56 protein-coding genes (1 of these 56 cut by a window edge) are annotated in these 55835 nt (G+C 64.3%); 29 read left to right on the forward strand and 27 right to left on the reverse strand.

The window, feature by feature from the left end; translation table 11 throughout:
* The coding region (locus tag ACFQX9_RS04305) for a penicillin-binding protein activator (protein ID WP_377786749.1) at positions 1 to 1168 on the reverse strand (1168 nt) is incomplete at its 3' end.
* 345 nt (positions 1169 to 1513) lie between these two features.
* Here ACFQX9_RS04305 and rsmI point away from each other — a divergent pair.
* The 7 genes from rsmI (at position 1514) to ACFQX9_RS04340 (ending at position 8580) form a co-directional block, all read left to right on the forward strand.
* Positions 1514 to 2464, forward strand: a complete 951-nt coding sequence (gene rsmI / locus ACFQX9_RS04310) for a 16S rRNA (cytidine(1402)-2'-O)-methyltransferase (RefSeq protein ID WP_085349270.1) — start codon at positions 1514 to 1516, stop codon at positions 2462 to 2464.
* On the forward strand, positions 2451 to 2852 hold the full coding sequence (locus ACFQX9_RS04315) for a YraN family protein (RefSeq protein ID WP_085349269.1): 402 nt from the start codon (positions 2451 to 2453) through the stop codon (positions 2850 to 2852). Before rsmI ends, ACFQX9_RS04315 begins: the two co-directional genes overlap by 14 nt.
* A 10-nt stretch (positions 2853 to 2862) precedes the next feature.
* On the forward strand, positions 2863 to 3807 hold the full coding sequence (gshB, locus tag ACFQX9_RS04320) for a glutathione synthase (protein WP_377786752.1): 945 nt from the start codon (positions 2863 to 2865) through the stop codon (positions 3805 to 3807).
* 363 nt (positions 3808 to 4170) lie between these two features.
* Positions 4171 to 4974, forward strand: a complete 804-nt coding sequence (gene cpaB / locus ACFQX9_RS04325) for a Flp pilus assembly protein CpaB (RefSeq protein WP_018459615.1) — start codon at positions 4171 to 4173, stop codon at positions 4972 to 4974.
* Between the two features lie 10 nt (positions 4975 to 4984).
* Positions 4985 to 6502 (forward strand): type II and III secretion system protein family protein, encoded by a 1518-nt coding sequence (locus ACFQX9_RS04330; protein ID WP_377786887.1) that lies wholly within the window; start codon positions 4985 to 4987, stop codon positions 6500 to 6502.
* Between the two features lie 57 nt (positions 6503 to 6559).
* Complete coding sequence (locus ACFQX9_RS04335; RefSeq protein WP_018459617.1) at positions 6560 to 7294, forward strand: CpaD family pilus assembly protein; 735 nt, start codon at positions 6560 to 6562, stop codon at positions 7292 to 7294.
* Complete coding sequence (locus ACFQX9_RS04340; protein WP_085349264.1) at positions 7291 to 8580, forward strand: AAA family ATPase; 1290 nt, start codon at positions 7291 to 7293, stop codon at positions 8578 to 8580. The genes ACFQX9_RS04335 and ACFQX9_RS04340 overlap by 4 nt, the downstream gene beginning before the upstream one ends.
* 69 nt (positions 8581 to 8649) lie before the next feature.
* On the opposite strand, the gene ACFQX9_RS04345 is transcribed toward ACFQX9_RS04340, so the two are convergent.
* Positions 8650 to 9435: a tetratricopeptide repeat protein gene (locus tag ACFQX9_RS04345; protein ID WP_018459619.1), complete on the reverse strand. Its 786-nt coding sequence runs from the start codon at positions 9433 to 9435 to the stop codon at positions 8650 to 8652.
* Between the two features lie 80 nt (positions 9436 to 9515).
* Positions 9516 to 9761, reverse strand: a complete 246-nt coding sequence (locus ACFQX9_RS04350) for a PilZ domain-containing protein (RefSeq protein ID WP_007598461.1) — start codon at positions 9759 to 9761, stop codon at positions 9516 to 9518.
* 228 nt (positions 9762 to 9989) lie between these two features.
* Here ACFQX9_RS04350 and ACFQX9_RS04355 point away from each other — a divergent pair, with 228 nt between their 5' ends.
* The 6 genes from ACFQX9_RS04355 to ACFQX9_RS04380 all read left to right on the forward strand — a co-directional run bounded on the left by ACFQX9_RS04355 (position 9990) and on the right by ACFQX9_RS04380 (position 16720).
* Positions 9990 to 11528 carry a YifB family Mg chelatase-like AAA ATPase gene (locus ACFQX9_RS04355; RefSeq protein WP_085359551.1) on the forward strand — a complete coding sequence of 513 codons (1539 nt, stop codon included), beginning with the start codon at positions 9990 to 9992 and terminating at the stop codon, positions 11526 to 11528.
* A gap of 55 nt (positions 11529 to 11583) precedes the next feature.
* On the forward strand, positions 11584 to 11925 hold the full coding sequence (locus ACFQX9_RS04360; protein WP_018459621.1) for a hypothetical protein: 342 nt from the start codon (positions 11584 to 11586) through the stop codon (positions 11923 to 11925).
* Between the two features lie 119 nt (positions 11926 to 12044).
* On the forward strand, positions 12045 to 12512 hold the full coding sequence (locus ACFQX9_RS04365; RefSeq protein ID WP_085349256.1) for a hypothetical protein: 468 nt from the start codon (positions 12045 to 12047) through the stop codon (positions 12510 to 12512).
* Positions 12513 to 12652: 140 nt separating this feature from the next.
* A complete protein-coding gene (locus ACFQX9_RS04370; protein ID WP_377786890.1) occupies positions 12653 to 14878 on the forward strand; it encodes a response regulator in 2226 nt (741 codons plus the stop codon).
* Between the two features lie 101 nt (positions 14879 to 14979).
* On the forward strand, positions 14980 to 15609 hold the full coding sequence (locus ACFQX9_RS04375) for a histidine phosphatase family protein (protein WP_377786756.1): 630 nt from the start codon (positions 14980 to 14982) through the stop codon (positions 15607 to 15609).
* A 52-nt stretch (positions 15610 to 15661) separates the two neighbouring features.
* Positions 15662 to 16720, forward strand: coding sequence for an AI-2E family transporter (locus ACFQX9_RS04380; protein WP_085349254.1), 1059 nt, complete (start codon positions 15662 to 15664; stop codon positions 16718 to 16720).
* Positions 16721 to 16781: 61 nt separating this feature from the next.
* Here ACFQX9_RS04380 and ACFQX9_RS04385 read toward each other — a convergent pair whose 3' ends face one another.
* From ACFQX9_RS04385 to hisB, 8 genes are all read right to left on the reverse strand, one after another.
* Complete coding sequence (locus tag ACFQX9_RS04385) at positions 16782 to 17117, reverse strand: hypothetical protein (protein ID WP_377786759.1); 336 nt, start codon at positions 17115 to 17117, stop codon at positions 16782 to 16784.
* Between the two features lie 8 nt (positions 17118 to 17125).
* The gene (gene coaA, locus ACFQX9_RS04390) at positions 17126 to 18082 is read right to left on the reverse strand and encodes a type I pantothenate kinase (protein ID WP_027514807.1); all 957 of its coding nucleotides are present in this window, start codon (positions 18080 to 18082) and stop codon (positions 17126 to 17128) included.
* Positions 18083 to 18102: 20 nt separating this feature from the next.
* Complete coding sequence (locus ACFQX9_RS04395; RefSeq protein ID WP_007598445.1) at positions 18103 to 18429, reverse strand: phosphoribosyl-ATP diphosphatase; 327 nt, start codon at positions 18427 to 18429, stop codon at positions 18103 to 18105.
* Positions 18430 to 18529: 100 nt separating this feature from the next.
* Complete coding sequence (gene hisF, locus ACFQX9_RS04400; RefSeq protein WP_085349252.1) at positions 18530 to 19306, reverse strand: imidazole glycerol phosphate synthase subunit HisF; 777 nt, start codon at positions 19304 to 19306, stop codon at positions 18530 to 18532.
* Between the two features lie 10 nt (positions 19307 to 19316).
* On the reverse strand, positions 19317 to 20063 hold the full coding sequence (gene hisA / locus ACFQX9_RS04405; RefSeq protein WP_377786762.1) for a 1-(5-phosphoribosyl)-5-[(5-phosphoribosylamino)methylideneamino]imidazole-4-carboxamide isomerase: 747 nt from the start codon (positions 20061 to 20063) through the stop codon (positions 19317 to 19319).
* Entirely contained in the window at positions 20051 to 20701 is a 651-nt protein-coding gene (gene hisH / locus ACFQX9_RS04410) for an imidazole glycerol phosphate synthase subunit HisH (protein WP_018459628.1), read from the reverse strand. Before hisH ends, hisA begins: the two co-directional genes overlap by 13 nt.
* On the reverse strand, positions 20698 to 21228 hold the full coding sequence (locus tag ACFQX9_RS04415; protein WP_377786764.1) for a DUF2628 domain-containing protein: 531 nt from the start codon (positions 21226 to 21228) through the stop codon (positions 20698 to 20700). The genes hisH and ACFQX9_RS04415 overlap by 4 nt, the downstream gene beginning before the upstream one ends.
* Before the next feature lie 66 nt (positions 21229 to 21294).
* Positions 21295 to 21888 carry an imidazoleglycerol-phosphate dehydratase HisB gene (gene hisB / locus ACFQX9_RS04420; RefSeq protein WP_007604059.1) on the reverse strand — a complete coding sequence of 198 codons (594 nt, stop codon included), beginning with the start codon at positions 21886 to 21888 and terminating at the stop codon, positions 21295 to 21297.
* Positions 21889 to 22077: 189 nt separating this feature from the next.
* Between hisB and hslV the strand changes: the two genes are divergently transcribed.
* The 5 genes from hslV to ACFQX9_RS04445 are packed head-to-tail and all read left to right on the forward strand — an operon-like array spanning position 22078 to position 26252.
* Positions 22078 to 22638 carry an ATP-dependent protease subunit HslV gene (hslV, locus tag ACFQX9_RS04425; protein ID WP_377786766.1) on the forward strand — a complete coding sequence of 187 codons (561 nt, stop codon included), beginning with the start codon at positions 22078 to 22080 and terminating at the stop codon, positions 22636 to 22638.
* A 3-nt stretch (positions 22639 to 22641) separates the two neighbouring features.
* Positions 22642 to 23127: a GNAT family N-acetyltransferase gene (locus ACFQX9_RS04430; RefSeq protein WP_377786768.1), complete on the forward strand. Its 486-nt coding sequence runs from the start codon at positions 22642 to 22644 to the stop codon at positions 23125 to 23127.
* Positions 23124 to 23741: a DUF2585 domain-containing protein gene (locus tag ACFQX9_RS04435; protein ID WP_018459632.1), complete on the forward strand. Its 618-nt coding sequence runs from the start codon at positions 23124 to 23126 to the stop codon at positions 23739 to 23741. Before ACFQX9_RS04430 ends, ACFQX9_RS04435 begins: the two co-directional genes overlap by 4 nt.
* 53 nt (positions 23742 to 23794) lie before the next feature.
* Entirely contained in the window at positions 23795 to 25099 is a 1305-nt protein-coding gene (gene hslU / locus ACFQX9_RS04440) for an ATP-dependent protease ATPase subunit HslU (protein ID WP_085359567.1), read from the forward strand.
* A 28-nt stretch (positions 25100 to 25127) separates the two neighbouring features.
* Positions 25128 to 26252 (forward strand): hypothetical protein, encoded by a 1125-nt coding sequence (locus ACFQX9_RS04445; protein ID WP_377786771.1) that lies wholly within the window; start codon positions 25128 to 25130, stop codon positions 26250 to 26252.
* Here the strand turns inward: ACFQX9_RS04445 and ACFQX9_RS04450 are convergent.
* From ACFQX9_RS04450 to ACFQX9_RS04460, 3 genes are read right to left on the reverse strand one after another with little or no spacing between them, the layout of a single operon-like run.
* A complete protein-coding gene (locus ACFQX9_RS04450; protein ID WP_085349246.1) occupies positions 26249 to 26839 on the reverse strand; it encodes a Smr/MutS family protein in 591 nt (196 codons plus the stop codon). The genes ACFQX9_RS04445 and ACFQX9_RS04450 overlap by 4 nt on opposite strands.
* Positions 26836 to 28359, reverse strand: coding sequence for a murein transglycosylase A (locus ACFQX9_RS04455; protein ID WP_377786773.1), 1524 nt, complete (start codon positions 28357 to 28359; stop codon positions 26836 to 26838). The genes ACFQX9_RS04450 and ACFQX9_RS04455 overlap by 4 nt, the downstream gene beginning before the upstream one ends.
* Complete coding sequence (locus ACFQX9_RS04460) at positions 28337 to 29032, reverse strand: Tim44/TimA family putative adaptor protein (RefSeq protein ID WP_007604067.1); 696 nt, start codon at positions 29030 to 29032, stop codon at positions 28337 to 28339. The genes ACFQX9_RS04455 and ACFQX9_RS04460 overlap by 23 nt, the downstream gene beginning before the upstream one ends.
* A 415-nt stretch (positions 29033 to 29447) precedes the next feature.
* Between ACFQX9_RS04460 and secB the strand changes: the two genes are divergently transcribed.
* Positions 29448 to 29930: a protein-export chaperone SecB gene (gene secB, locus ACFQX9_RS04465; RefSeq protein ID WP_007598595.1), complete on the forward strand. Its 483-nt coding sequence runs from the start codon at positions 29448 to 29450 to the stop codon at positions 29928 to 29930.
* On the opposite strand, the gene dnaQ is transcribed toward secB, so the two are convergent.
* Genes dnaQ through ACFQX9_RS04485 form a run of 4 tightly spaced genes read right to left on the reverse strand, consistent with a single transcriptional unit; the run spans position 29927 to position 32761 of the window.
* Positions 29927 to 30643, reverse strand: coding sequence for a DNA polymerase III subunit epsilon (gene dnaQ / locus ACFQX9_RS04470; RefSeq protein WP_377786776.1), 717 nt, complete (start codon positions 30641 to 30643; stop codon positions 29927 to 29929). The two genes, secB and dnaQ, sit on opposite strands and share 4 nt — an antisense overlap.
* 28 nt (positions 30644 to 30671) lie before the next feature.
* The gene (gene coaE / locus ACFQX9_RS04475) at positions 30672 to 31271 is read right to left on the reverse strand and encodes a dephospho-CoA kinase (protein WP_377786778.1); all 600 of its coding nucleotides are present in this window, start codon (positions 31269 to 31271) and stop codon (positions 30672 to 30674) included.
* A gap of 23 nt (positions 31272 to 31294) precedes the next feature.
* The gene (locus tag ACFQX9_RS04480; RefSeq protein ID WP_377786780.1) at positions 31295 to 31903 is read right to left on the reverse strand and encodes a Maf family protein; all 609 of its coding nucleotides are present in this window, start codon (positions 31901 to 31903) and stop codon (positions 31295 to 31297) included.
* Between the two features lie 18 nt (positions 31904 to 31921).
* Positions 31922 to 32761 carry a pyruvate, water dikinase regulatory protein gene (locus ACFQX9_RS04485; protein WP_018459640.1) on the reverse strand — a complete coding sequence of 280 codons (840 nt, stop codon included), beginning with the start codon at positions 32759 to 32761 and terminating at the stop codon, positions 31922 to 31924.
* 460 nt (positions 32762 to 33221) lie between these two features.
* Here ACFQX9_RS04485 and hemJ point away from each other — a divergent pair, with 460 nt between their 5' ends.
* The 7 genes from hemJ (at position 33222) to ACFQX9_RS04520 (ending at position 41777) form a co-directional block, all read left to right on the forward strand.
* A complete protein-coding gene (gene hemJ, locus ACFQX9_RS04490; RefSeq protein WP_018459641.1) occupies positions 33222 to 33656 on the forward strand; it encodes a protoporphyrinogen oxidase HemJ in 435 nt (144 codons plus the stop codon).
* Positions 33657 to 33902: 246 nt separating this feature from the next.
* Positions 33903 to 35168 (forward strand): transcription termination factor Rho, encoded by a 1266-nt coding sequence (rho, locus tag ACFQX9_RS04495; RefSeq protein ID WP_007598612.1) that lies wholly within the window; start codon positions 33903 to 33905, stop codon positions 35166 to 35168.
* Positions 35169 to 35477: 309 nt separating this feature from the next.
* On the forward strand, positions 35478 to 36836 hold the full coding sequence (gene mnmE / locus ACFQX9_RS04500) for a tRNA uridine-5-carboxymethylaminomethyl(34) synthesis GTPase MnmE (RefSeq protein WP_377786784.1): 1359 nt from the start codon (positions 35478 to 35480) through the stop codon (positions 36834 to 36836).
* A gap of 434 nt (positions 36837 to 37270) precedes the next feature.
* Positions 37271 to 39151, forward strand: a complete 1881-nt coding sequence (mnmG, locus tag ACFQX9_RS04505; protein WP_377786786.1) for a tRNA uridine-5-carboxymethylaminomethyl(34) synthesis enzyme MnmG — start codon at positions 37271 to 37273, stop codon at positions 39149 to 39151.
* Between the two features lie 7 nt (positions 39152 to 39158).
* A complete protein-coding gene (gene rsmG / locus ACFQX9_RS04510; RefSeq protein WP_377786788.1) occupies positions 39159 to 39932 on the forward strand; it encodes a 16S rRNA (guanine(527)-N(7))-methyltransferase RsmG in 774 nt (257 codons plus the stop codon).
* A gap of 29 nt (positions 39933 to 39961) precedes the next feature.
* Entirely contained in the window at positions 39962 to 40816 is an 855-nt protein-coding gene (locus ACFQX9_RS04515; RefSeq protein ID WP_377786790.1) for a ParA family protein, read from the forward strand.
* A 76-nt stretch (positions 40817 to 40892) separates the two neighbouring features.
* The gene (locus ACFQX9_RS04520) at positions 40893 to 41777 is read left to right on the forward strand and encodes a ParB/RepB/Spo0J family partition protein (protein ID WP_018459646.1); all 885 of its coding nucleotides are present in this window, start codon (positions 40893 to 40895) and stop codon (positions 41775 to 41777) included.
* Between the two features lie 154 nt (positions 41778 to 41931).
* Here ACFQX9_RS04520 and holA read toward each other — a convergent pair whose 3' ends face one another.
* The 4 genes from holA to ACFQX9_RS04540 form a co-directional block, all read right to left on the reverse strand.
* Positions 41932 to 42960, reverse strand: a complete 1029-nt coding sequence (gene holA / locus ACFQX9_RS04525) for a DNA polymerase III subunit delta (protein ID WP_018459647.1) — start codon at positions 42958 to 42960, stop codon at positions 41932 to 41934.
* Positions 42961 to 43007: 47 nt separating this feature from the next.
* A complete protein-coding gene (gene lptE, locus ACFQX9_RS04530) occupies positions 43008 to 43559 on the reverse strand; it encodes an LPS assembly lipoprotein LptE (RefSeq protein ID WP_018459648.1) in 552 nt (183 codons plus the stop codon).
* Entirely contained in the window at positions 43546 to 46170 is a 2625-nt protein-coding gene (leuS, locus tag ACFQX9_RS04535) for a leucine--tRNA ligase (protein ID WP_085349234.1), read from the reverse strand. The genes lptE and leuS overlap by 14 nt, the downstream gene beginning before the upstream one ends.
* Positions 46171 to 46367: 197 nt before the next feature.
* Entirely contained in the window at positions 46368 to 48065 is a 1698-nt protein-coding gene (locus ACFQX9_RS04540) for a diguanylate cyclase domain-containing protein (RefSeq protein ID WP_085349233.1), read from the reverse strand.
* A 108-nt stretch (positions 48066 to 48173) separates the two neighbouring features.
* Here ACFQX9_RS04540 and ACFQX9_RS04545 point away from each other — a divergent pair, with 108 nt between their 5' ends.
* Positions 48174 to 48863, forward strand: a complete 690-nt coding sequence (locus tag ACFQX9_RS04545; RefSeq protein ID WP_085349232.1) for a YggS family pyridoxal phosphate-dependent enzyme — start codon at positions 48174 to 48176, stop codon at positions 48861 to 48863.
* 138 nt (positions 48864 to 49001) lie between these two features.
* Here the strand turns inward: ACFQX9_RS04545 and ACFQX9_RS04550 are convergent, their stop codons facing one another.
* Together ACFQX9_RS04550 and ACFQX9_RS04555 are read right to left on the reverse strand one after the other, a co-directional pair.
* Positions 49002 to 49775 (reverse strand): 2-keto-4-pentenoate hydratase, encoded by a 774-nt coding sequence (locus tag ACFQX9_RS04550; protein ID WP_368508973.1) that lies wholly within the window; start codon positions 49773 to 49775, stop codon positions 49002 to 49004.
* A 6-nt stretch (positions 49776 to 49781) separates the two neighbouring features.
* Positions 49782 to 50318, reverse strand: coding sequence for a L,D-transpeptidase (locus tag ACFQX9_RS04555; protein ID WP_240543268.1), 537 nt, complete (start codon positions 50316 to 50318; stop codon positions 49782 to 49784).
* Between the two features lie 235 nt (positions 50319 to 50553).
* Between ACFQX9_RS04555 and ACFQX9_RS04560 the strand changes: the two genes are divergently transcribed.
* Entirely contained in the window at positions 50554 to 51240 is a 687-nt protein-coding gene (locus tag ACFQX9_RS04560; RefSeq protein WP_007598630.1) for a response regulator transcription factor, read from the forward strand.
* Between the two features lie 58 nt (positions 51241 to 51298).
* Positions 51299 to 51742 carry a cyclic nucleotide-binding domain-containing protein gene (locus ACFQX9_RS04565; RefSeq protein WP_007598631.1) on the forward strand — a complete coding sequence of 148 codons (444 nt, stop codon included), beginning with the start codon at positions 51299 to 51301 and terminating at the stop codon, positions 51740 to 51742.
* Positions 51743 to 51863: 121 nt separating this feature from the next.
* On the opposite strand, the gene xth is transcribed toward ACFQX9_RS04565, so the two are convergent.
* The 3 genes from xth to ACFQX9_RS04580 all read right to left on the reverse strand — a co-directional run.
* Complete coding sequence (xth, locus tag ACFQX9_RS04570; RefSeq protein WP_085349229.1) at positions 51864 to 52679, reverse strand: exodeoxyribonuclease III; 816 nt, start codon at positions 52677 to 52679, stop codon at positions 51864 to 51866.
* Between the two features lie 190 nt (positions 52680 to 52869).
* Positions 52870 to 53625: an outer membrane lipoprotein carrier protein LolA gene (locus ACFQX9_RS04575; RefSeq protein ID WP_018459655.1), complete on the reverse strand. Its 756-nt coding sequence runs from the start codon at positions 53623 to 53625 to the stop codon at positions 52870 to 52872.
* A gap of 151 nt (positions 53626 to 53776) precedes the next feature.
* On the reverse strand, positions 53777 to 55835 hold the 3' portion of the coding sequence (locus ACFQX9_RS04580; protein WP_085349228.1) for a DNA translocase FtsK. 416 nt of this gene lie beyond the right edge of the window; 2059 of the gene's 2475 nt are visible here — the last part of the coding sequence; the start codon falls outside the window, past its right edge — the gene reads right to left on this strand; the stop codon is at positions 53777 to 53779.

Raw genomic sequence — 55835 nt, forward strand, 5'->3', positions numbered from 1 at the left:
TGCCGTCGGCGCGAAAGCGGAACAGGCCGTCGATGCCGGCAAAGCCGGAGGGATTGGTGAGCACGTCCGACGAAAAGCGCGTCGTGCCCTGCGTACGCGCCAGCGCGGCCACCAGGGCGACCGCATCATAGGCAAGCGTGGCGGTGCGCACGGGCTCGGCGCCGTATTTGGTGCGATAGCGGCCGGAGAAGGCGCGGAAGCCCGCCGGGTCCGGCGCGGCGTAGAGGCCGCCTTGCAAGTTGGAGCTGGCATAGACGCGCGGACTGTCCCACAGGCCGGTGCCGAGCAGCTGGATATTGCGTAGATTCGCACCCGCCGCACTCATCGCATCGGCGACCGAGACGACGGCATCGCCATCGTCGGCGATGAACAGCGCATCGGCGCTACCGAGCTGCTGCGCCACGGTGCGGGCCGGCGTGGCGCGATCGGCGCCGTATTTCTCGAACGCGACGATGCGCCCTCCGCGGCGCGGCACCGCCGCCTTCACCGCGGCCTCGACCACATTGCCATAGGCATTGTCGGGCACGAGCACGGCGACGGAGCGCTTTCCGATGCTGGCAGAATATTCGACGATGCGGTTGACGTCCGACTCCGGCAGGAAGCTCAGCAGATAGACACCGCGGCCGGCAATGCTGGAATCGGTCGAGAACGCCATCACCGGGATGCCGCGCGTGCGCGCGATCTGCGCCACTGCAGGCACCGATTGCGCGAACAGCGGCCCGAGGATGATCTCGGCGCCCTCGTCGACCGCCTGCTGCGCACTGGCCTGCGCGCCCTGCGGGCTGCCATTGTCGTCCTTGATCAGGAGCTGGATGTTGGGATTCTGGAACTCGGCCAACGCCATCTCGGCGGCATTGCGCATCGACTGCGCAGCGAGGCCGGCATTGCCGGATGCCGACAGCGGCAGGATCACGGCAACCTTCACCCCGCCGGTGCCGGCGGTCGTCGCCTGCTGCGGCGGCCCGGCCGGCTGGGCCGGAGGCGGAGAGGAGCTGCTGAACGGATTGGAGAACTGGCTCAGGCTCTGCTGCACGCCGGCGCAGGCCGACAGCAGCGGCGTGCCGAGCAACAGGCCGAGCGCGCTTCGCCGGGTCGCCCCTGACATCAGGGGCCCCTGAACGGGAGACTCCTCCGAAAGGGAAGATCTGGGATCACGTGGGCCCGTCATGACAGTTTCTCTTCCGACCGACCGTCGCCAGCCGGTCACGACATTCTTTCCACGACACCGGCCATGGATTCAGGCATATTGTCGGCAAATAGTTAACTCAAACAAAAGGATAATGCCCGCTTAACGCGGCTTCCTCTCAAGTTCTGGCTAGCTGTCCGCCGTCCGTCACCCAGCATCAAGGCGGCGTTTCCGCCGCGAATATGGCGCTGACGCTTCATTCCCTGGGGAATGTGATGCCGAATGGATCACATTCCAGTCCTGCCTCGCCCCTTGCCTCGCCCAGGCACGATCTTTTTCCGGGGACCGGTTCCCAGCCCCGGGGATCATACCTAAGTTCGTCTGATTATGCGCGCAAAGCCGTCCCCGACAAACACACCTGAGACGACGGAGGCCGCCTCGCGCGGTTTCTCCGTCGACGCCCATCGGCTTGTCGCGCCGAAGGCCGCGCCTGGCCTGCACCTGGTCGCGACCCCCATCGGCAATCTCGGTGACATCACGCTGCGGGCGCTGCAGACCCTCGCCGGGGTCGATGTCATCGCCTGTGAGGACACCCGCATCACGCGGCGTCTGACCGAGCGCTACGACATCTCTGCGCAGCTCAAGCAGTATCACGAGCACAACGCTGAAGCGGCCCGTCCGAAGATCCTGGAGCGGCTTTCGCAGGGCGGCTCGATCGCGCTGGTGTCGGATGCCGGCACGCCGTTGATCTCGGACCCCGGCTACAAGCTGGTGCGCGAGGTCTGCGCCGCCGGCCACGCGGTCTACGCGCTGCCCGGCCCGTCCTCGGTGCTGGCGGCGCTATCGGTCGCAGCGCTGCCGACCGACCGCTTCTTCTTCGAAGGCTTTCTGCCTTCGAAATCCGCCGCGCGAAAGTCGCGCGTGGCCGAGCTTGCGCGCATCGATGCGACGCTGGTGATGTTCGATTCCGGCAACCGCGTGCAGGACACGCTCGCCGAGCTCGCCGAGATCATGGGGACCCGGGAAGCCGCGATTTGCCGCGAGCTGACCAAACTGCACGAGCAGATTTCGCGCGCGACGCTGCGTGAGCTGGCGCGCGATGCCGATACGCTGGAGACGCGCGGCGAATTCGTGCTGGTGATCGCTCCACCTGCGGCGGATGCCGGAATGCTGACATCGGACGCGCTCGACGACCTTCTGCGCGAGCAGCTCGCCGCGAACAGCGTCAAGGATGCGGTGGCGCATGCGGTCGCGCTCTCGGGCCGGCCGCGCCGCGAGGTCTATGCCCGCGCGCTCGAGCTTGCCAAAGATCTGCGGGGCGGCGATGGCGAAGAATGAGGCCCCGGCGGAACCGAAAATCGCCTCGCCCGAGCGCGTCGCCGCGTTTCGCACCGGCATCTCCGCGGAAAGCCGCGCCGCGGCCTATCTCATGGCCAAGGGCTACCGCATCCTCGCCAAACGTTACCGCACGCCGCATGGCGAGATCGACATCGTGGCGCGCCGCCGCAATTTGATCGCCTTCGTCGAGGTCAAGGCGCGCGCGACGCTTGACGACGCCGCCTTCGCCGTGACGCCGCGCCAGCAGCAGCGCATCATCGATGCCGCGCAAGGCTGGCTCGTCGCGCATCCCGAGCATGCGGAATTTGAAATGCGATTCGATGCCATGCTGATTGCGCCGAAACGACTTCCACGCCATGTGTTGGCGGCATTCGACGCCTCGACCTGAAAGGCAGACCATGAAACTGAACGTCGCCGTCCAGATGGACCCCATCGCCCGCATCAACATCAAGGGCGATTCCACCTTTGCGCTGCTCCTGGAGGCGCAGAAGCGCGGCCACGGCCTGTCCTATTACACGCCCGACAAGCTCTCGATGGTCGGCGAGGAAATCGTCGCTCCGGTTCAGCTGCTCACCGTGCGCGATGAGCCGGGCAATCATTTCACCCTGGGCGAACCTAGGCGCGAGGCGCTCAACGGGTTCGACGTGGTGCTGCTCCGCCAGGATCCGCCGTTCGACCTCGCCTACATCACCTCGACGCACCTTCTCGAACGCATCCATCCGAAGACGCTCGTCGTCAACGATCCCGCCTCCGTGCGCAACGCGCCGGAGAAGCTGTTCGTGATGAACTTCCCGCAGCTGATGCCACCGACGCTGATCTCGCGCGACCTCGACGAGATCAACGCGTTTCGCGACAGGCATGGCGCCGTCGTCATGAAGCCGCTGCACGGCCATGGCGGCGCTGCGGTGTTCCGCGTGATGCCGCAGGACATGAATTTCGGCTCGCTGTTCGACATGTTCTCCGTGACGTTCAAGGAAGCCTGGGTGATCCAGCAGTTCATCCCCGAGGTAAAGCACGGCGACAAGCGCATCATCCTGATCAACGGCGAGTTCGCCGGCGCGGTGAATCGCGTGCCGGCCACGGACGACCTCCGCTCCAACATGGTGCGCGGCGGCGCAGCGCAGGAGACCGAGCTCACGCCGCGCGAGCGCGAGATCTGCGCCACCGTCGGCCCGGCGCTGCGCGAGCGCGGGCTGTTGTTCGTCGGCATCGACGTCATCAACGGCAACCTCACCGAGATCAACGTGACCTCGCCGACCGGCATCCGCGCCATCGCGCGGCTCGGCGGACCGGACGTTGCCGCAAAGCTCTGGGACGTGATCGAGCAAAAGCGCGCGAAGTAGCCGCCGGCCCGTAGCCCGGATGGAGCGCAGCGAAATCCGGGATGCCACATCATGTTCAGCGGCCCCGGATTGCGCTTCGCTCCATCCAGGCTACGTAATGCATGCGCGGCATCACCCCACACACCACTAACCACCCATTTACCATGACGCCGCGCGCATCATTCGAACGCAGTGGCCGCACTGCGTGAAACTACGGGGCCAGTGGCCGACCGGCTAACGCGACGTTCACCATCTGCCGAAAGACCACAGTGCGGCCGTCGATCACATTCGGCCTCGCAACACCACTTATACTTTTGCTGCCTACTCATCGACACGGGGACCCGCCAGGTGCGGTTCGAGTACCCTGCGTAAGAGTAGAGGCGTATGAACACCGCACGCATTGTCGTTCTCGTCATCGCGCTGGGCGCCGGCGGCGTCGCTGCGTATCTGGCGAGCGGCTATGACAATAAGCCCGCGCCCGTTCTCCCCGTCGCCGAGAAGCTGCCGACGGTCGAGGTCCTGGTCGCCAAGAATGACATTCAGCTCGGTCAAGCCGTGAAGCCCGAGGACCTGCAATGGCAGCTCTGGCCGGCGGCGACCGCGAGCAGCGCCTTCATCCGCCGCGACAACAGGCCCGAGGCGCAGATCCAGATTGCAGGCTCGATCGCACGCGTGCCGTTGATGCAGGGCGAGCCAATCCGCGAGCAGAAGCTGGTCAGGGCCGACGGCTCCGGCTTCATGGCCGCGATCCTGCCGTCGGGCATGCGCGCCGTCTCCACCGAGATTTCAGCCGAGACTGCCGCCGGCGGCTTCATCCTGCCGAATGACCGCGTCGACATCATGCTGACCCGCCGCCTGAAGAATCCTGACGGGGCCGCCGGTAACGACCTCATCCTATCCGAAGCGATCCTGACCAATATCCGCGTGCTCGCGATCGACCAGGCGCCGAAGGAAAAGGACGGCCAGAACGCCGTCGTCGGCAGGACCGTCACGCTCGAGCTTAAACCCGACCAGGTCGCCGCGCTATCGGCAGCGCGCCAGGGCGGCACGCTGACACTCGCGCTGCGCAGCATCGTCGATGCCAACTCGGTCGACAGCACGCCCGAGGACCAGGCGAGCAAGCGGTCCGGCGGGGTCAACGTGATCCGCTACGGCGTACAGGCGCGGCAACTGACGTCACAGAAGTGATGGGGACATGATGAACTACGGGGATGATCGGACGGGCAAGCGCATTCGGGGGAATCGGGGGCGCTCGTTCTGGACGGGGACGATGCTGACCCTGGGGCTCCTCGCAGCCCCCGATATCGTCAGCGCCGCAGATGCGCCGGTCGGCGACCAGGCGCCGATGCAGGCAGCCGATCTCGATGTTTCGCCGGTCGGGACGATCGCGCCGGCGAAGACGCGCTTCCTGTCGCTCGGCGTCGGCAAGTCCGCCGTCATCGACCTGCCGCGCGACGTCAAGGACGTGCTGGTCGCCGATCCCAAGATCGCCAATGCCGTGATCCGCTCGGCCCAACGCGCCTATATCATCGGCGGACAGGTCGGCCAGACCAACGTCGTGTTCTTCGCCGCCGACGGCCAGCAGGTCGCCGCCTACGATATCGCGGTGAAGCGCGATCTCAACGGCATGCGCACGGCGCTGCGCCAGTCGCTGCCGGGCGTGCAGATCGAAGGCGTCGGCGACAGCGTGATGCTGACAGGCTCGGTGTCGAGCCCCGTCGAGGCCCAGCAGGCCGGCGACGTCGCCGCGAAACTGGTCGGCGGCTCCGACAAGGTGGTCAATAACATCATCGTGCGCGGCCGCGACCAGGTGATGCTCAAGGTCGTCGTCGGCGAAGTGCGCCGCGATATCGTCAAGCAGTTGGGCGTCGATCTCAGCGCCAGTCTGAACGCCGGCACCGCGGTGGTGAACTTCAACAATTCCAACCCGTTCTCGGTCAGCGGCGGACCGATCGTCAGCAACAACGGATTAGGTGTCGCCGGTCTCACCAAAGGCTTCGCGACCGTCAGCGCCACGATGCGCGCGATGGAAAGTGCCGGTGTCATGCGCACGCTCGCCGAGCCGAGCCTGACCGCGATCTCCGGCGAATCCGCCACCTTCATCGCCGGCGGCGAATTCCCCATTCCCTCGGGCTATGCCTGCGATCCCGTCACCCACGTTTGCACCACCCAGATCACCTACAAGAAGTTCGGCATCTCCCTGAACTTCACCCCGGTCGTGCTGAGCGAGGGACGGATCAGCCTGCGGGTGATGACCGAGGTGTCCGAGCTGTCGAACCAAAGCGCCATCACGGTGACCCAGGCGCTGTCGTCGAGCTCGACCAACTCGATCACCATCCCCTCGATCCAGACCCGCCGCGCCGAAACGACGCTGGAAATTCCCTCGGGCGGTTCGATGGCCATGGCCGGCCTGATCCAGCAGCAGACCAAACAGGCGATCAACGGCCTGCCCGGCGTCGACCAGGTACCGATCATCGGCGCGCTGTTCCGCAGCCAGGACTTCGTCAACAACGAGACCGAGCTGATGGTGATCGTGACGCCTTATGTCGTGCGCGCGGTGGCTCAGAAGGAACTGTCCCGGCCCGACGACGGCTTCGCCCCGGCGTCTGACGCCCAGACGGCGCTGCTCGGTCGCATGAACCGCCTCTATGGCGTCGCGCGCCGCGTCGATCCGATCGCGGGCACGCCCGGCGATTTCGGCTTCATCATCGACTGACGACGAACGGACAGCCTGAGGAACGGGGCAAGAGACGGGGCACGAGGGGATGAAGCGATGACGAAGACCATGGCCGATCGACGTCGCGGGTTGAGCGTCGCGCTGGCACTGACGGGGCTCTCCGTCATGCTGGGCGCCTGCAACACCACCGGCGAGATCGTCACCCAGACGGTGCCGACCGACTATCGCCAGCGTCACCCGATCGCGGTCGAGGAAGCCAAGAAGTCGATCGTGATCTTCGTCGGCAAGGCTCGCGGCGGCCTCTCGGCCGCGCAGCACGCGGACGTCGCCGGCATTGCCCGGGACTGGGTGCGCGAAGGCACCGGCTCGGTCGTGGTCGACGTCCCGGTCAACGCGGCGAATTCGCGCGCGGCGGCGGCGACCTATCACGAGATCCGTTCCGTGCTCGCATCCGTCGGCGTGCCATCGCGTGCCATCGTCCAGCATCCCTATCGGCCCGAGGATCCAGGGCTGCTGCCCACCATCCGCCTGAGCTATTCCCGGATCGCCGCGGTCGCCGGCCCCTGCGGGCTGTGGCCGGAAGATATCGGCCCCTCCATCCTCGACCCCGGCTACAACGAGAACCGGCCCTATTTCAATCTGGGCTGCGCCAGCCAGCGCAACCTCGCGGCCATGATCGACAATCCGGCCGACCTGGAGCAGCCGCGGTCCGAGACGCCGGTCTATAACGCACGGCGTGACATGGCCTTCGAGCGCTATCGCAAGGGCACGCCGATCGCGAGCAGCAATCCAGACGCCGACAAGGCCAAACTCAGCGATACAGGCAGATGACACGCGTCCACGACGAAGAAGCGGACGATCCGCAGCACCCCGAGGAACACATTGCGCCGGTTCCTCGCATCTCCGTGCAAGCCTTTTGCGAGACCGAGCAGACGCTCGCCGCGGTGACCGCGGCCGGGCAGGATCGCCGTCTCGCCAAGGCGCATCTCACGGCCAAGGACGGTGGCCTCGCGGCGGCAATCGAAGTCTATGAAACGATGCCGACGCCGAACGTCATCGTGATCGAATCCGACGGCACCCGCGACATCCTCGAGGGCCTCGACGACCTCGCCGGCGTCTGCGATCCCGGCACCCGTGTGGTCGTGATCGGCAATCCCAACGACACCGCGCCCTATCGCGAGTTGGTCCGCCGCGGCGTCAACGACTATGTGGTGGGACCGGTCGAAACGCTCGACGTCGTCCGCTCGATCTGCAGCCTGTTCTCGGCGTCCGAAACCATCATCACCGGCCGCGTCATCGCGGTGGTCGGGGCCAAGGGCGGTGTCGGTGCCTCCACCGTCGCGCACAATGTGGCCTGGACCATCGCCCGCGACCTCGCGCTCGATTCCGTCGTGATCGATCTCGACCTCGCCTTCGGCACCGCGGGTCTCGACTACAACCAGGACCCGGTGCAAGGCATCGCCAATGCGGTGCTGTCGCAGGATCGGCCGGACACGGCCCTGATAGAGCGTCTGCTCTCCAAATGCACCGAGCGTCTCAGCCTGCTTGCTGCGCCCGCCACCCTTGACCGCGTCTACGATTTCGGCGCGGAGGCCTTTGACGCGGTGTTCGACACGCTGCGCATGACCACGCCCTGCATCGTGCTCGATGTTCCCCATCAATGGTCGGGCTGGACCCGTCGCGCGCTGGTCAACGCGGACGACATCGTCATCGTGGCCGAGCCCGATCTTGCGAACCTGCGCAACACCAAGAACATGCTGAACGTCTTGAAGGCGGCGCGGCCGAACGACCGGCCGCCGCTCTACTGCATCAACCAGGTCGGCATGCCCAAGCGGGCGGAGATCGAGGTCAAGGCCTTCGCCAAGACCATGGAGAGCCAGCCGATCGCGGTGATCCCGTTCGATTCGAAGCTGTTCTCGACCGCGGCCAACAACGGCCAGATGATCGCGGAGGTCTCCAAGAGCCACCGCACCACCGAGCTGTTCCAGAACATGGCGAACCGCCTCGCCGGGCGGGGCGAAGTGAAGAAGCCGAAGCGCTCGCTGCTCGGGCCGCTGCTGAAGAAGCTGAAGGGCAGGTCGGGTCGCGGGTCAGCCCCGCATCGCAAGGCATCCTGAGCAAGGCGTTCTGAGCAAGGCGTTCGGACCAAGGCTTCCTGACACGGCATCCTGACGCGCGCGAGCGAGTTACTTCTCCGCCCGCTGCTGCTTCTTCACCAGCAACTGCCGCAGCGCCGTGACCTTGGCCGCCGCCTGATCCGGCGGCAGGTCCGCCTTCACGATGGCTTCGGCCTCGGCCTGCTTTCCTTCGAGTCCCAGCACGAGCGCGAGATTGGCGCGCACGCGGAAATCGGCGGGATTGCGCTCGTGCGCCCGGCGCATCGTTTCCTCAGCCCGCGGCAGATTGTTCTGCAGCATGTAGGACAGTCCGAGATTGGACAGCACCGACGGCTCGTCCGGCACGATCTTCAGCGCGGCGGCGTAATATTGCTGCGCCTCCTCGTTGCGACCGAGCTGATCGAGCGCGGCGCCTTGCGCCGACAGGATATGCCAGTCGGGATCCTCGGGCGAATGCGCGCGGCCGAGGACGTCGAACGCCTGCTGGAAACTGCCGCTGTCGGCGAGCGCACGGCCGTAGCCGGCGAGCAGCGCCTTGTTGCTGGAATGGGCGAGCACGGCCTGCTCCAGCACCGCGAGCGCCTGCGCGCGCTGGCCGGTCTGGCGCAACGCCTTGCCGTATTCGAGCGCGACGTTGGGATCGCCAGGCTTGGCGCGATAGCGCTCGCGCAGCGCATCCATGTCCGGCTTCACGTCCGGCTTGGCCTCGGCCCTGCCAGCCGTGTCCGACTTTCCGCCGAGCGCGCCGGTGATGTCCTCGATGCCGGTTGTCTGACAGCCGCCGAGGGCCAGGATCAGAAGCGCGGAAAACAGATATCTCGCCGGAAGAGAGGCGACGGACAAACGCTTGGACATACTCTGATCACTCGGCGACTGATCAGAGATGCTTACCGATTAACGCTAAAGTCCCGTTAAGGCGGGGCGCTTCCGAAAGCTCAGTCGGTGAATTCAGCGCCGAACTCGCAGCCGATGCGCCAGCGCAGGCGGCACTGCCGGGAATAGTCGGGCGCGAAGATGATGGTGAATTGCGGCGGCACTTCCAGAAATTCCGCCACGACTTTCACGCCGCCATCCGAAATATCCGTGATCGTGCAGTCCCGCGGCAGCGAACCCGCGCCAAAATGAATCTTGGCGAGCCGCGTGCACATCCGTCGTTCGCTTCTCCGGCGATTTGCAAGCATTTGAATTGTTCACCCGTTAGACCACGGCCCATCCCGCACCCCTAGGAGTAGCGGACATTCGTTGGAATGTGCTGAGCAGAGCAGCTTGCATTCGAGGCGTAGTGTCTTCGTCGTGTTTACGATTGGTTAGGACCTTCCGGCGCCCCTCGACCCGTTCCTGTATTGTTCTTGCAAGAATTGGCCCGCTCTGCTACCCCTAATTGTGCAAAAGGGCAGGCTGGTTCGGGCATGGTTCAGCGGGTTTCTACCGTCGCCTTTGAGGGGATCGAGGCCCGCGCGGTCGACGTGCAGGTGCAGGTCGCGCCCGGTCTGCCGGCCTTCGCGATCGTCGGTCTCCCGGACAAGGCGGTGTCGGAGGCGCGCGAGCGGGTCCGCTCGGCGCTGATCGCCTCGGGGCTGGCGCTGCCGGCGCGGCGGATCACCGTCAATCTCGCGCCCGCCGATTTGCCCAAGGAGGGCAGCCATTATGACCTGCCGATCGCGCTCGGCCTGATGGGGGCGATCGGCGCGATCCCTCCGGATGCGCTGTCCGGCTTCACCGTTCTGGGCGAGCTTGGCCTCGACGGATCGATCGCGCCGGTGGCCGGTGTTCTTCCCGCCGCGATCGGCGCCAATGTGCGCGAGGAGGGGCTGATCTGTCCGGCGGCTTGCGGCTCGGAAGCGGCATGGGCGAGCCCGGACATCCAGATCATCGCCGCAAGTTCGCTGATCCAGATAGCCAACCATTTCAAGGGAACGCAGGTGCTGTCGCGGCCTGTGCCGAAGGTGCATGAAGCAGCAAGCTCGCCGCTCGACCTGCGCGACATCAAGGGCCAGGAGAGCGCCAAGCGGGCGCTGGAGATCGCGGCCGCCGGCGGCCATCACCTGCTGATGATCGGCGCGCCCGGCGCCGGCAAATCGATGCTGGCGGCACGCCTGCCCTCGATCCTGCCGCCGCTGTCACCGGGCGAGTTGCTCGAGGTCTCGATGATCGCCTCTGTTGCCGGCGAGATCGAGGGCGGCGCACTGACGGCGCGGCGGCCGTTTCGCTCGCCGCATCATTCCGCCAGCATGGCTGCGCTCACCGGCGGCGGCATGCGCGCCCGGCCCGGCGAGATCTCGCTCGCGCATCAGGGCGTGCTGTTCCTCGACGAGCTCCCCGAATTCGATCCGCGCGTGCTGGATTCGCTGCGCCAGCCGCTGGAGAACGGCGAGGTCTCGGTGTCCCGCGCCAATCACCGCGTCACCTATCCCGCACGCTTCATGCTGGTCGCGGCGATGAATCCCTGCCGCTGCGGCAATGCGTTCGAGCCCGGCTATGCCTGCAAGCGCGGCCGCATCGATCGCTGCACGGGCGACTACCAGGCCCGCATCTCGGGGCCGCTGATGGACCGCATCGATTTGCGCATCGAGGTTCCCGCGGTGACCGCGGCCGATTTGATCCTGCCGCCGCCCGCAGAGGGCTCGGCCGAAGTCGCCGCGCGCGTGGCGGCGGCGCGGGATATCCAGCTCGCCCGCTACGCGGACGCCGGCCTGCCGAAGGTTCGCACCAATGCCGAAGCGCCGGCCTCGGTGCTGGAGGAGATTGCCAAACCGGATGCGCAAGGCCAGAAGCTGCTGCGCGACGCCGCCGAGACCATGCGGCTGTCGGCGCGCGGCTATCACCGCGTGTTGCGGGTGGCGCGCACGCTGGCCGATCTCGATCATGCGGACAGGATCGGCCGGCTGCATCTCGCCGAGGCCTTGTCCTACCGCGCACTCGCGGAGGATGTGCGCCAGATCGCCTGACCGATACGCCCGCGGCATCTTCCTGACGAACAGCACGTTCCCCGAGAGTGAAGCTATGACCGACGCCAATGCCTGCACCATCAGATTTGTTCGTGCGTCCCAATACGCTGATTGGCTGAGGTCATACGAGCTGTGGGTCAACGGGACCAGCGTTGGGAAGCTTGCGCGCAACGGCGTGTTGGAGATCACGCTGCCGGCCGGCGCCTGCACGATCGAGGCGACCATTGATTGGGGCAGGAGCCAGCCGCTCGTCGTTCGCACCACTCCCGGCCAAACCGTCGAGATCGAGGTCAGGAACAGGTGGGGTGCCTGGGCGGCGCTGTGGGCGATCAGCTTCGGCAAGAACAGCTATTTGGTTCTCACTGAAGTCGAGCGAAAAACGAACAGAAGCGCCTAACCGACTGAGATCCTCATCCCCGGATACCGGCATCAACCCGGCGGTAACGAGTTTCCTTTACGCTCTGCAAACCATAAGGCCCATCAGTTCCCCGTACCGGGCCCGGCGAGTAGCGCGTCATGTTGCGTTTCAAGATCCTGGCGTCGGTTGTTCCCCTGTTGGCGGCCGCGGTGTTTGCCCGAAGCGAGATCGGATCGGTCTCGCATCCCTGCATCGCCCTCGGCGACACCTCGGTCGAGCTGACGTCGCTGTTCTGGACCGCCGGCGTGCATGTCGCCTTCACCGATGATCCCGCGCGCGCCACGGTGCGGGTTCAGATCACCGAGGATGCGGACGCGGCCGACTTCGCCGTCGTCGACGACGGCCTCGGCTCGGAATCGGAGTCCTGCCAGGCCAACCCCTCGACTCGCCTGATCTCGATTGCCGCGCAGCCCGTCGACGGCGGTCAGGTGATCTATCTCTCCACCGAGGGGCCGGCGGATTACCGTGTCTATGTGCGCTCGAAAACCTTCTCGCAGCGCGAGGCGGCGGCGCTGATCGTCGGCGCCCGCGGCGGCCACCGCCGTCTCCAGGCCGCCTCGCTTTGAGCCGCGTCGCTTTGCGCCGTTAACGCCTCGTCAACCCTGTTTGGAGGCGGTCGCAGGGCCTCAAACTGTTCGCAAGGTCGGCGGCACATCGTCGTTTACAGCGAGCGTAGCGTTTTATGAAAACAGTCGGGTCGGTGGCGATGGGTCGGACGTTCCGGATCAAGGTGCGCATGCGCCGCTTCAGGCGACAGCACCCCCGAATCGCCTTTGCGATCCGCTCCTTCATGATCTTCTCGGCGACCTTCGGCGGCGCCTATGGGTTTGTCTCCGGCAGCCGGTCCGAGACGTCCGGCTACGATCCCAATGCGTTTGCGATCGGCGTCAGCTTCCTGTTCGCGCTCGCCTGCCTCGGCCTCGCCACGCTCAGCATGCGCCTGCGCTTCGTCAACAAGCGGATGCGGGCGCTGGCTGCCCACAACGAAACGCTGATCGACCGCAATTGGGAGTTGAAGGAAGCGGAAGAACGCGCCCGCAGCCTGTTCGAACAGCAGGGCGATCTGATCGTGCTGCGCGACACAAATGGCTGCATCACCTTCGTCAACGACGCCTATTGCGCGCTTGCCGGACAGGCGCGCGGCGCGCTGGTCGGCACGCGCTTTGATTTCGCCGTGCTGGAGCAGGGCGACAGCGCTCGCGAGAGCAACGGCACGCGGATTCACGACCAGAAGATCGCAACCCCGCTCGGCGCGCGCTGGATCGCCTGGCGCGAAGGCTATGTCCGCCTCGACGCCGGCCAGCCCGCCGAATTGCAGAGCGTCGGACGCGACGTCACCGACCGCACCGAGACCGAGCGCGCGCTGTCCGACGCCCGCGATCAGGCCGACGCCGCCAACCGGGCCAAATCGCGCTTCCTGGCGATGGCCTCGCACGAGATCCGCACGCCGCTGAACGGCATCATCGGCATGGGCGGGCTGCTGCTCGACACCACGCTAACGCCGGAGCAGTCGACCTACGCCAGGGCCGTGAAGACCTCCGGCGAAGCGCTGATGGCGCTGATCGAGGAGCTGCTCGACTATTCCAAGATCGAAGCCGGCAAGCTCGACCTCGAGCAGCGACCCTTCGCGCTCTCGGCTCTGATCGAGGACATCACCGAGCTGCTCGCGCCGCGCGCGCAGGCGAAGCAGCTCGAGATCGCCGCCTATGTCGACGAGCGGCTGCCGCTCGAGGTGGTCGGCGACGCCGCGCGGCTGCGCCAGGTGCTGCTCAACCTCGCCGGCAACGGCATCAAGTTCACTGCAAGCGGCGGCGTCGCGCTGATCGTCGAGCCCGGCATCTGGCCGAACGAGATCAGTTTTCTGGTGCGCGACACCGGCATCGGCATCGCAGCCGACGCGCAACAGCGCATCTTCCGCGAATTCGAGCAGGCCGACGAACGCGTCGCCCGCACCTATGGCGGCACCGGCCTCGGTCTCGCCATCAGCGAGCGCATCGTCAAGCGCACGGGCGGCCGCATCACGCTCACGAGCGAGCCGGGCAAGGGTTCGACCTTCGAGGTCGCGATTCCGCTCGCGCCAGCGCACGCTGGCGCAGAACAGACGGCGTTCCCCGGTCCCGATCTCACCGGCAAGTCGATCCTGCTGATCGCCGACGGCATCGAGGCCTCCTTGATCGCGCGCCGGCTGGAGCGCTGGGGCGGCCAGACCTGCATGGTGACGGACGTCGCGGTGGCGGAAGCGCTGCTGCCGGAACGCTCATGGCATTCGGTCCTGATCGATCGCGCGCTCGGCGCTGCCACCGCCGACCGCCTCGGCGAAGCCGCACGCAGTCATGCGACGCAACGCCTCGTGCTGCTGACGTCCGGCTCGCGCCACGAGAAACTTTCGCCGGCCTTCACGGGCTTCCTGGTGAAGCCGCTGCGCGCGGCCTCGCTCGCCGCACGCCTCACGCTACCCCCGGAGGTCGCCTCGCCCGATCTCGCGCCGGAGCCCTCGGCCCCATCCACCGCCGCGGTACCGGCGAAAGGCCTGTCGGTTCTCGTCGCCGAGGACAACGAGATCAACGCGCTGTTGATGCGCTCGCTGCTGACGAAACTCGGCCACCGCGTCGTCATCGCGATTAATGGCGAGGCCGCGCTGGAATCCTGGCTCGGCGCGGCATCGGCCGGCACGCCCTATGATCTCGTGCTGATGGACATCCAGATGCCGCAGCTTGACGGCATCGAAACGACAAAACGAATCCGTGCGCATGAGGCAGCTAGAGGCGGCCATCACACGCCGATCCTCGCGCTCACCGCCAATACGCTGGTGGAAGATCGCTACGCCTGCTTTGAAGCGGGCATGAACGGGTTTCTGATCAAGCCGCTCGATCGCGAGAAGCTGGAAGAGGCGCTGGCCGGACTGGCGGCGGCGCGGCAGCTCGCGGTTTGATTCGGATTTCATAGGAACCTGATCTCGGCCGGTAATCGACAATTGAAATCGACCGCGTCGCACGTCACCATCCTCTGGGGCATTTAAACAGAGGATTTCGCATGAACGTGCTTTGCCGCCTCGCTTTCGTGATCCTTCTCTGTGGTTCCACTCAAGCCGCCGCGGCCGATAGCTCGCAACTGATCGCCTCGCTCAAGCAAGGCGGCTACGTGCTGGTGTTTCGCCACACCGCTACCGACGACAGCCAAAAGGATGTCTACCCTTTCAAATTCGACGACATGAGCGCCCAGCGTCAGCTCAGTGAAAAGGGCCGGGACATGGCGCGCCAGATCGGGACGGCCATCAAGGAACTCGCGATCCCGATCGGCGACGTCTACACCAGCAAGCTGAACCGCGCGATCGAGGCCGGCAGGCTGATCTCCGGCCGCGAGGTCAAGGCCGTCGATGCGTTGACGGACAGCAGCAACGCGAGTGCGTCGGGCATGGCAAATCCGACCGGCGCAAATGCAAAGGCGGGCCAGGCCGTGCGGCAGCTCGTCGACGCGCCGCCCAAGGCCGGCACCAACACCTTCCTGGTCACCCACAAGACCAACATCGCCGATGCCTTCGGCAAGGAAGCCGGGGACGTGCAGGAAGGCGAAGCTTTCGTCTACAAGGCCGGCGGCTCGGGTCCTGCAACCTTTGCAGGACGCATCAAGTTCGCCGACTGGACCGCGAAAGCAGACAAGTGACGGCCCGGAATTCGGGTGAACATGCTCTGGCCACAGAAGGGCTGGCGAACACGTGAGAACATCGGAAGACCGCTCATTCCTCATCTTGCTTGCCGCGATCTCCCTTGCCTTCGGGTGGGTGCTTTGGCCGTTCTCCGGCGCGTTGTTGTGGGCCACGCTTCTGGCGATCATCTTCGCGCCACTCTATCGACGGGCCCTGGAAACGCTTCCGGGAAGGCGCAACTTGGTCGCATCGTTCACTGTCGTCGTCGTGATCGTCATGGTCCTCATCCCGGTGGCGGTCGTCATCGCCTCGCTCATCGACCAGGGTGGGGAGCTGTATCAGCGCGCTCAGAGTGGAGAGATCAGTTTCGCTCATCCCCTGCAGCAGCTGAAATCCGCGCTGCCCGCCTGGGCTGCTTCCCTGTCGGATCGCCTGGCCGGCATCGATTTTTCGGCCCTGAAGGAACGTCTGTCGAGTCTGGTCGTACCTGCCGGCCAACAGCTGGCGGGGCACGCCATCAACATCGGTCAGTTGACGCTGGAGTTCGTCGCAAGCTTGCTCGTGATGTTGTACCTGCTGTTCTTCCTGCTCCGCGATGGTGACGAGCTCAACGCGCGGATTCGCGACGCGCTTCCGCTGCGGCCGAGCCACACCACCGAGATTCTGAATGCATTCACCCTCGCGGTTCGCGGGACGATCAAGGGGATCGTTCTCGTTGCGCTGATTCAGGGAGCGCTTGGCGGGCTGATTTTCTGGGTGCTCGGCCTGACTGCCCCGCTGCTGGCGGGCGCCCTGATGGCGCTGCTCTCGCTTCTGCCCGTGCTCGGCTCTGCGCTAGTTTGGGTTCCGGTCGCGCTCTACCTGCTTGTGGCAGGCTCAGTCACGAAAGGGATCATCCTGCTCGCCTTCGGGATCTTCGTGATCGGTCTTGCGGACAATTTTCTCCGTCCGATCCTGGTCGGCCAGTCGATCCAAATGCCGAGCTATGTCGTGCTGCTCGCTACCGTAGGCGGCCTTGCGGCTTTCGGAGCGAACGGGTTCGTTATCGGCCCGCTCGTCGCCGCGATGTTTCTCACGGCGTGGCACATCTTCATCGGCTCGAAAGCGCGACAGGAGGCCCGGAAATGATCGTCATGTCGAGTTACTATCCGGCGGCCAGCCGAGCGCCGAATCCGGCCACCCCCGAATGCTACGCGGCGTGAGCAGCAAACCGCGGCGCGGACAGCTTGGCCGGCGGCGCTGGCGTGCCCTTGAATTTGGTGTCTGCCTGGGCCGCGCGCTTGCAATGCGGGCACACGAAAAGATGCGCGATGATCGGGGCCGGCTCGTCCGCCAGCAGCTCGGAACGGAACCACTTCATCTCGATATGGCAATCCGGGCAGGTCGGTGCTTCCAGCTGCTCGGCAGCGCTTCTGAGACGATCAACCATGGGGCCCGTGTGCGTTTCCGAAAGCCATAACCAAATACCCCTCGCCGGTCTGCAACAAAAGATACTCAGCCCGAATTTAACAAGGGCTGCGTTCATCAAGGCTGTTACAGCCGCCTGAGCGCCACGCTCGACACCGTGTGGTCGGCGCCCTTCTTCAGGATCAGGGTCGCGCGGGGGCGGGTCGGCAGGATGTTGTCCTCGAGATTGGCGAGGTTGGTGCGTTCCCAGATCGCGATCGCGGTGGCGGTGGCTTCCTCGTCCGACAACAGCGCGTAGCGGTTGAAGTAGGATTTTGGATTGGTGAACGCGGTGTCGCGCAGCGACAGGAAGCGCCTGATGTACCACTGCCGCAGCGCGGCCTCGTCGGCGTCGATATAGACCGAGAAATCGAAGAAGTCGGAGACCACGGGCACGGCCTTGCCGTCACGCGGCAGCTTGCCGGTCTGCAGCACGTTGACGCCCTCGACGATCAGGATGTCGGGCTGGTCGATCTCGGCCCACTGGTTCGGCACAATGTCGTAGGTCAAATGCGAATAGACCGGCGCGCGCACATGGCGGCGGCCGGCCTTGATGTCCGAGAGGAAGCTGAGCAGCAGCGGCAGGTCGTAGCTCTCCGGAAAACCCTTCTTCTGCATGATGCCCTGCCGCTCCAGCACGGCGTTGGGATACAGAAATCCGTCGGTGGTGATCAGCTCGACCTTGGGACGCGGCGACCAGCGCGCCAGCAGCGCCTGAAGCACGCGGGCCGTGGTGGATTTTCCAACCGCGACCGAACCGGCGACGCCGATGATGTAGGGCATCTTGCGGTCGCGGATATTGAGAAACTGGCGCTCCGCGTAATAGAGCCGCTGCATCGCATCGACATAGATCGACAGCAGGCGCGACAGTGGCAGGTAGATGTCCTCGACCTCCTGCAAGTCGAGGCGGTCGTGCAGCGAGCGTAGCCGGTCGAACTCGCCCGGCTCCAGCGTCATCGGCGTGTCGTCGCGCAGTCGCGACCACTCCTCGCGCGTATAGACGCGGTACGGATTATACTGCTGCTCGGGTGCGCGGATATCCATGACGCGACTCTCCACCTCGGCTAGCTGCCGCCCTTACGCGACGCCTTTTCTTCCAACCCTGACATATTGGTCCGCTTGTCCAATGCGGCCTCGACCTCTTCCAGCTTTACGCCGCGGGCCTTGAGCAGCACAAGGAAATGATAGAGCAGGTCGGCGCCTTCGGCGATCAGATGCGCGCGATCGTTTTCGACTGCTGCGATTACGGTTTCGACTGCCTCCTCACCGAACTTTTTGGCGCAATGTTCGGCGCCCTTGTCGAGGAGCTTGCGGGTATAGGACGCCTCGCCACCCGCTGCCGCGCGGGCGTCGATGGTCTCGGCCAGATCGTGGATGGTGAAACGCGGCATACAAATACTCGGAAAACGCGCCTTGGCCGATGATTGGCCGGTTTCTGACGGGATAAGCCGGTTCCCGCCGATGATTTAGCATTTTTAGGAACGGGAGTCGTCAGGCATCGAGGCGCATGGGCAGCCCGCGCCGGGACATGTGCTCCTTGGCTTCGCGGATGGTGAATTCCCCGAAATGGAAGATCGAGGCGGCCAGCACGGCGGTGGCGTGGCCGTCGCGAATACCGTCGACGAGGTGGTCGAGATTGCCGACGCCGCCCGAGGCGATCACAGGAACGGGAATGCTGTCGGCGATCGCCCGGGTCAGCGGGATGTCAAAACCCTGCCGTGTGCCGTCGCGGTCCATCGAGGTGAGCAGGATTTCACCGGCGCCGAGCGAGACCACCTCCTGGGCATATTCGACGGCATCGATGCCGGTCGAGTTGCGGCCGCCATGGGTGAAGATCTCCCAGCGCTCTCCGCCACCGGCGCGCTTGACCCGCTTTGCGTCGATCGCGACCACCACGCACTGCCCGCCGAATTTCTCGGCGGCTTCCTTGACGAACTCGCGCCGCGACACCGCGGCGCTGTTGATCGAGACCTTGTCCGCACCGGCGCGCAGCAGGGTCTTGATGTCGCTCACCTCACGCACGCCGCCGCCGACGGTGAGGGGCATGAAGCAGGCTTCCGCGGTGCGCCGGACCACGTCCAGCATGATGCCGCGATTCTCATGGGTCGCGGTGATGTCGAGAAACGTAAGTTCGTCCGCGCCGGCGGCGTCATAGGCGATCGCCGCTTCGACGGGGTCACCGGCATCGCGCAAATCGACGAAGTTGACGCCCTTGACAACGCGGCCGTCCTTGACGTCGAGGCATGGGATCACGCGCACCTTGAACATCGGAGGTCTCCTAGGCAGCGCGTGCGTTGCGGATCAGGGCGAGGGCGGACGCGGGATCGAGTCGGCCGTCATAGAGCGCGCGACCGGCGATCGCGCCGGCGAGCTTTTTCGCGCGCGGCGTCAGCATCGCCTTGACGTCCTCGATCGAGGCGAGGCCGCCGGAGGCGATCACGGGAATCGAGATCGCATCCGCCAGCGCAATGGTCGCATCGAGATTCAAGCCTTTGAGCAGGCCGTCGCGCGCGATGTCGGTGAAGATGATGGCGGCAACGCCGGCATCCTCGAAACGCCGTGCGATCTCCAGCACCGTCACCTGCGAGGTCTCGGCCCAGCCTTCGACCGCGACCTTGCCGTCACGTGCATCGAGCCCGACCGCGACGCGGCCGGGGAATTTCCTGGCGGCAGCCTTCACCAATTCGGGGTCGCGCACCGCGGCGGTGCCGATGATGACGCGGGTGATGCCCTTTTCGAGCCAGGCTTCGACAGTCGCGAGATCGCGAATGCCGCCACCGAGCTGCACCGGAATCGTGATCGTCTTCAGCATCGCCTCGACGGCCTGCGCGTTCACAGGCTTCCCGGCAAACGCGCCGTCGAGGTCGACGACGTGGAGATACTCAAAGCCCTGCGCGACGAAGCTCGCCGCCTGCGCAGCGGGATTGAGGTTGAACACGGTCGCGCGCGCCATGTCGCCCTGTTCGAGGCGCACGCATTGGCCGTTCTTGAGGTCGATCGCGGGAAAGAGAATCACGGTTTCCATCGCAAAAAATTCGAGATCAGGGCGAGGCCGAAGCGCTGGCTCTTCTCGGGGTGAAACTGCGTCCCGATCGCGGTGTCCTTGCCGACGATCGCGGTGACGGGCCCGCCGTAATCGGCGCGCGCGAGCACGTCCGCCTCGTTGGTGGCGTTGAGGTGGTAGGAGTGCACGAAATAAGCGTGCTGGCCCTTGGGGCCGAGCGGCAGCCTGTCCAGCACCGGATGCTCGCGCAGCACATCGAGCGTATTCCATCCCATGTGCGGGATCTTCAGCCTCTCGTCGTTCGGCGTGATCTTCTCGACGTCGCCGCCGATCCAGTTCAGCCCTTGCGTGATCACATGCTCCTTGCCGCGAGTGGCGAACAGCTGCATGCCGACGCAGATGCCGAACATCGGCCGCGCCTTGACGCGCACCGCTTCGGTGATCGCCTCGACCATGCCGTTGACGGCGTCGAGCCCGCGCCGGCAATCAGCGAAAGCACCGACGCCCGGCAGTACCAGACGGTCGGCGCTGTAGGCCTGGTCTGGATCGCTGGTGACGAACACCTTTTGCGGGTTGTCCATGCCGCGCGCGGCGCGCTCGAACGCCTTGGCGGCCGAATGCAGATTGCCGGAACCGTAATCGATGATGGCGACGCTCATCTTGACCCTCCCGGTTCTGGAAACAAACCAATGATGCCACCTGCCGGCATTGGCGGCGGGTTGGAGAATTGCTGACCCGGCACGTTGCGGGTCGGCGGCGGGCCACCGCGATCGACGGCCCATTGATCGTTGACGATGCCGCGCTGCTTCTGGCTCCAGCGCTCGAAGAAGCGGCGCTCGGCGGTGTCCTCGTCGTCGGAAATCACCACGTCGAGCTGCCGCCATTTACCGCGCGAGAGCGTCCAGCGGCGCAGGCTAGAGGCCTCGAATCCCATCAGCAGCGCGACGATGACGTCGGCGAAGACGATCGACGACCGGCCGACGCCAAGGCTGGACAGCCCGACGTTGAACGCGGCAACGAAGATCACCCAGCCGATCAGCGCCAGCCACAGCCGATTCCACAGCAGCCAGAGCGGTCCGAAGATCATCGCCCAAAAATGGAAGCCGTCGCGCACGAAGACGAACTTGTCGGTCGCGCGCAGATCGGCTCCTGCGGGGGAGGGAGCATGAACTGTGTAGACGGACATGGCGATGGCCCGTTCCTTAGGAATTCAGTGATACCGCAAACGGCGCGCGCCGCGGGCCGAAAGATGTCAGCCGCCGAGCGAGCCCTTGGTGGACGGGATTTCGCCCACCGCCTTCGGATCGATCGCGACGGCGGTGCGCAGCGCCCGTGCCAGACCCTTGAAGCAGGACTCGGCGATATGGTGGCTGTTATCGCCATATAGGGTCTCGACGTGAAGAGTCACGCCGGCGTTCATGGCGAAGGCCTGGAACCACTCGCGCACCAGCTCGGTGTCGAACTCGCCGATCTTGTCGCGGGGAAAGTCGACCTTGAACACCAGGACCGGGCGGCCCGAGATGTCGATGACCACGCGTGACAGCGTCTCGTCCATGGGCATGTGCACGCCGGCATAGCGAGTGATGCCCGCCATGTTGCCGAGCGCCTGCTTGACGGCCTGGCCGAGCGCGATGCCGGTGTCTTCGGTGGTATGGTGATGATCGATGTGCAAATCGCCGACCGCCTTGACCGTGAGGTCAATGCGGGAATGGCGGGCGAGGAGATCGAGCATATGGTCGAAAAAGCCGATGCCGGTCGCGATATTGGACACGCCGGAGCCATCGAGGTTCACGGTGACCTCGATGTCGGTTTCCTTGGTCTTGCGCTTGATCGTCGCGGTGCGCATCAAAACACGCTTCCATCCTAGTTCGGGCCGAAAACGCCGGTCTTTTAACAGCCAAATGACGCCTTCGCTACTGCGGCAACGGCTGGCCGGGCCTCTACTTCTGCCTATGGTGAGCGAATTGCGCCCGAAGCGGCCCGTTGTGCCCCCGCTCCCGACCGCCTAAATCAGCCCGGACAACGAGGATCATTCATGCAGGACTCCCCAAACAGCTCGCCGGGCTGGCACGGCACCACGATTTTGACGGTCCGCAAGGGCGGCAAGGTGGTGGTCGGCGGCGACGGCCAGGTCTCGATCGGCCAGACCGTGATCAAGCACAACGCCAAGAAGGTCCGGAAACTCGGCAAGGGCGACGTCATCGGCGGCTTTGCCGGCGCCACCGCCGACGCCTTCACGCTGTTCGAGCGTCTGGAAGCCAAGCTCGAGCAATATCCGGGGCAATTGACCCGGGCCGCCGTCGAACTCGCCAAGGATTGGCGCACAGACCGTTATTTGCGACGGCTGGAGGCCATGATGATCGTGGCCGACAAGGACGTTTCCCTGGTGCTGACAGGCACCGGCGACGTGTTGGAGCCCGAAGCCGGCGTAATGGCGATCGGCTCCGGCGGGAATTACGCGCTGGCGGCCGCCCGCGCCCTACTCGACACCGACAAGGACGCCGAGACCATCGTCCGCCGCTCCCTCGACATCGCCGCCGATATCTGCGTCTACACCAACCGCAATGTGACCATCGAAGCGCTGTCGGCCGGGTAGGCCATGGCCCTCGCCTACACCTTCCGCCCGATGACCGCGGCCGATCTGCCGCTGATTCGGCGATGGCTGGGCGAAGCGCATGTGCGGGAATGGTGGGGCGATCCGGACGAGCAGTTCGCGCTCGTGAGCGGCGATCTCGACGAGCCGGCAATGGACCAGTTCATCGTGTTGGCCGACGGCAAGCCGTTCGGCTATCTTCAATGCTACCGCCTGACCGCCTGGAATACGGGTCTTGGGCCGCAACCGGAGGCCACCCGTGGCATCGATCAGTTCATCGGCGAAAGCGACATGATCGCGCGCGGGCACGGTTCGGCATTCATCCGGCAATTCGCCGACGCGCAGTTGCGGCAGGGCCTGCCCCGCATCGTCACTGATCCTGATCCGCTCAACGCGCGCGCCGTGCGTGCCTATGAGAAGGCCGGCTTTGTCCGCGACCGCATGGTCGAGACGCCCGACGGGCCCGCACTCCTGATGGTGCGCGAGCCATGACGCTGGCAACCACGCATGAGAGCAAGGCCGCGTTTCCGCCGCTCGCCTGGGTCGGCATCGCGCTGCTGCTGCTAGCGATGCAGGCCTCGATCCTGCTTGCGATGGGCCGGGTGCCGATCTGCACCTGCGGCTATGTCAAGCTGTGGCATGGCGTGGTGAACAGCTCGGAGAATTCGCAGCACATCGCCGACTGGTACACCTTCTCGCACATCCTGCACGGCTTCCTGTTTTACGGGCTGACCTGGCTGCTGTTCGCGCGGCTGCCGTTCGTGTCTCTGTCCTGGCCCGCCCGCCTGATCATCGCCATTCTGATCGAAGGTGCCTGGGAGATCGTCGAGAACTCGCCCTTCATCATCGAACGCTACCGCGCCGGCACGATCTCGCTGGATTATTTCGGCGACAGCATCGTCAATTCGATCTCTGACAATTTGTCCATGATGCTGGGCTTCCTCGTAGCGCGCCTGCTGCCTGTATCAGTGACCATCCTGCTTGGGCTCGCCTTCGAAATCATGCTGGCGCTGCATATTCGCGACAATCTGACGCTCAATATCCTGATGCTGATCCATCCGATCGAGGCCGTGAAACTATGGCAATCGGGTCCGCCGATCATCTGACGGCCAAAAAAAGCGGCTTGTCCCGCCCCGCATCTGATCCTAGCTAAGGTCCCATGACAGACTTCTCCCCCCGCGAAATCGTTTCCGAACTCGACCGTTTCATCGTCGGCCAGGCCGATGCCAAGCGCGCCGTCTCGATCGCGCTGCGCAACCGCTGGCGGCGGCAGCAGCTCGAAGGCTCCTTGCGCGAAGAGGTGCTGCCGAAGAACATCCTGATGATCGGCCCGACCGGGGTCGGCAAGACCGAGATCGCGCGGCGGCTCGCCAAGCTTGCCAACGCGCCGTTCCTGAAGGTCGAGGCGACGAAATTCACCGAGGTCGGCTATGTCGGCCGCGACGTCGAGCAGATCGTGCGCGATCTCGTCGAGGTCGCGATTTCCCAGGTCCGCGAGCGCAAGCGCAAAGACGTGCAGGCACGTGCGCAGCTCGCCGCTGAGGAGCGCGTACTTGATGCCCTGGTCGGCGCCAATTCCAGCGCCGCGACGCGGGACTCCTTCCGCAAGAAGCTGCGCGCGGGCGAGCTCAACGACAAGGAAATCGAGATCGAGACGCAAGGCGGCGGCAGCGGCTTTCCGATGTTCGAGATCCCGGGCATGCCTGGCGCGCAGATGGGCGCGGTGTCGATCGGCGATATCTTCGGCAAGCTCGGCGGCCGCAGCAAGACGCGGCGGCTGACGGTGGAGAGCTCGCACGAGATCCTCATCAACGAGGAATCCGACAAGCTGCTCGACAGCGATCAGTTGACGATGGAGGCGATCAGCGCGGTCGAGAACAACGGCATCGTATTCCTGGACGAGATCGACAAGATCTGCGCCCGCGAAGGCCGCGCCGGCGGCGACGTCTCGCGCGAGGGCGTGCAGCGCGACCTGCTGCCGCTGATCGAGGGCACCACCGTCTCGACCAAGCACGGCGCGGTGAAGACCGACCACATCCTGTTCATTGCCTCAGGCGCCTTCCACGTCGCCAAACCGTCCGATTTGTTGCCGGAACTGCAGGGCCGCCTGCCGATCCGCGTCGAGCTGCAGGCGCTGACCCGCGACGACATGCGCCGCATCCTGACCGAGCCCGAGGCCTCGTTGATCAAGCAATATGTCGCTTTGATGCAGACCGAAGGCGTCACGCTCGACATCACCGACAACGCCATCGACGCGCTTGCGGACGTCGCGGTGGCCGTGAATTCCACCGTCGAGAACATCGGCGCGCGGCGGCTGCAGACCGTGATGGAGCGGGTGCTGGACGAGATCTCCTTCACCGCCCCAGATCGCAGCGGCGAGACCATCAGGGTCGACGCCGATTTCGTGCAGAAGCACGTCGGGGACCTCGCCAAGAACGCGGATTTGAGCCGGTTCATTTTGTAATTCCGGACGGTCGCGCTATGGATGCGGCGTGACCGCACGCTTCCTGCAAAACCCCTGGCGCCTGCTGCTCGCGATCAACGCGGCAATCATCGTTGGCGTCTTCGTTCACAAGATCCAGCTGCCGCCTTACGTCCCCTACATCCACCTCCTCGTCGATTACCATTTTGGCTTCATCAAGCGCGCGCTGATCGGGACGATCGTCGCGCTGTTCACCGACAAGGTGCCGCTATGGCTGGTGTTCGCGCTCGGCGGCGCTACATGGCTGGTGACGCTCGGGCTGTACGCAAGACTATTCCAGACAACGTTCGGCTTCACCGCGAAGACATTGCCGACGTTCGTCTTCATCGCGGGCTCGCCGTTCTTCCTCAAGAACTTCATGCACACGCTCGGCCATTTCGACATCTATGGCTGCGCGCTGGCGATCGTCCTGCTGCTGGTGCCGGCCGGCTCGCTGCTGTTCGTGGCGCTGGCTGCGCTGTTCTCGATCGTTCTCGTCCTGATCCACCACATCCATCTCTTGATGTATGTGCCGACCATCATCACCATCGTCGTGATCAGGCATTATCTAGCGCATGGCTGCGATCGCACCAATGTCGCGTTCGGCATCATGGCCCTGCTGGCCGTCTCCGCGCTGTTCTTCGCCGCGCAGTTTTGGGGAACGATGCCGGTCCCGGAGGCGGATTTCGTCGCCGATCTGAAGAGCCGGATGGCCGATCCGTCGCGGACCGACCTGCTGCAGTTTGCCTACATCTGGTATCAGCCGTTGGCGAAGGAGATTTCCGACACCTGGGGCCGCCTGCCGCACAACATCCTCGGCGTGCCCGTGTTCGCGCTGCTGATCTGGCTGCACACACCGCTGTGGCGCTATTTTGCGAATTTGATCGGCGCGCTCGCAAGCGACACGCATCGCCGCCTCGTCATTGCGGCGCTGATCGGCCTCAGCCTCGCCTGTGTCGTGATGTTCGTGATGGTATTCGACTATTCGCGCTGGATCTCGAACTGGGCAGTCTGCATGTTCCTGATCCTGCACGCGGTGAAGATGCTGCCCGCCGCACGCGAGACGCCGCTGATTTCGGCGGAAGATCAGACGACAAATATCTTCGGCCTGATTGTCACATTGATCCCGCGCGTCGGAATCGTGCGGCCGTTCTAGTATCTCGCCCGCCTGATCCGCACGTAGAGCGCGCCCTCGCCGCCATGGCCGATACCGGCCTCTTCGAACCCGACGACGAAGGCCCGGAATTCCGGCAGGCTCAGCCATTCCGGCACCTGACGGCGCAGCACGCCGCTTTCGCCGCCGCTTCGGCCCTTGCCGGTGATGACCAGCACGAAGGTCAGGCCGTCATGATGGGCGCGGTGCAGGAAGCCGCTCAGCGCGCGGTGGGCACGCATCTGGGTCATGCCGTGCAGATCGAGCCGCGCCTCGATCTCGCTGCGCCCGCGCGACAGCTTTGTGCGCTCGCGCTTGCCGAGCGGCGCCAGCGGCGGCACCGCCGGCTTCGCTGCGCGCGGTGCCGGGGCAGCGGCAATCGGACGTGGCGACGGCGCAAGCCGGGGGGCGGGCGCTGCAGGCGAAGACTCGGTGCGTGGTGCAGCTTGCGCCTTCGCCGCACGATGCTTTCTCAGTGGCTTGACCTGCTTTGCGACCGTATCCCACAGCGCGCGCTCTTCCTCACTCAGCGCGCGACGGCGCGGCGAGGGACGAGGCTCCAGCACGGGCGGACGGGACGATCGCTTCATTGTTGCCGATGGGAGCGATTTTTCACCGGCCGCCGCGGCTCCTGAACTGGCTCGATCACGGGACGCGGCACCGGCAGCGGGATTGGACCGGCGACAGCGACCGTCTCGCTCTTGCTTTGCAGCTCGGCAGGCGGCTTGTCCTTCGCAGGCTCCGTTTGCGGAAACAGCTTTGCGATCTTCTCCGAGGGCCGCGGGTCCGGCACCGGGAGCCGCGCGCCGCGCGTTGTGGGATCGAGGCTCTTCGGCACCAGCATCACGAAATGCATGGCATGGCGCAGCCGCCCGGAGACCCGGCCTGCCTCCTGACCCGCGCCGAAATAGAGATCGGCGCGCGCCGGACCGATGATGGCCGAGCCCGTGTCCTGCGCGATCATCAAGCGATGGAACGGCGTCTTCGCGCGTTCGGAATCGATCGGCAGCTCGCCTTCGATGAAAAACGGGGTGCCGTAGACGTGGAGCGATTTGTCGACCGCGATCGAGCGGCCGGCCGTCAACGGAATGCCTTGCGCGCCGACCGCCTCCTCCTTGTCGGATAGATTGACCTCGCGAAAGAAGATGTAGGAGCGGTTCTGGCGGCGCAGCTCCTTGGCACCGTCAGGGGTCTGCGCCATCCACTCCCTGATCTTCTGCATCGACATCTCTTCCTTTGGAATGATGCCGCGCTCGATCAGGATGCGACCGACCGCCGTATAGGGATAGCCGTTATAGGCGTCGTAGTTGAGCCGGACCGTGCCGCCGTCGTCGAACTTGATCCGCGCCGAACCCTGGATCTGGGCGAACAGCAGATCGGTCGGGTCCTTCAGCCAGGCAATCTCGAGTCCGCGGCCGGCGATCTTGCCGTCCTCGATCTCGGCGCGGTCGTAATAAGGCACGAGCTTGCGGCGGCCGATCTTGCGATAGACCGGGCCCTTGTTGGGCAGGCTGACCGAATCCTGCTTGTAACCGCGCACAAAGAGATTCGAGGGGCGGCGATAGACCGGGACATTGTAGACGTCGGTCTGCGTGCGCGATCCCTCCAGCACCGGTTCGTAATAGCCGGTGACGAAACCATCGGGCTCGCCGAGGCGCGAGATCCGCAGCGGCGCAAAATTCTCCTCGAAGAAGGTTTTGGCCCGAGCGTCGTCGGTAAGCTCGAGCGATTTGGCGACCCGGCAGGGTTCGCCCAGCGAGGCGCCCAAAGCCTTCGGTTCGGGAGCGCCGGTCTGCGCGTTGATCGGACGGCAGCTCGCGCGAAAGGTCTTGTAGGCGGCGAGATGATTGTCGTCGCCCCAGCCCTTCACGTCGGCCCAGGCCAGCGGCAGATATTGGGCGCCGGGAATTTCGAGCGGCAGGGGAAGCTGCGGATATGGCAAGGCGCGCGGCGGCGCGGCAGGCAATTCCGGGAGATGATGGTGATGGCTGCGATAGTGGCGCCGCGCCGCCTCAGCGCCGAGTGAAAACGACGACAGCGCGACGGCACCTGCGCAAAGCGCCGTCGCGCTGGTCTTCAGGAAAACCTTAATTCGCGCTTCCGGTGCCAACCAGCTTCCAGTTCGGATCGCGAGAAGTGATGTCGCGGGCGAAAGTCCAGATGTCGGTGATGTCGGCGACCGTGTCGGCGCTTCCGTCGACGATGTTGCCGGCCTTGTCCCGGGTGGCCGAGATCATCTGCGAGACGAAGCGGATCGTGAGCTGGGCGGTGCGGTCGCGCAGTTCGGCGCCGACGAGCTCGGCCTTGTCGATCGAGACAAAACGCGTCTCGGTCTTCTGCTCGTTCTTCTCGCGCTCCTTGATCGCGGCATCGAAGCTTTCATAGACCTCCGACGACAGCAGGTCGCGCAGCGCGCGGCGGTCGCCATTGGCAAAGGCCAGCACGATCATCTCATAGGCGCCGCGGGCGCCGGAGATGAAATGCCGCGGATCGAAGGTGGAATCCTTTTCGACGATGGCGTCGAGACCCTGGGCGAGCACGGTGCCCGGCTCGGTCAGGCCCTTCCAACGGTCGGAGGGCGGGGTCGGCTCGGCCGTCGGCGCCAAGGGAGCCTGGTCGATGACCTTGCCCGGCATGGTGACGACGTTCTTGTCCTGGGCGCCCTGGAGCGCGTTGCGGTCGAACGGCGGCCGCTCGTTGCCCGTGCGCTGCCCCAGCACGCTGCGCAGCCTCAGAAAGATGAAGACCGCCAGCGCCAGGAAGATGATGGTGTAGATGTCCACGTCGTATTCGCTTTCTGGTCGTCTGTAGAAGGGGCCGTCTCGAAAGGATCGTGCCGGGAAAATCGATCCGGCCAGTAGACCGTTCCATACCGGAACGGCAAGTCTACATCACCATTTTGGGTCCGCGCGTCAGGTCCGTGGGATGTAGGCACGAAATCTTGCCCGGCCAATGGCGCCTTTTGGCACAGCACCGAGTGTAGCGCGTTTTATGCTTAAGGGGAAACCCGATCCTGCCCGGAAATCGCGCATCTTCAATCGTTTAAGGCGCAGTTGCGCGGGATCGCCGGGGTGAACGCCACAGTTGTGGGCGTGGCCGGAATTCCCCATCCGGGACCGTTCGTCCTTGTGGAACGAGGTAGCCCTATGTTAGCCAACCGCCGCGAAATTCAGCCCAATCGGGTAAGGAGACACTCTTATGACCAACGGTAACGGCACCCCTCCCGAGGCGGCCCAGGCTCCCCAGCTCAACGTCCTGGCGCAATATACCAAGGACCTCTCGTTCGAAAATCCGAATGCGCCCAGCTCGCTCCAGCAGCAGAGCCAGCCGCCCCAGATCAACATCCAGATCAATGTCAGCGCCAACAATCTCAGCGAACAGGAGTTCGAGGTGACGCTGTCGGTCGAGGGCAAGGCCGAGACCGCCGGCAAGATCATGTTCTCGTTCGAGCTCGCTTATGCCGGCGTCTTCCGCATCTCCAACGTGCCGAAGGACAATTTGCATCCGCTGGTCATGATCGAATGCCCGCGCCTGCTGTTCCCGTTTGCCCGTGAGATCATCGCCACTGCCGTGCGCGACGGCGGGTTCCCGCCTTTGATGCTGGATCCGGTCGACTTCGTCGGCCTCTATCGCCAGAACATGGAGCGGCAAATGGCCGCTCAGCCGAGCGGCCAGGCTTAACCAGCCAAAGGGGCGGCTGGAACGGGCAAGAACTCGTTCCAGATCGCCTTGTCGCCGAGCGTTGCGATGAAGGCCCGGTGAGCCTCGCGCTCGGCGTCCGAAATGCGCGGGGTGAGCGGCGCCGGCCGTTGCCGCCGAGGCGCATCGGCAGCCCCATTGGCGCGAGTCTCTTCGGATTCCGAAGCAAGCAGCAGCTGCGACTGCCGCGCCCCGACCAGATCCACATAGACTTCCGCAAGCAGCTCGGCGTCGAGCAATGCGCCGTGCTTGGTGCGGCGTGAATTGTCGATCGCATAGCGTGAGCAGAGATCGTCGAGCCGGTTCGACACGCCGGGATGCTTGCGCCGAGCCAGCAGCAGCGTATCGACCAGCCGCTCGCGCGGGATCGCCGGGCGCTTGATCCGGTCGAGCTCGGCATTGATGAAGCTGATGTCGAACGAGGCATTGTGGATCACCAGCGGCGCGTCGCCGATGAACTCCAGAAAACCGTCGACGACCTCGTGAAACAGCTGCTTCGTCGCCAGGAATTCGGCCGACAGCCCGTGCACCGCAAAGGCTTCTGCCGGCATGTCCCTTTCGGGATTGATGTAGACGTGGAAACTCTGCCCCGTCGGCATGCGATTGAGCATCTCGACGCAGCCGATTTCGACCAGGCGATCTCCCCGCAACGGGTCAAGGCCGGTGGTTTCTGTGTCGAGAACGATTTCGCGCATGATCTGGGAAGCCGTGTCAGGCGGCGAATCAGGCGCGCCGCTGCGGCATCTTAACGACGTTGGCGAGGATGTGCGCGATTTGGGCGCGCACCGGTTCGAGTCCGTGGGATGTATCCACCACGAAATCGGCACGCCTGCGCTTTTCCGCATCGGGTGTCTGCTTGGCGATGATGGCGTCGAGCTTGGCCTCGTCCATCGTGCCGCGCGCCAGCACCCGCTCGCGCTGCAGTTCCGGAGACGTGGTGACGACGACTACGGCATCGACCCGCGTCTCGCCACCCGTCTCGAACAGCAGCGGTATGTCCAGCACCACGACCGGCGCGTTGGCGGCTTCGGCGTCGGCGAAGAACTTTTTCCGGGAAGCGCCGAGCATCGGATGGACGATCTGCTCGAGCTGCTTGATGGCCGCAGGATCGTGCACCACACGCGCCGAGAGTTTTGGCCGATCAACCTTGCCGTTCGCGGTAGTGCCGGGGAAGGCGGCCTCGATCGCGGGTGCGGCCTCGCCCTCATAGAGCTGATGGACGGCCGCATCGGCATCGTAGACAGGCACGCCAGCCTCCGCGAATAATTTCGCGGTGGTGGATTTGCCCATCCCGATCGAGCCGGTCAGTCCCAGGATCCGCATCAGCGCCCAACCATATCTGCCAGTCACACCGCAACTAGCCGCTCGCGCCGCAGGAACGCAAGCAGCGGCAGCAGCGGCAAGCCGAGAATGGTGAAGTGGTCGCCCTCGATACGCTCGAACAAATGGATCCCCAGGCTTTCGAGCTGATAGCCGCCGACGCTGGTGCTGACGGCGCCGCCGGCGATGTCGAGATAGGCCGAAAGCTCGGCCTCGGTCATCTGCCGCATCGTGAGGCAGGCAACCGAGACGTCCTCGAAGATGATCTCGCCATCGCGTGCGATCGCCACGGCGGAATTCAGCTCATGGCTATGGCCGGAGAGATCGCGCAGCTGCGCCAGCGCCTGGGCGCGGCCCGCAGGCTTGTTGAAGAGGCGATCGCCAAGCGCCAGCGTTTGATCAGCACCAATGACGGTGCTTCCAGCGTGATGGGCCGAGACTGCCTTGGCTTTTTCGCGCGCCAGCAGCAGGGCAATCTCGCGCGGACCAGAAAGCCCGGAGGCAGCCTGGATGCCGCGCTCGTCGATATCAGCCGTGATCGCCTTGAACTCGAGCCCGGCATTCGCCAGGAGCATCTTTCTCGCGCTGCTCTGCGAGGCCAGGATCAACGAAGATTTGCCGAGCCACAGACCCATCGCGAAACTATCCCAAAGCTATTCAGAAGGCCGGTTACGCTGACGATCGCTGTAAAGTTTCATGATCGCCGCGGCGGTTTCCTCGATCGAGCGCCGCGTGACGTCGAGCAGCGGCCAATCGTGCTTGGCGCTCAGCTTGCGGGCAAATGCGACCTCCTCGGCGACCGATTGCTTGTCGGTATAAGTGTCGCTGCTGGAATCGGCCCCCATGGAGAGCAGGCGGTTCGTGCGCACCTGGATCAATCGTTCCGGCGTCGCATGCAAGCTCACCACCAGCGGTCGCGTCAACGTCTCCAGTTGCGAGGGCACCGGAATGCCTGGAACCAGCGGCACGTTGGCAGTGCGGATGCCTCGGTTGGCAAGGTAGATCGACGTCGGGGTCTTGGAGGTGCGGGAAACGCCGACGAGCACCACGTCCGCGTCGTCGAGCCCTTCGACATGCTGGCCGTCATCGTGGATCATCGTGTAGTTCAACGCGTCGATACGCTTGAAGTATTCGGCATTGAGCACGTGCTGGGCGCCGACCCGGCCGGTCGTGGCAGCTCCGAGATAGGCCTCGAACAACTGCATCACCGGCCCGATGATCGACAGGCTCGGAACATTGATCCCCTTGCACTTATCCTCGAGCCTCGAAACCAGATCCTTCTCGAGCAGCGTGAACAGCACGATTCCCGGCGCTTCCTCGATCTCGTCGAGCACGCGATCGAGCTGTTTCTGGCTGCGCACCAGCGGATAGACGTGCTCGACCGGGGTCACGTTGGCGTACTGGGCGGCAACGGCGCGCGCGACCGTGATCAGCGTCTCACCGGTGGAGTCGGAGACGAGGTGCAGATGGAAATAATTGTTCGAAGTCGGCACAAAAGCCCTTTGTATGGAGTCGGTGTGGTTTGTGGATTTCTGTGGAGCTTAACCTCCCGGAAAGGGATGTGCGACACCGGGGGCGGGACAAGTGCCAATTTTCTTCACACCGCTGCCCCTGAGAACAACTTCGACGCCCTCCCGAAAGGGAAATGGGATTGCGTCGATAACCCTCTTGATAAGCTGCCGACAGAAACGCGCAAGCCTTTGAAGCTTACCGACTTATCGAAAGCGGCCGGAGCTGTCAGAGGATATGTTGATGGATGTGAACAAGCGCGTGTGAACGGGCGGACGGAAATGTGTGAGTCCAATTCACCGTCACATAGACTCAAACCTTAAGAATCTAAGATTCTTATTGGAGAAGCGCGCTACGGACGGATATGTGTGCAGGCAAGACCTTAACGAGTTCTTACTATCCCCAGCGTTCCCCTCGGCTGGGCAGGAATCCGGACCCCCAGACATGTTTGAAGACGTCTACCTCTGGATCAAGGCGCTGCATGTGATCGCCGTCATTTCCTGGATGGCGGGCATGCTCTATTTGCCACGGCTGTTCGTTTATCATTGCGAGGCTGAAGTCGGCTCGCAGCAGTCGGAAACGTTCAAGATCATGGAACGGCGGCTGTTCAAGGCGATCATCAACCCCGCTATGATCGTGACCTGGCTCGCCGGGCTCTACCTCGCCTGGGCTGGACACTGGTTCACTTTCGGCTGGCTGCACGTAAAACTGGCACTGGTCCTGGCGATGTCCGCGGTCCACGGCTTTTTTTCGCGCTGGCTGAAGGATTTCGCGGCGGACCGGCGCCCCCGGAGCCAGAAATTCTATCGGATTATCAACGAGGTACCAACTGCCTTGATGATTCTGATCGTCATCATGGTGATCGTGAAGCCGTTCTAGGCAGCGGTCGCGAACAATCGCTCAGTGCTTCTGCTTGCGGAGTGTGAGGCGATTTTCTATATTAGCGATATCCCACCCAACGCAGGCGGATGTGGTCGTGTCTGAGCTTTCCAGAGGCCGGACACCCCATCAGGTTTGAAGCCTCACCGGCGCTCTCCTTGCCAGACCTGCGGACCTTAACTTTTTGCGTCCGCATTCAGAGCCTCCTCGCACCCCCCTCCCAGGTTACCCCACAGGACCACCCCAATGCGGGAAATCAAACTCCAGGACCTCAAGTCGAAGACGCCGGCCGAGCTCGTCTCGTTCGCGGAAGAGAATGGGGTCGAGAATGCCAGCACAATGCGCAAGCAGGAGCTGCTGTTCGCCATCCTCAAGCAGCTTGCTCTCGCCGAGACCGACATCGTCGGCGAAGGCGTCGTCGAGGTTCTCTCCGACGGCTTCGGCTTCCTCCGCTCGCCCGATGCGAATTATCTGCCGGGCCCGGATGACATCTACGTTTCGCCCTCGCAGATCCGCCGTTTTGGCCTGCGCACCGGCGACACTATCGAAGGCCACATCCGCAGCCCGAAGGAGGGCGAGCGCTATTTCGCGCTGCTGAAGGTCAACACGCTCAATTTCGAGGACCCGGAAAAGGCCAAGCACAAGGTCAATTTCGACAACCTCACGCCGCTATTTCCGAATCAGCGCTTCCGCATGGAAATCGACGACCCCACGCGGAAAGACCTGTCTGCAAGGGTGATCGACATCGTTGCGCCGATCGGCAAGGGTCAGCGCGCGCTGATCGTCGCGCCGCCGCGCACGGGCAAGACCGTGCTGATGCAGAACATCGCGCACTCGATCGCGCATAATCATCCCGAGTGCTATCTGATCGTGCTCCTGATCGACGAACGTCCGGAAGAAGTCACGGACATGCAGCGCTCGGTGAAGGGCGAGGTCGTCTCCTCGACCTTCGACGAGCCGGCGGTGCGCCATGTCCAGGTCGCCGAGATGGTGATCGAGAAGGCCAAGCGTCTGGTCGAGCATGGCCGCGACGTCGTGATCCTGCTGGACTCCATCACGCGCCTCGGCCGCGCCTACAACACCGTGGTGCCGTCATCGGGCAAGGTGCTGACCGGCGGTGTCGATGCCAACGCGCTGCAGCGGCCGAAGCGGTTCTTCGGCGCCGCCCGCAACATCGAAGAGGGCGGCTCGCTGACGATCATCGCGACTGCGCTGGTTGATACCGGCAGCCGTATGGACGAAGTCATCTTCGAAGAGTTCAAAGGCACCGGCAACTCCGAGCTGATCCTCGATCGCAAGGTGTCGGACAAGCGGACCTTCCCGGCGATCGACATTTCGCGCTCCGGCACCCGTAAGGAAGAGCTGATCACCGATCCGGTGGTTCTGAAGAAGATGTACGTACTCCGCCGCATCCTGAATCCGATGGGGACGATGGACGGCATCGACTTCCTGCTCGACAAGCTGCGCTCGACCAAGAGCAATTCCGAGTTCTTCGATTCGATGAACACCTGATTGCACTGCAACATGATCCAAAGGGCGCCTTCGGGCGCCCTTTTTCTTTGTGCGCCTTTGTTGCAGCGAGCTGCAGCATGGCGGGCGTTTGTCGTCTGGAGTAGGCGTCGTCTAAGATATTGATATAATTTATGAATAGCGGGATCGAGGGATGCCGCTCATTCCGTTGGAAGTGGGTCTTGCAGGAGACGCTCGCGAATTTATTGCATCGCACCATTCGTTTTGCTGCGAGATCCAAGCAGCATAATCGCTCGATTTGTCAGCCGAAACGGATGTTTGCCTTTTCTCTTTCAGCCGGACAAATAGGCTATGTATCCGCGAGACCACACCATCTTTGCACTGTCGTCTGGCCGTCCGCCAAGTGCGCTTGCGGCGGTGCGTGTCTCCGGGCCAGGCGCCAGCCTGGTGCTGACGACGCTGGCGGGCAAGCTGCCGGCGCCGAGGCAGGCCAGCCGCCGGCTCCTTCATGACGGCGTGGGCCAGCCGATCGACGATTCGGTGGTGTTGTGGTTTCCGGGGCCCGGCAGCGCGACCGGCGAGGACGTCGCCGAATTTCACGTCCATGGCGGCCGCGCGGTGCTGGCCGCACTGTTTGCCGCAATTTCCGTAATTCCGAATATGCGAGCTGCCGAACCGGGCGAATTCACCCGGCGCGCCTTCGAGAACGGCAAGCTCGACCTGACCGAGGCGGAGGGCCTCGACGATCTCATTCATGCCGACACCGACCGCCAGCGCCGCCAGGCGTTGCGGCAGTTGCAGGGTCTCCTCGGCAATCGCGCGCGCGACTGGCGCGAGCGCATCATCGACGCCTCGGCCTTGATCGAGGCCGGCATCGATTTCTCCGACGAGGGCGATGTGCCCGCCGAGTTGAGAGCGCCTGCGGTCAAGGCGATCAGTGCGCTGCATGACGAAATCGCAGAAGTCCTTGCGGCACAGGGACAAGCTGAACGCTTGCGCGACGGCCTGGTGGTTGCGATCGCGGGCGAGCCGAATGTCGGCAAGTCGACGCTGATCAACCAGCTCGCGCGCCGCGACGTCGCGATCGTCTCGCCGCATGCCGGCACGACACGCGATGTGATCGAGGTGCAGCTCGATCTTGATGGCTATCCCGTCACGGTGATCGACACGGCCGGCATTCGCGAGACCGACGATCCGGTGGAGCAGGAGGGTGTTCGCCGGGCGCGAGCCCGAGCCGAAGACGCCGACCTCGTGTTGTGGCTGGTGGAGGCGGGGCGCGCGGTCGATCCGGCCGCAATGCCGTTGCTGGGGAAGTCCGGCAACGCAGGCAGCCGCTCCGGCGGTTCGGTCTGGATCGTGCGCAACAAGATCGATCTCGGCGGGGTCGAGGACGTCGGCCTGTACGGTGAGTTCGGAATCGCCGCCAGCCGGGGGGACGGCATTCCCGCGCTGGTCGATGCTATGGTGAAATTCGCCGCCGACTTCTTCGGAACGACTGAGGGCGCGTTGGTGACCCGGACCCGGCAGCGGGATTTGCTGCGCCGGGCGTCGGACAGCTTGCGGCGGAGTCTGGAGCTTGTAGAAGACGGCGAGGAGCTTGCCGCCGAAGAGCTGCGCGCTGCGGCCTATGCCTTGGGCCGGCTGCTGGGTCGGGTGGATGTCGAGGACGTCCTGGGGGCGATTTTTCAGAAGTTCTGCGTTGGGAAGTAGCCCTAGTTCTTCATTGTACAACTAGCCTTTGTTCCACTTCTTCGTTCCACGTGAAACACTGCGGTCGCGTTCCGAGACGTTTCACGTGAAACGTGACTCCATTACCCATATTTGCTGGCAAACGTGGCAGCTAAGGGAGCGGGTGAGCGGAGAGATCCCGGATCACTCCGCTCGAGATGATGGGAGTATGCCGCTGCCATCGAGCTTCGAGACCGGGCCGCATCTGGACGTTACGGCCCTTCAGTAGACACTTTATGCGTCGGGAGCTTCGTTTTCTCCCACTGAAAATGATAATCTTTCCAAGGGCGGTTCTACTGTGCATGGGGTTGTTTTCGCGAAAAACATCTGGGCTCCGCTTGCACCGTTTCACGTGAAACAACCGCCTTTCCAGTTTCCGCTTCCGGCTTCCCCGCCTCTGAGCTAGAAGTCCGTCCATGCGCACAGAGCGAGAGAGCTTCGACGTCATTGTGATTGGCGGCGGCCATGCCGGCTGTGAGGCCGCTTCTGCCTCTGCCCGGATGGGCGCGGCGACCGCTCTGGTGACGCACCGCTTCTCCACGGTCGGCGCGATGTCCTGCAATCCCGCCATTGGCGGTCTCGGCAAGGGCCATCTGGTTCGCGAGGTCGACGCGCTCGATGGTCTGATGGGCCGGGTCGGCGACGCCGGCGGTATTCAGTTTCGCGTTCTCAATCGCCGTAAGGGCCCAGCGGTCCGTGGTCCGCGCGCGCAGGCCGACCGGAAGCTCTATGCGGCCGCGATGCAGGCGGCGATCCGGGAGACCGAGGGTCTTTCCGTGGTCGAAGGCGAAGCGGACGAGCTGATCGTGGTCGAGGGACGGGTGATCGGCCTGCGCCTGGCAGATGGCCGCGAGCTTCGGGCAGGGGCTGTCGTCGTCACCACCGGCACCTTCCTTCGCGGTCTGATCCATCTTGGAGAGAAGAATTGGCCCGCCGGCAGGGTCGGCGAGGCGCCAGCGATGGGCCTTTCGACCTCCTTCGAGCGCGCGGGGTTCACCCTTGGACGGCTCAAGACAGGGACCCCGCCGCGTCTGGATGGGACGACGATTGACTGGTCGGCGGTCGAGATGCAGCCGGGGGACGAGCCTCCGGAGCCGTTTTCCGTGATGACCGAGCGGATCACGACGCCACAGATCCAGTGCGGGATCACCCGGACCAATTCCGCGACCCACGAGGTGATCCGGGCCAATGTTCATCGCTCTCCGATGTACTCCGGCCAGATCAAGAGCTCCGGACCGCGCTATTGCCCCTCGATCGAGGACAAGATCGTTCGCTTCGGCGATCGCGACGGTCACCAGATCTTCCTGGAGCCGGAAGGGCTCGACGACAGCACTGTCTATCCCAACGGCATCTCGACCTCGCTGCCGGAGGACGTTCAGCTCGCCATTCTCGCAACCATTCCCGGCCTGGAGTGGGTGAAGATGGTCCGGCCGGGCTATGCCATCGAATACGACCACATCGATCCGCGTGAGCTCGATCCGACCCTCCAGACCAAGCGCCTGCGCGGTCTGTTCCTGGCCGGCCAGATCAATGGCACCACGGGGTACGAGGAAGCTGCCGGCCAGGGCATCGTGGCCGGGCTGAACGCGGCATTGGCTGCGAGCGGCGCCGCGCTGACAGTGTTCGACCGAGCTGATGGCTATCTTGGCGTCATGGTCGACGACCTCGTCACCCGCGGCATCAGCGAACCCTATCGGATGTTCACCTCCAGGGCCGAGTACCGCCTGACACTGCGTGCCGACAATGCCGATCAGCGTTTGACCGAGAAGGGCGTCGCTCTGGGCTGCGTTGGCAGCGCCCGGACGGTGCATCATCGCGCCAAGATGGACGCCCTGAATGCGGCACGAGCGCTCTCGAAGTCGCTGACGATCACTCCGAACGAAGCGATCAAGCATGGTCTGTCCCTGAACCGGGACGGCCAGCGTCGCTCGGCCTTCGAGCTGATGGCCTATCCTGAGATCGGCTGGAGCCAGGTCCGTGCGATCTGGCCCGAGCTGTCCGGCATTGATCCCGTCATTGCCACCCATCTCGAGATCGACGCGAAGTACGATGTCTATCTGGAGCGCCAGAGCGCGGACGTCGAAGCCTTCAGGCGGGACGAGGGGATGGTGTTGTCGGACGTCGATTACCAGCAGGTCCCCGGTCTCTCCAATGAAGTCAGGGCCAAGTTGGAGAACGCGCGGCCGTTCACCGTCGGCCAGGCCGGCCGAATCGACGGCATGACGCCTGCCGCGCTCGGCATTCTTGCGGCCTATCTCCGCCGCGAAGCGCGGAAGACTTCCAAAGCAATCGCATAGGTTTCACGTGAAACAGCGCGGGACCGGCGGCGGCAGATCGTCATCAGGAAAACCCTCGGCGGGTGAGGGTGCCGGTGTTCGCTCCGAACTGACGCCTGCCCGGCCAAAGATCGACAAGGCCAGCGCCAACGATCGATCGTGGGACGTCGTCATTGCAGCCGACAAGGTTGCGGCGCTCAACCTCGCGCCTGTTTCACATGAAACGGAAGCCCGGCTCGATCGCTACATTGCACTGCTACGGGAGTGGCAGGCCAAGACCAACCTCGTCGCGCCCTCGACATTGCCGTACCTCTGGACCCGGCACATCGCCGACTCGCTTCAGCTCGTCGCTCTCGCCCCATCGGCCAAACGTTGGGCCGACCTCGGCAGCGGTGGCGGCTTTCCCGGGATCGTCCTGGCCTGCGCCATGGCCGGGACGGCCGGGGCGAGCGTCCATCTGGTCGAGCGAATCGCCAAGAAGGCAGCCTTCCTGCGCGAAGCCGTGCGCGTCACGACATCTCCGGGAGTCGTACATCTCGCTGAGATCGGGGATAATGTGGATAGAATCACCGGCCCGGTCGATTGCGTCACCGCGCGTGCGCTGGCTCCGCTACATCAACTCATCGGCTTTGCGGAGCCGCTGATGCGCCGGGGCGCAAAAGCGTTGTTTCTCAAGGGTCAAGATGTAGAGTCTGAATTGACCGAAGCCACTAAATATTGGAATATTCAGCCGCAGCTCCACCACAGCCGTACAGGCGACGGTTGGATCGTCGAGCTGGCTTCCGTCGAACGGCGCGGGTGAGGCGTCAGGGGCCGAGTGGGGAATTTGCGATGAGCGTGATTGACGAACCGCAGCAAGAACAGACCGCCGCCGTCCCGCAGGGCCATCCGCGCATCCTGGCGCTGGCGAATCAGAAGGGCGGCGTGGGAAAAACAACCACGGCGATCAATCTCGGGACAGCGCTCGCGGCGATCGGCGAACGCGTCCTGATCGTCGATCTCGATCCGCAGGGCAATGCCTCGACCGGACTCGGCATCGATCGCCGCAACCGCTCTTGCTCGACCTATGACGTTCTCGTCGGCGAGGCGAGCCTGCGAGAAGCGGTGGTCTCGACTGCAGTGCCGCGGCTGCATATCGCGCCCTCGACCATGGATCTCTCCGGCCTTGAGCTCGAGCTCGGCACCACGCCGGGTCGTGCGTACAAGCTGCGCGATGCGATCAGCGCGCTCAACAACAACGTCTCGCCCGACGCCGATTACACTTACGTGCTGATCGACTGTCCGCCCTCGCTCAACTTGATCACCGTGAACGCGATGGCGGCTTCCGACGCAATCCTGGTGCCGCTCCAGTGCGAGTTCTTCGCGCTCGAAGGTCTGTCGCAATTGCTGCAGACGGTGGAGCAGGTGCGCTCGACGCTCAATCCGAGCCTGTCGATCCACGGCATCGTGCTGACCATGTTCGACTCGCGCAACAATCTCTCGAACCAGGTCGTTGCCGACGTCCGGCAGTTCATGGGCGAGAAGGTCTACAAGACCATGATCCCGCGCAACGTGCGCATCTCGGAGGCGCCGTCCTACGGCAAGCCGGTGCTCGTCTACGATCTCAAATGCGTCGGCAGCGAAGCTTATCTGCGGCTCGCCACCGAAGTGATCCAGCGCGAGCGCGAGCTGCGGACGACGCATTGAAGCGGCGTTGATGCTACGAGTTACGAGTTTCGACAATTCAGTTCTGGAGTGCAGCGTGAATCCAAGGGAGCTGGCGATGGCCGACGAAGCGCGTTCGCGACTGGGCCGGGGTCTTGCGAGTCTGATCGGTGACGTCGGCGGCGAGGCTCAGCATGTCGATCGGCCGCGCGCGCAACGCAAGGTGCCGATCGAGTTCATCAAGCCCAATCCGCGCAACCCGCGCCGCACCTTTTCGGAGAGCGAGCTCAGGGAGCTCAGCGATTCGATCAGGCAGCATGGCGTGATCCAGCCGATCGTGGTGCGCCCGGTGAAGGGTGCGCAGGACCGCTTCGAGATCATCGCCGGCGAACGGCGCTGGCGCGCCTCGCAAATGGCCGGCCTGCACGAAGTGCCGATCGTCCCCGTCGACATCAGCGACAGCGATGCGCTGGAGTTCGCGATCGTCGAGAACGTGCAACGCGAAGACCTCAACCCGATGGAAGAGGCGCTTGGGTATCACGCGCTCGCCAACGAGTTCAAACGCAGCCAGGACGACATCGCCAAAGTCGTCGGCAAGAGCCGCAGCCACATCGCCAACATGATGCGGCTGACGAAGCTTCCCGCCGAGGTGCAAACCCTGATCACGACCGGCGAGCTGACCGCGGGTCATGCCCGCGCGCTGATCGGCGTGCCTGATCCGCTCGCTGCCGCCAAGCGCATCGTCGAGGAGGGCCTCAACGTCCGCCAGGCCGAGGCGTTGGCGCATGAAGAGGGCGTGCCGGAGCGCAAGCCGCAGAAGGCGCGCACGGGGGCGAAGGAAAAGGACCCTGACACGGTCGACCTCGAAAAGCGCGTCAGCGACGCGCTCGGGCTCAAGGTCACGGTGAGCCACCGCGACCCCGGCGGCTCGGTCCAGATCAACTACCGCAACCTCGATCAGCTCGACGAGGTGATGCGGCGGCTGGCGAAGGGCGCGCTGTAGCCGCTTGGTGTCGTCCTGGCGAAAGCCAGGACCTCATGCCGATCCACACGTCATTGCGAGCGCAGCGAAGCCATCCAGAATCTTTCCGCGGAGAGATTCTGGATTGCTTCGTCGCAAGGGCTCCTCGCAATGACGAGGGGACAGTGCGGGAAGCTCAGCTCCGCCGCTTCGCGTTTGCGGCGATCGCCATCAGCGTGCGCTGGGCGATGGCGGCGGCGAGGGTGGATTGCTTGCGGGTATCGAGCGCGGCGGTCGCGAGCTGCTCGATGATGACGGCGAGCCGCGCCACGCTGAAATTGCGCAATGCGGTTTCGACCGCGGGCTTCCGCGAAAAATGCAGGCGCGGATAGCCGCTGTCGAGCACCGCGGATGCGGGCGTGCCGTCGGCGATTGCGAGCGCCGATTTGTGCAGCCACGCCGCCTGACGCTGCGCCGCGGAGATGATCACGCCGGGGTAGGTGCCGGCGATCATGGCTTTGGCAAACTCGTTCTCGACGATCTCGGGCCGGCCGGCGAAGGCGCCATCGACGATCGGATCGAGTTTCAGTTCCGACGCATCGGCGACGACAGCCATCACGTCATCCAGCGTGATCTCGCCCTTGCCATGGGCATAGAGCGTGAGCTTGCGCAGCTCGTTGCGGGAGGCCTGGCGATCGCCGCCGAGGAACGACATCAGCGCCGCGCGGGCATCTTGCGCGATGCGCAAATTGGCGATGCGGAGCTCGTCTTCCATGAGCTTGGCGAGATCGCGCTCGGTATCGGGATAGCAGGCGATCGCGACGGCCGTCTTGGCGCGTTCGCAGGCCTTGCGCAGTGGCGATTCCGGACGCAGCTCGCCGGCCTCGATCACGATGCGGCAATCCCTGACGCCCATTTCCGCCAGCGTGTCGATAGCACTGGCAAAGCTGCGCGAGCCGGCGCGCACGCGGATGGCGCGGCGGCCGCCGAACAGCGGCACCGTCATGGCCTCGTCGACGAGGCGCGACGGCTCGGCGGAGAGCTCGTCGCCATCGACCTTGACCAGCGAGAAGGGATCATTGGGATCGTCGACGGACGAGGCGATCAGCGCATCCGCGCGTTCGCGGACCAGGCCGGCGTCGGGACCATAGAGCAGGATGATCGGACGGCCCGCATCGGGGCGGGCGAGAAAGGCGTCGATCTCTTTTCCGCGCAGCGCGACCATGTTGCCTGGGACTCGTCATTCCGGGCGAACCGGGGTGACGGGATGAATTAAGTGCCCGCGGTGAAGAACGAGGCGAGTCGAGTCGTGATGTTCTCGGCGATCTCGTTGGCAGCACGATCCTCGGCATCACGTACCGCGCGGTTGCGGCTGAAACGCTGATAGGAGCCGGGCATGTCGTAGGACACGCGGGAGAACGTGGTGCCTGTCATCACCGACTTGCCGCTGACGACCTCGATCAGATTGTACTGGGCGTCGAGGCCGTAGTTTTCGCTGCTGGGCAGGCCGGTGTTGGGATCGACGATCAGCGACGTCTTGCTGCTTGCGAAGCGGATCTCGAGGCGGTGGGTTGGCGGCATGCCAGTGGCGCTGCCATAGAGCTTGAAGGCCAGCGCGTTGCGGACCTCGACGCCGACCCGGGCCTCGCGTGAGGCATTGGCTTTGGCGATCGGGGGTAGATCGACCCCCATCAGCTTCTCGCGCAGACCGGGGGTGCCGTCGGTGTGCTCGGCATACATCGGGTGGAAGCAGCCGGCCGTCATGGCCGCCAGTGCGGCGACCGCCAGCAAGCGGGCTGCGATGCGGATCCTAGCCGACAACATTCACGATCCTCTTGGGGACGATAATCACCTTGCGGACGGGTTTGCCATCCAAGGCCAGTTTTACCGCATCGAGGGCCAAAACGGCAGCCTCGATTTCCGGATTCTCGGCCGCTGTTGCAACTGTGACCTCGCCCCGCTTCTTACCGTTGACCTGGACCACCAGGGTCACACTGTCTTCAACCAGCAAATCGCGTTCGATTTGGGGCCAATTGGCCTCGGAAACCAGCCCGCTATGGCCCAGAACCTGCCAACACTCCTCGGCCAAATGCGGCATCATCGGGGAGAACAGCTGGACCAGGATCTGGCTGGCCTCCCGGATCGCCCAGGCCAAATCTGGAGCCGGCTGGCCGGGACGTTGCAAGATCTCCGCAAACGCATTGGTGAATTCGCGGATATGGGCGAGGCAGACGTTGAAGTGCAGTCGCTCGATTCCGGTGGTGACCTTGTCCAGCGCGCCATGGGCAGCCTTGCGCAAGGCGGTGGCGTCCGGGCCGAAGCTGGCCGGCCGGGCCGTCGGCGCGCCCTTGCCGGGTTCCACAGAATCGTTCACCAGCCGCCACAGCCGCTGCACGAAGCGCGAGGCGCCCTGGACGCGCTCGTCGCTCCAGATCACGTCGCGCTCGGGCGGGGAGTCCGACAGCATGAACCAGCGGGCGACGTCGGCGCCATAGGTCTCGATGATGTCGTCGGGATCGACCGTGTTCTTCTTCGACTTCGACATCTTCTCGATCGGGCCGATCTGGATGTCTTCGCCTGACGTTAGCAGCGTGGCGCGGCGGCCGTTGGCGCCGGTCTCGACCTTCACCTCGACCGGCTGGACGTAGGTGCCGTCGGCCTTCTGGTAGGTCTCGTGCACTACCATGCCCTGCGTGAACATGCCCGCGAACGGCTCGTCCAGGGCGATGTGCCCGGTCGCCTTCATCGCGCGGGTGAAGAAGCGGCTGTAGAGCAGATGCAGGATCGCGTGCTCGACGCCGCCGATATACTGGTCGACCGGCAGCATCCGGTTGGCGACCTCTGGCGTCGTCGGCGCGTTCTCGTTCCAGGGATCGGTGAAACGCGCAAAGTACCAGGACGAATCGACGAAGGTGTCCATGGTGTCAGTTTCGCGGCTAGCCTTGCCGCCGCATTGCGGACAGGTGACGTGCTTCCAGGTCGGATGATGATCGAGCGCGTTGCCCGGCTTGTCGAAGGTCGCATCGTCCGGCAGTTCGACGGGCAGATCGGCATCCGGCACCGGCACGACGTCGCATTTCGGGCAATGGATGACGGGGATCGGACAGCCCCAATAGCGCTGGCGCGAAATGCCCCAGTCGCGCAGACGGAAGTTCACTTGGCGCTCGCCCACCGGCGCGTTGCCGCGCAGCTCGGTCTCAAGACGCTTCGCCACCTCGTCCTTGGCCTGATCGATGGTCATGCCGTCGAGGAAACGCGAATTGATCATGCGGCCGTCACCGTCATAGGCGGTATCGGTGATGACGAACGATTTCGGATCCTGGCCCTCGGGGCACACCACCGGCGTGTTGCCGAGAGCGTACTTGTTGACGAAATCGAGGTCGCGCTGGTCGTGTGCGGGACAGCCGAAGATGGCGCCGGTGCCGTATTCCATCAGCACGAAGTTGGCGACATAGACCGGCAGCTTCCAGCTCGGATCGAACGGATGGACCGCGCGTATGCCGGTGTCAAAGCCCTGCTTCTCGGCGGTGTCGATGATCTCCTGCGCCGTGCCCATCCGCTTGATCTCGCCGATGAACTCGGCAAGCTCAGGATTTTTGGCCGCGGCTGCCTGCGCCAGCGGATGATCGGCCGAGATCGCCATGAACTTCGCGCCGAACAGCGTGTCGGGGCGTGTCGTAAAAATCTTCAGCTCGCTCTCGCCGGCCGGCGTCGTCGCCGCGTCGAGCGCGAAGCGGATCAGCAGGCCCTCGGACCGGCCGATCCAGTTGCGCTGCATCAGCCGCACCTTGTCGGGCCAGCGGTCCAGCGTATCCAGTGCAGACAGCAGCTCCTGCGAGTACTTCGTGATCTTGAAGACCCACTGGTTCATTTCCCGTTGCTCGACAACGGCACCCGAACGCCAGCCCTTCCCGTCGATCACCTGCTCGTTGGCGAGCACGGTCATGTCGACGGGGTCCCAGTTCACCTTGCGCTTCTCGCGCTCGGCGAGGCCTTCGCGCAGGAAGTCCAGAAACATCTTCTGCTGGTGTTTGTAATAGGAGGGATCGCAGGTCGCGATCTCACGGCTCCAGTCCAGCGACAGCCCGATCGAACGGAGCTGCTTCTTCATCGCGGCAATGTTGGCGTACGTCCAGGCCTTCGGTGCGACCTTGCGCTCGATCGCGGCGTTCTCGGCCGGCAGGCCGAAAGCGTCCCAGCCCATCGGGTGCAGCACGTTGAAACCCTTGGCGCGCATGAAGCGGGCCAGTACGTCGCCCAGCGTGTAATTGCGGACATGGCCGATATGGATGCGCCCCGACGGGTAGGGGAACATCTCCAGCACATAGTATTTCGGCCGCGGATCGTCGTTTTTGGAGACGAAGATCGCCTGTTGGTCCCAGGCGGCTTGCCAGCGCGGTTCGGCGTCGCGGGCGTTGTAGCGTTCGGAGGTCATGGAATCGTTGGGTTTTCGTGGATCTGGCCGTCTAAAGACGGCGGACTAGGCCATAGAAGTCCTCGGGGGGTCAATGGGTTGCCGCTGGCGGCGCGGCGCCGCAAGGCTGCTCCGCAAAAATACGGAGAGTCCTGTTCGGCTCGCCGGGCCTGGTCACCGAGAGCGAGGTCGATCGCGTCCGGGCTGCGGGTTAGCCCTCAGCCCGCCATCATCATTTCCGCCGCGCCGTTGTCGATCACCGTGATGCCATGCTCGACGACGTTGTTGCGACCGCGGTGCTTGGCGGCGTAGAGCGCGGCGTCGGCGGCTTCGATCAAATCGCCCGGACGCAAGCTCTCGTTGGGCTTGGTCGCGGCAACGCCGATCGAGACGGTGACGATCATGTGGTCGGAGGTGATGTGCGGCAGGCCCAGCTTCAGCACGGCCGCACGCGCCTGTTCGCCAATTTCGACGGCGCGCGCCACGTCGGTGTTCGGCAGCAACAGGCAGAATTCCTCGCCGCCGTAGCGGGCCGCGAAGCCCATCGTGTCGGCGGCGATGCCGGACAGCGATTCGCCGAGCCTGGTCAGGCAAGAATCGCCTTCGAGATGGCCGTAGGTGTCGTTGAACAGCTTGAAATGGTCGACGTCGATCATCAACAGCGCTAGGTCGCTGCCATATTGCTGCGCGCGCATCCATTCGAAATCGAGGCGGCTCTGGAAGCCGCGGCGGTTGGCAAGCCCCGACAACATGTCGATCGAGGCCATCACCGTGAGTCGGTCATTGCTCGCCATCAGCTCGCGTTCGCGCTGGCTGAGCTGTGCGGCCATCGCGTTGAACGCGCGGGCGAGCGGCACGAACTCGGCCGGCAGGCGATTGCGCGCGGCACGCGCCGACAGATCACCCTCGCCCAGACGCTTGGCCATGTCGGCGAGCATCCTGATCGGCTTGATCACCAGTTTCTCGGCTGCGATCAGCGCGCCGAGCAGCACGAATACCACGACGAAAGCGAGCTGGAGATAGGCGGTGCGGATGTCGCGGCTCACGGCCGCGGACACCTTGTCCTCGTCGATGCTGGCGATCAGGCGGGCATTGGTACCGGCGATGCGGATATAGCTGACCGCGCGGCGGGAGCCGTCGGCAGCGAGGAAAGAGAGTGAACCTTCGTCCTGGTCAGACCTCAGCGCCTTGTCGGCGATCGCGGACATCAGCGGCATGTTGTCGAGCGGACGGCCGATCGCACTATGCTGGTCGGCCGGTGCCGCCAGCACGGTGCCGGTGCTGTCGACCAGCACGGCCGTGATGCCGGCGCGACCCCCCAGATTGCTCATGACCTTCGACATCCAGTCGAGGTTGACGGTGGCGAGCACGACGGCATCCGCTACGCCGCTGAAGGCGGACACCGGGTAAACCGCCATGACGGTCGGTGTCAGCACCGGGCGCGACAGGATGAAGTCGCTCAGCACGAAGCGGCCGGTTTCCTGCGCCTGCTGGAAATACGGCCGGTCACTGAGGTCCAGGCCGACATACATGTTGTTGGTGGCGCACTGGATGCGCCCGTCCTGGCCGGCGATCAGAAGCGTGCGGATCCAGGGAAGATTCGACGGCAGGCTCGCGCGCAGCACGTCACAGCTCTTGCTGATGCCGCCGGCGGAGGCGCGGATGAAAGCTTCCGATTTCAGGATGGTCTCGACCGACGAGATCACCTCGCGCTGCGCATCGGCGCTGTGTCTTGCAACGGTGGTGAATTCGGCTGTGGCCTGTGCGATCTGCCGTGTGCGCGTGTCTTCCAGCGATCGGATGCGTTCGAACATCAAAGGCGTCACCAGAATCACCGCGAGCAACGCAAGCCGCGCCCGGATTCCGAGAACCTGCTTGAGTTTCGCTCGTTTGCGGTTGAAACTGACGTTTGACATCTTCGCTGCCCACCCCGCGGCTAAGGTAAAGCGAGGGGTTCAAAAACTCTTTCTTGAACTCGGTAAAATTAGAACTAGCTCCGCAACAACCAGCTCCGATGCGACATCATGACTGAAGCCAACGCCGCGCCGCTAACCGGCCATTCACCAAACGCGCTCGCCGCGGTCGAAGCCGAAATCGCGCGCGCCTGCAAGGATGCGCGGCGCGAGCGTGCCTCCGTGACGCTGATCGCGGTGTCGAAAACTTTCGCCGCGGATGCAATTACCCCGGTCATCGACGCCGGGCAGCGCGTATTCGGGGAGAATCGCGTGCAGGAGGCCAAAGGCAAGTGGCCCGCGTTAACTTCTGTTTACCCCGATATCGCGCTGCATCTGATCGGCCCGCTGCAATCCAACAAGGCGAAAGAGGCAGTCGCGCTGTTCGATGCCATCCATTCGGTCGATCGCCCGAGCATTTGCCAGGCGTTAGCCAAGGAAATCGAATCCCAGAACAAGCACCCGGAATTGTTCGTGCAGATCAATATCGGTGAGGAGCCGCAGAAGGCGGGCATCGCGCCCGGCGAGGCCGATGCTTTCATCGCGAGCTGCCGCGACACCTACGGGCTGACGATCTCGGGGTTGATGTGCATCCCGCCGGTAGACGAGCCGCCGGCGGCGCATTTCGCGCTGACCGCCAAGATCGCCGCGCGCAATGGATTGAAGAAGCTCTCGATGGGGATGAGCGCGGATTATGCGACCGCGATCATGCTCGGCGCCACCCATGTGCGCGTGGGCAGTGCGATCTTCGGGCGCCGGTGAGAGCCGTTAGCGACGGCAGAGCGCCATACGAACTCTCGATTTCGTCATTGCGAGCACAGCGAAGCAATCCAGAGTCCCTCCGCGGAAAGATTCTGGATTGCTTCGCTGCGCTCGCAATGACGGTGGTGTATGTGGGGCCTATTCAAACCCCACCGCCACCTTCCCCAGCGCGCCAAAGTCCGCGACAAACCGATCACCCGCCTGGATCGGAAGCGGCGGATGGCACGTGCCCGTGGTCACTACCTCCCCTGCCCGCAAGGTGATGCCGAGGCCACGCAGCTCGTTGGCCAGCCAGGCCAGGGCAATGCGGGGATCGCCGAGCACGTTCTTGCCGTGGCCGAGATAGCGCTGGCCGCGCAGCGTGATCTGCGGCCGCTCTTCGACGAGGTCCATGGCACGCCAGTTCGCATTCGTCGCTGCGCCCAGCACGAACAGATGCGCACAGGCGTTGTCGGCGATGAGCTGCGCCTCGCCGGCGCTGGCGAAATCGGCAAAGCGCGAATCGGGAATCTCGATCGCGGGATGCAAGCTGTCCACGGCGGCGAGCACCTCGTCGACAGTATATGGCGCCGCGCGCGGCGGCAGATCGCGCCGCATGCCGAAAGCGAACTCGGGTTCGCCGACGCGCATCGCGTTGCCCTTCATCGAGGCGGTGCCGCCATCGGCGATCACGGTGTCGCTCATGATCCGACCGGCCAACGGTCCCGCGACATCGATGTGCTTCTGTCCGGACTCGCTCGTTGCCGCGATCTTCCAGCCGAACAAAGTCCCGCTGAGCGCAGCCTGCACGGCGTAAGCCTCGGTGCGGTTCTGAGGCCGCAACTCTGGCTCCAGCGCGTCAAGCTTGGTGCCGTCGCGCCAATGTTTGACCAGGACCTGCGAAGCGGCGGCGATCTGATCCTTGTCGAGCATGTGTCCTCATCCGATGATGATTTTTGTTTTTGGTCCAAGCCGCCGCAGCAATTGTCGCATCGCCGCTTCGGTCATCGAGACGCAGCCTGCGGTGGGGCCGAAATTGTCGCGGGCCAGATGCAAGAACACCGCGCTGCCCCGGCCGGCGATCCGCGGCCTCGTATTGTGGTCGATTTCGATGATGAAGTCATAGAGATGGTCGGCCCGCTTGAGCCGGTCGCCGCCCTGCCCCTCGCCGAGGCGGATTCCCTGATTGTAATGACGGTCCTTGGGATCCTCGCACCAGGCGTCCTCGCCGGTGATGATCCGGGCCGGCAGGAAGGTCTGCGGGCGGCTGTGCCGGTCGCCCCGCCACCACAATCGCCTCGGACGGAAGCTGCCCCGCGGGGTGCCGCCATCGCCCTCGCGCTTGTTCGCCAGAATGCCGCCGCGTCCGAGCGCCACCGGAATCGTCAGCGCTCCGGCGGTCAGCCAGCCCCGGCGCGGCTTCCCGGCGGCAGGCTTAACGCGGATCACCGAGAGCGGCCCGGCGCTCCGGTTCATGGTGTAACTAGCTGAAGCAGCTTTATTTTTCATGTGAACGTGCGATGTCGAATTCATTACAGGACATTCATCAAAACGGCCTGCTATTCTAGGTTAGAGTGGTTCTGGCTTGTGAATCGGTAACAGCCCACTACTTCAAGACGAACAACAATAATAACGGCGACCCCTAAACTTCCCTCTCGGCTGGGTGCAGCATGGATGCGCGCCGCGCCGGACCCCAAAAGGATGACCCCCTATGGCCAATGCCCGCAAGATCCTGATCGTGGATGACGATACCGATCTGCGCGATACGTTGGTGGAGCAATTGTCGCTGCACGAAGAATTTGAAGCCTCCGCGGTCGATACCGGCGCCAAGGGCGCGAGCGCCGCGAAGGCCAATGCCCCCGATCTCGTCCTGATGGATGTTGGCCTGCCCGACACCGATGGCCGCGAAGTGGTCCGTTCCTTACGCAAGGGCGGGTTCAAGGCTCCGATCATCATGCTCACCGGGCATGACACCGACTCCGACACGATTTTGGGGCTGGAATCCGGCGCCAACGACTATGTCGCAAAACCCTTCCGCTTCGCCGTACTGCTGGCGCGCATCCGCGCCCAGCTCCGGCAGCACGAAGCCAGCGAGGACGCAGTGTTCTCGGTCGGCCCCTACTCTTTCCGGCCCGGCTCCAAGATGCTGACCGCCGCCAATGCGCGCAAGGTCCGGCTGACGGAGAAGGAAACCGCCATCCTCCGCTTCCTCTACCGGGCCGGCCAGATGCCGGTCTCGCGCGAGACCCTGCTCCAGGAGGTCTGGGGCTACAATTCCGGCGTCACCACCCACACGCTGGAAACCCACATTTACCGGCTTCGCCAGAAGATCGAGAAGGACGCCGCGAACCCGGAAATCCTGGTCACGGAAGCCGGTGGCTACAAGCTGGTGCCGTGATACGCTTCAGGGGCGTGCGAATCGTTTTAGATTGCGTGCCCTTGAGCCCCGGACCTGAATGTCAATCGACGATGATGTAGCGCTTCTGGAGCGTGTCCCGACACTGCGCCTGTTGGGAGACGCTTCGTTGCGCATGCTGGCGATCGGCTCCGAGCAGCGTGACTTCGTCCGCGGCGACGTCTTGTTCAATCTCGGCGACGATGCCGATGCCGGCTTCGTGGTCCAGCGCGGCGCCTTCCGGGTCGACGACGGCGCCGGTGCGGAGATGATCGCAAGTCCCGGTGCGTTGATCGGCGAGCTCGCGCTGATCGTGCCGATGAAGCGGCCGTCGAGCGCGATCGCGATCGAGCACGCCTCCGTCATCCGCGTCGCGCGCAGCCTGTTTCAGCGTGTGCTCGAAAGCGACCCCGCCGCCGCCGTCCGCCTGCGCGACGAATTCGCGGTGCGCTCCAGCCAGATCGCCAGCGATATATTGATGGCGGGTGCGAAGCTGACGTCGTGATGTCGTCCTGGCGAAGGCCAGGACCCGTCATCCCAAATGTTTCTGGCTTGGTGCGATTGCCGATGTCCTCGCGCAACAACGAAGATTGGTGGTAATGGGCCTGGCTTTCGCCAGAGCGACATTAAACCTCGAGCGTCACCGTCACCGGCACATGATCCGACGGACGCTCCCAGCTCCGCGCATCGCGCAAAATCTTGAAATCACTCACCGCATCTTTCATCGCGCGCGAGACCCAGATGTGGTCGAGCCTGCGGCCGCGGTCGCCGACAGTCCAATCGGCGGAGCGGTAGCTCCACCACGTGTAGACCTTTTCCGACATCGGAATGCGCTCGCGCGCGACGTCGACCCACTCACCGGCGGCGAGCGCGGCTTGCAGCTTCTCGGTTTCGATGGGCGTGTGCGACACCACTTTCAGAAGCTGCTTGTGCGACCAGACGTCGTTCTCATGCGGGGCGACGTTGAGATCGCCGACCAGGATGTGGCGATCCTCGCCGCGCGGATGCAGCGGCTCGCACGCCTTCATCTCGTCGAGGAAGCGGAGCTTGTGGTCGAATTTCTCGTTCAACGCGGGATCGGGAATGTCGCCGCCGGCCGGCACGTAGAAATTATGCACCACCAGCGGCTTCGCGATCCCAGCCTTCTCACCGAACGATACCGAGATGTGGCGTGAATCCACCTTGTCGCAGAAGGTGCGGATGTCCTTCGATTCGAACGGAATCTTCGAGACGATGGCGACGCCGTGATAACCCTTCTGGCCGTTCAGCGCGACATGCTCGTAACCGAGCCGCTTGAAGCGCTTCAGGGGAAAGGCGTCGTCGATGCACTTGGTCTCCTGGAGACACAGCACGTCCGGCCGCGCGCTCTTGAGAAATTTTGCGACCAGATCGATGCGCAGCCGCACCGAATTGATGTTCCAGGTTGTCAGGGAAAAATGCATGAGGGATGCGTCTTAGCATGGATTGGGCGTACGCAAATGCGTGTCCACAGGTCTCGTAGGATGGGCAAAGCGACTTGTCCGCCGTAGCTCGAAGAGCGAAGGCGGAAGCGTGCGTGCCCACCATAGCTGGCGTGAGGATGAGAGATGGTGGGGGCACGGCGCAAGTGCGCCTTTGCCCACCCTACGGCACCTATCCCGGCGACGGGCCGTAATTGGTAAAATCGATCTTGAACATGCCGGGATCGAGCTTCTTGCTCGTGTCCAGATTGTAGACCGCGATCGTGGTGTCGTAGCCTTGCGGGTCGGTGACGGTCCACTGCTTCAACTGGCCGTCCTTGGCGCCGAACATCAGCAGGAGGCGGCTGGTGCCGACCAGCGCCTGCTTCTCCTCGATGGTGACGCTGACGAAGACGTCGTCGGCCGAGACGTTGACGACGTTGGTGTCCTTCATCAGGTCGATGCGGTCGGACAGCAGGAAACGCAGCGGTGTCTGCGACAGCGGATAGACGTCCTGCGTCGCGAGCTTGCGGTCGCGCACCACCAGCGACGAGCCGTCGGCGACGATGTCGATCGGGCTCGGCGCGTCATACTCGAAGCGCACCTTGCCCGGCTTCTGGATGTAGAAGTCGCCTTGCGTTTTGCTGCCGTCGGGGCCGACCTGGACGAAATTCCCGACCAGCGTCGACAATGACGACAAATAGGCGCTGACCTTGGCGGCCTGGGCTTTCTGGTTGGCATCGAAGGTCTGGAAGATGCTGCTCGGCACGTTGCGGCGCGGATCCGGGATCACCGGATTCGGCGGCGTCTGGGTCGCGCCGGTGACCGCGGGCCCTCCAACGGCCGGACCGCCGTCGCGGCCCTTCGGTGCAGGCTTCGGCACGGGAACGGTCTGCGCGAACGACGCCGTGATCACCATCGCGGCGGTGACGAGAATTACGCCGGCCATGCGCGCGCTCCGCGCGGCGACAATGGCAGCGAATCGAATGTCCGGATGTCTGATCAACGCGTCGTCCTGTGTGGCTGGGCGCCCTTTTAGCGTGATTTCGGCCAAAAGCAGATAACGTTTTTGCGTGAATGATGGTTTGAGGCGGCTCGCCTCACATATGGCTGTCTTCTTCCTCGACCAGGATCTCGCGCTTGCCGGCGTGGTTGGCGGGTCCGACGATGCCCTCCAGTTCCATGCGCTCCATCAGCGATGCGGCGCGGTTATAGCCGATCTGCAGGCGGCGCTGGATATAGCTGGTAGAGGCCTTACGGTCGCGTTTGACGATCGCAACAGCCTGCGAGAACAAATCGCCGCCGCCATCCGCGCCCATGGCGGACGCGTCGAACACCGCGCCGTCCTCGTCTTCGCTGGGTTCTTCGGCCGTGACGGCTTCGAGATATTCCGGCTGTCCCTGCGTCTTGAGGTGGCGCACCACCTTCTCGACTTCCTCGTCCGACGCGAAAGGTCCGTGCACGCGGCTGATGCGACCGCCCCCGGCCATGTAGAGCATGTCGCCCTGGCCGAGCAGCTGCTCGGCACCCATCTCGCCGAGAATCGTGCGGCTGTCGATCTTGGACGTCACCTGGAAGGCGATGCGGGTTGGGAAGTTCGCCTTGATGGTACCGGTGATGACGTCGACCGATGGACGCTGCGTTGCGAGGATCACGTGCAGGCCGGCGGCGCGCGCCATCTGCGCGAGGCGCTGCACCGCGCCTTCGATGTCCTTGCCGGCGACCATCATCAGGTCGGCCATTTCGTCGACGATGATGACGATGTAGGGCAGCGGGTCGAGCGAGAGCTTCTCTTCCTCGTAGATCGCCTTGCCGGTTTCCTTGTCGAAGCCGGTGTGCACCGTGCGCGTCGGCTCTTCGCCCTTGGCCTTCAATTCGAGCAAGCGCGTGTTGTAACCGTCGATGTTGCGCACACCGAGCTTGGCCATGTTCTTGTAGCGCTCTTCCATCTCGCGCACGGCCCATTTCAGCGCGACCACCGCCTTCTTTGGGTCGGTCACGACGGGCGTGAGCAGATGGGGAATGCCGTCATAGACGGAGAGTTCGAGCATCTTCGGATCGACCATGATCAGGCGGCACTGGTCCGGGCGCAGCCGATAGACCAGGCTGAGGATCATGGTGTTGATGGCGACCGACTTGCCGGAGCCGGTGGTACCGGCGATCAGCATGTGCGGCGTGCGTGCGAGGTCGATGATGACGGGATCACCGCCGATGGTCTTGCCGAGGCAGAGCGGCAGTTTCGCAACCGAATCGACAGTCTCCTTGGCGACCAGCAGCTCGCGCAGATAGACCTTTTCGCGATGCGCGTTCGGCAGCTCGATGCCGATGGCGTTGCGGCCCGGCACGACGGCGACGCGCGCCGACAGCGCGCTCATCGAACGGGCGATGTCGTCGGAAAGTCCGATCACGCGCGACGATTTGATCCCCGGCGCCGGCTCCAGCTCGTACAGCGTGACCACGGGACCCGGATGGGCCTTCACGATCTCGCCGCGAACGCCGAAATCCTGCAGCACGCCTTCGAGCGCGCGCGAATTGGTTTCCAGCTCGGCCTTGCTGAGCGGCTGGCGATCGCCGGCCTTGGGCGCGGCCAGCACCGACACGGACGGAAGCTCGAACTTGTCGGAAGATTTCTTGGAAGCAGCCTTTGGAGCAGCCTTCTTGCGCGGCGCGCGCGCGGCGGGCTCCTCCTCCTCTTCCTCCTCGTGGTCTTCTTCGTGCTCGTCCTCGTCGTGCTCGTCTTCGGACTGCGGCGAGATCGGCGGCGCGGCGCGGCCGCCACCGAGCTTCGGCTCCTGACGGCTGAAGGCAACGGCCTTGGTCTTCGGTCCGCTCGAGACCAGCGAGCGGTAGGCCGCGCCAAGCAACCAGATCAGCCGTGCCTTCGTGCTCATCAAGGCGTGGAACAGCCAGCCCAGCGATACCGAACCGCGATCGCTCTCCTCGTCCAGGTCGAGCGGCTTGTCATCGTCCTCGATCTCAGCGAGTTCGTCGTCATGCTCGCGTGCGCCTAGGCCGCAGGCGATCAGGAAGGTCGCCGCCATCGCGGCGAACAGGATCGTGCCGAGCACGATGCGATAGATCATGCCCGGCGGTCCGAAGATCACCGCGGGCGCGCGAACCAGGGCATCGCCGACCACGCCGCCGAGGCCTGTCGGCAGC

It is taken from the genome of Bradyrhizobium sp. GCM10028915 (genome assembly GCF_042666195.1).
Classification (GTDB): Bacteria; Pseudomonadota; Alphaproteobacteria; order Rhizobiales; family Xanthobacteraceae; genus Bradyrhizobium; species Bradyrhizobium canariense_D.

Bases quoted from the DNA above. Each gene is read 5' to 3' on its own strand.
- coaA (WP_027514807.1), bottom strand. From the start codon at position 18,082: ATGGATATCCGCGCACCCGAGCAGCAGTATAATCCGTACCGCGTCTAT.
- ACFQX9_RS04375 (WP_377786756.1), top strand. From the start codon at position 14,980: ATGAACGTGCTTTGCCGCCTCGCTTTCGTGATCCTTCTCTGTGGTTCC.
- leuS (WP_085349234.1), bottom strand. From the start codon at position 46,170: ATGACCTCCGAACGCTACAACGCCCGCGACGCCGAACCGCGCTGGCAA.
- ACFQX9_RS04415 (WP_377786764.1), bottom strand. From the start codon at position 21,228: ATGTCCGTCTACACAGTTCATGCTCCCTCCCCCGCAGGAGCCGATCTG.
- ACFQX9_RS04545 (WP_085349232.1), top strand. From the start codon at position 48,174: ATGACTGAAGCCAACGCCGCGCCGCTAACCGGCCATTCACCAAACGCG.
- ACFQX9_RS04315 (WP_085349269.1), top strand. From the start codon at position 2,451: ATGGCGAAGAATGAGGCCCCGGCGGAACCGAAAATCGCCTCGCCCGAG.
- ACFQX9_RS04365 (WP_085349256.1), top strand. From the start codon at position 12,045: ATGTTGCGTTTCAAGATCCTGGCGTCGGTTGTTCCCCTGTTGGCGGCC.
- ACFQX9_RS04435 (WP_018459632.1), top strand. From the start codon at position 23,124: ATGACGCTGGCAACCACGCATGAGAGCAAGGCCGCGTTTCCGCCGCTC.
- rsmI (WP_085349270.1), top strand. From the start codon at position 1,514: ATGCGCGCAAAGCCGTCCCCGACAAACACACCTGAGACGACGGAGGCC.
- ACFQX9_RS04385 (WP_377786759.1), bottom strand. From the start codon at position 17,117: ATGAACGCAGCCCTTGTTAAATTCGGGCTGAGTATCTTTTGTTGCAGA.
- rho (WP_007598612.1), top strand. From the start codon at position 33,903: ATGCGGGAAATCAAACTCCAGGACCTCAAGTCGAAGACGCCGGCCGAG.
- ACFQX9_RS04395 (WP_007598445.1), bottom strand. From the start codon at position 18,429: ATGCCGCGTTTCACCATCCACGATCTGGCCGAGACCATCGACGCCCGC.
- hisH (WP_018459628.1), bottom strand. From the start codon at position 20,701: ATGAGCGTCGCCATCATCGATTACGGTTCCGGCAATCTGCATTCGGCC.
- dnaQ (WP_377786776.1), bottom strand. From the start codon at position 30,643: ATGCGCGAAATCGTTCTCGACACAGAAACCACCGGCCTTGACCCGTTG.
- secB (WP_007598595.1), top strand. From the start codon at position 29,448: ATGACCAACGGTAACGGCACCCCTCCCGAGGCGGCCCAGGCTCCCCAG.
- hslU (WP_085359567.1), top strand. From the start codon at position 23,795: ATGACAGACTTCTCCCCCCGCGAAATCGTTTCCGAACTCGACCGTTTC.
- hemJ (WP_018459641.1), top strand. From the start codon at position 33,222: ATGTTTGAAGACGTCTACCTCTGGATCAAGGCGCTGCATGTGATCGCC.
- ACFQX9_RS04360 (WP_018459621.1), top strand. From the start codon at position 11,584: ATGACCGACGCCAATGCCTGCACCATCAGATTTGTTCGTGCGTCCCAA.
- holA (WP_018459647.1), bottom strand. From the start codon at position 42,960: ATGGTCGCGCTGCGCGGAAAAGAGATCGACGCCTTTCTCGCCCGCCCC.
- ACFQX9_RS04370 (WP_377786890.1), top strand. From the start codon at position 12,653: ATGGGTCGGACGTTCCGGATCAAGGTGCGCATGCGCCGCTTCAGGCGA.
- ACFQX9_RS04560 (WP_007598630.1), top strand. From the start codon at position 50,554: ATGGCCAATGCCCGCAAGATCCTGATCGTGGATGACGATACCGATCTG.
- ACFQX9_RS04450 (WP_085349246.1), bottom strand. From the start codon at position 26,839: ATGAAGCGATCGTCCCGTCCGCCCGTGCTGGAGCCTCGTCCCTCGCCG.
- ACFQX9_RS04345 (WP_018459619.1), bottom strand. From the start codon at position 9,435: ATGTCCAAGCGTTTGTCCGTCGCCTCTCTTCCGGCGAGATATCTGTTT.
- mnmE (WP_377786784.1), top strand. From the start codon at position 35,478: ATGTATCCGCGAGACCACACCATCTTTGCACTGTCGTCTGGCCGTCCG.
- gshB (WP_377786752.1), top strand. From the start codon at position 2,863: ATGAAACTGAACGTCGCCGTCCAGATGGACCCCATCGCCCGCATCAAC.
- coaE (WP_377786778.1), bottom strand. From the start codon at position 31,271: ATGCGGATCCTGGGACTGACCGGCTCGATCGGGATGGGCAAATCCACC.
- ACFQX9_RS04480 (WP_377786780.1), bottom strand. From the start codon at position 31,903: ATGGGTCTGTGGCTCGGCAAATCTTCGTTGATCCTGGCCTCGCAGAGC.
- ACFQX9_RS04340 (WP_085349264.1), top strand. From the start codon at position 7,291: ATGACACGCGTCCACGACGAAGAAGCGGACGATCCGCAGCACCCCGAG.
- ACFQX9_RS04350 (WP_007598461.1), bottom strand. From the start codon at position 9,761: ATGCTTGCAAATCGCCGGAGAAGCGAACGACGGATGTGCACGCGGCTC.
- hisF (WP_085349252.1), bottom strand. From the start codon at position 19,306: ATGTTCAAGGTGCGCGTGATCCCATGCCTCGACGTCAAGGACGGCCGC.
- ACFQX9_RS04550 (WP_368508973.1), bottom strand. From the start codon at position 49,775: ATGCTCGACAAGGATCAGATCGCCGCCGCTTCGCAGGTCCTGGTCAAA.
- ACFQX9_RS04335 (WP_018459617.1), top strand. From the start codon at position 6,560: ATGACGAAGACCATGGCCGATCGACGTCGCGGGTTGAGCGTCGCGCTG.
- ACFQX9_RS04575 (WP_018459655.1), bottom strand. From the start codon at position 53,625: ATGGCCGGCGTAATTCTCGTCACCGCCGCGATGGTGATCACGGCGTCG.
- lptE (WP_018459648.1), bottom strand. From the start codon at position 43,559: ATGTTGTCGGCTAGGATCCGCATCGCAGCCCGCTTGCTGGCGGTCGCC.
- xth (WP_085349229.1), bottom strand. From the start codon at position 52,679: ATGCATTTTTCCCTGACAACCTGGAACATCAATTCGGTGCGGCTGCGC.
- ACFQX9_RS04330 (WP_377786887.1), top strand. From the start codon at position 4,985: ATGAACTACGGGGATGATCGGACGGGCAAGCGCATTCGGGGGAATCGG.
- hslV (WP_377786766.1), top strand. From the start codon at position 22,078: ATGCAGGACTCCCCAAACAGCTCGCCGGGCTGGCACGGCACCACGATT.
- ACFQX9_RS04540 (WP_085349233.1), bottom strand. From the start codon at position 48,065: ATGTCAAACGTCAGTTTCAACCGCAAACGAGCGAAACTCAAGCAGGTT.
- ACFQX9_RS04430 (WP_377786768.1), top strand. From the start codon at position 22,642: ATGGCCCTCGCCTACACCTTCCGCCCGATGACCGCGGCCGATCTGCCG.
- ACFQX9_RS04515 (WP_377786790.1), top strand. From the start codon at position 39,962: ATGAGCGTGATTGACGAACCGCAGCAAGAACAGACCGCCGCCGTCCCG.
- hisA (WP_377786762.1), bottom strand. From the start codon at position 20,063: ATGGAAACCGTGATTCTCTTTCCCGCGATCGACCTCAAGAACGGCCAA.
- ACFQX9_RS04355 (WP_085359551.1), top strand. From the start codon at position 9,990: ATGGTTCAGCGGGTTTCTACCGTCGCCTTTGAGGGGATCGAGGCCCGC.
- ACFQX9_RS04555 (WP_240543268.1), bottom strand. From the start codon at position 50,318: ATGAACCGGAGCGCCGGGCCGCTCTCGGTGATCCGCGTTAAGCCTGCC.
- cpaB (WP_018459615.1), top strand. From the start codon at position 4,171: ATGAACACCGCACGCATTGTCGTTCTCGTCATCGCGCTGGGCGCCGGC.
- mnmG (WP_377786786.1), top strand. From the start codon at position 37,271: ATGCGCACAGAGCGAGAGAGCTTCGACGTCATTGTGATTGGCGGCGGC.
- hisB (WP_007604059.1), bottom strand. From the start codon at position 21,888: ATGCGCACCGCGACGATCAAGCGCAAGACCAAGGAAACCGACATCGAG.
- ACFQX9_RS04565 (WP_007598631.1), top strand. From the start codon at position 51,299: ATGTCAATCGACGATGATGTAGCGCTTCTGGAGCGTGTCCCGACACTG.
- ACFQX9_RS04520 (WP_018459646.1), top strand. From the start codon at position 40,893: ATGGCCGACGAAGCGCGTTCGCGACTGGGCCGGGGTCTTGCGAGTCTG.